Origin of the sequence: Methanobrevibacter olleyae, from assembly GCF_900114585.1 — an archaeon.
In the GTDB taxonomy this organism is placed as follows: domain Archaea; phylum Methanobacteriota; class Methanobacteria; order Methanobacteriales; family Methanobacteriaceae; genus Methanobrevibacter; species Methanobrevibacter olleyae.
Genome location: NZ_FOTL01000012.1, coordinates 1 through 48,685 on the forward strand (window position 1 = coordinate 1; position 48,685 = coordinate 48,685).

37 protein-coding genes and 3 pseudogenes are annotated in these 48,685 nt (G+C 25.7%); 6 read left to right on the top strand and 34 right to left on the bottom strand.

What is annotated here, in order from left to right:
- A pseudogene (locus tag BM020_RS09820) lies at nucleotides 1–339 on the top strand (IS5/IS1182 family transposase); the annotation flags it as partial.
- A gap of 213 nt (nucleotides 340–552) precedes the next feature.
- Here BM020_RS09820 and guaB read toward each other — a convergent pair.
- From guaB to BM020_RS04710, 25 genes and pseudogenes are all read right to left on the bottom strand, one after another.
- Complete coding sequence (guaB, locus tag BM020_RS04585) at nucleotides 553–2,046, bottom strand: IMP dehydrogenase (RefSeq protein ID WP_067146203.1); 1,494 nt, start codon at nucleotides 2,044–2,046, stop codon at nucleotides 553–555.
- Between the two features lie 184 nt (nucleotides 2,047–2,230).
- The gene (locus BM020_RS04590) at nucleotides 2,231–2,950 is read right to left on the bottom strand and encodes a (5-formylfuran-3-yl)methyl phosphate synthase (protein ID WP_067146201.1); all 720 of its coding nucleotides are present in this window, start codon (nucleotides 2,948–2,950) and stop codon (nucleotides 2,231–2,233) included.
- Between the two features lie 540 nt (nucleotides 2,951–3,490).
- Nucleotides 3,491–4,717 carry an LUD domain-containing protein gene (locus BM020_RS04595; RefSeq protein WP_067146199.1) on the bottom strand — a complete coding sequence of 409 codons (1,227 nt, stop codon included), beginning with the start codon at nucleotides 4,715–4,717 and terminating at the stop codon, nucleotides 3,491–3,493.
- Entirely contained in the window at nucleotides 4,714–5,460 is a 747-nt protein-coding gene (locus BM020_RS04600) for a (Fe-S)-binding protein (RefSeq protein ID WP_082762104.1), read from the bottom strand. The genes BM020_RS04595 and BM020_RS04600 overlap by 4 nt, the downstream gene beginning before the upstream one ends.
- Nucleotides 5,461–5,767: 307 nt before the next feature.
- Entirely contained in the window at nucleotides 5,768–6,151 is a 384-nt protein-coding gene (locus tag BM020_RS04605) for a DUF2304 domain-containing protein (RefSeq protein ID WP_327037150.1), read from the bottom strand.
- Nucleotides 6,152–6,244: 93 nt separating this feature from the next.
- Nucleotides 6,245–6,952 carry a glycosyltransferase family 2 protein gene (locus BM020_RS04610; RefSeq protein WP_074798397.1) on the bottom strand — a complete coding sequence of 236 codons (708 nt, stop codon included), beginning with the start codon at nucleotides 6,950–6,952 and terminating at the stop codon, nucleotides 6,245–6,247.
- A gap of 94 nt (nucleotides 6,953–7,046) precedes the next feature.
- A complete protein-coding gene (ribC, locus tag BM020_RS04615; protein ID WP_067146193.1) occupies nucleotides 7,047–7,505 on the bottom strand; it encodes a riboflavin synthase in 459 nt (152 codons plus the stop codon).
- Between the two features lie 282 nt (nucleotides 7,506–7,787).
- The gene (locus tag BM020_RS04620) at nucleotides 7,788–8,426 is read right to left on the bottom strand and encodes a hypothetical protein (protein ID WP_067146192.1); all 639 of its coding nucleotides are present in this window, start codon (nucleotides 8,424–8,426) and stop codon (nucleotides 7,788–7,790) included.
- 44 nt (nucleotides 8,427–8,470) lie between these two features.
- On the bottom strand, nucleotides 8,471–9,001 hold the full coding sequence (locus BM020_RS04625) for a hypothetical protein (RefSeq protein ID WP_067146190.1): 531 nt from the start codon (nucleotides 8,999–9,001) through the stop codon (nucleotides 8,471–8,473).
- A 20-nt stretch (nucleotides 9,002–9,021) separates the two neighbouring features.
- A complete protein-coding gene (locus tag BM020_RS04630; RefSeq protein ID WP_067146188.1) occupies nucleotides 9,022–9,309 on the bottom strand; it encodes a hypothetical protein in 288 nt (95 codons plus the stop codon).
- A 456-nt stretch (nucleotides 9,310–9,765) separates the two neighbouring features.
- On the bottom strand, nucleotides 9,766–10,959 hold the full coding sequence (locus tag BM020_RS04635) for a tetratricopeptide repeat protein (protein WP_067146186.1): 1,194 nt from the start codon (nucleotides 10,957–10,959) through the stop codon (nucleotides 9,766–9,768).
- Between the two features lie 580 nt (nucleotides 10,960–11,539).
- Complete coding sequence (locus tag BM020_RS04640) at nucleotides 11,540–12,376, bottom strand: ATP-binding cassette domain-containing protein (protein WP_200781247.1); 837 nt, start codon at nucleotides 12,374–12,376, stop codon at nucleotides 11,540–11,542.
- 245 nt (nucleotides 12,377–12,621) lie between these two features.
- Nucleotides 12,622–13,716 (bottom strand): hypothetical protein, encoded by a 1,095-nt coding sequence (locus tag BM020_RS04645; protein ID WP_067146184.1) that lies wholly within the window; start codon nucleotides 13,714–13,716, stop codon nucleotides 12,622–12,624.
- A 267-nt stretch (nucleotides 13,717–13,983) separates the two neighbouring features.
- A complete protein-coding gene (locus tag BM020_RS04650; RefSeq protein WP_067146182.1) occupies nucleotides 13,984–15,144 on the bottom strand; it encodes an adenosylcobinamide amidohydrolase in 1,161 nt (386 codons plus the stop codon).
- A 477-nt stretch (nucleotides 15,145–15,621) separates the two neighbouring features.
- Nucleotides 15,622–15,927 (bottom strand): nucleotidyltransferase domain-containing protein, encoded by a 306-nt coding sequence (locus BM020_RS04655; RefSeq protein WP_067146180.1) that lies wholly within the window; start codon nucleotides 15,925–15,927, stop codon nucleotides 15,622–15,624.
- 442 nt (nucleotides 15,928–16,369) lie between these two features.
- Entirely contained in the window at nucleotides 16,370–17,074 is a 705-nt protein-coding gene (locus BM020_RS04660; protein ID WP_067146178.1) for an ECF transporter S component, read from the bottom strand.
- Nucleotides 17,075–17,147: 73 nt separating this feature from the next.
- Nucleotides 17,148–19,019 (bottom strand): ABC transporter ATP-binding protein, encoded by a 1,872-nt coding sequence (locus BM020_RS04665; RefSeq protein ID WP_067146176.1) that lies wholly within the window; start codon nucleotides 19,017–19,019, stop codon nucleotides 17,148–17,150.
- 52 nt (nucleotides 19,020–19,071) lie between these two features.
- Complete coding sequence (locus BM020_RS04670; protein WP_234970518.1) at nucleotides 19,072–20,085, bottom strand: energy-coupling factor transporter transmembrane component T; 1,014 nt, start codon at nucleotides 20,083–20,085, stop codon at nucleotides 19,072–19,074.
- Between the two features lie 608 nt (nucleotides 20,086–20,693).
- Nucleotides 20,694–24,596 carry a right-handed parallel beta-helix repeat-containing protein gene (locus tag BM020_RS04675; RefSeq protein WP_074798399.1) on the bottom strand — a complete coding sequence of 1,301 codons (3,903 nt, stop codon included), beginning with the start codon at nucleotides 24,594–24,596 and terminating at the stop codon, nucleotides 20,694–20,696.
- 184 nt (nucleotides 24,597–24,780) lie between these two features.
- Nucleotides 24,781–25,158, bottom strand: a pseudogene (locus BM020_RS04680) (MotA/TolQ/ExbB proton channel family protein); the annotation flags it as partial.
- Between the two features lie 539 nt (nucleotides 25,159–25,697).
- Nucleotides 25,698–29,072 carry an Ig-like domain-containing protein gene (locus BM020_RS04690; protein ID WP_067146170.1) on the bottom strand — a complete coding sequence of 1,125 codons (3,375 nt, stop codon included), beginning with the start codon at nucleotides 29,070–29,072 and terminating at the stop codon, nucleotides 25,698–25,700.
- Nucleotides 29,073–29,717: 645 nt separating this feature from the next.
- Nucleotides 29,718–30,359 carry a MotA/TolQ/ExbB proton channel family protein gene (locus BM020_RS04695; protein ID WP_082762228.1) on the bottom strand — a complete coding sequence of 214 codons (642 nt, stop codon included), beginning with the start codon at nucleotides 30,357–30,359 and terminating at the stop codon, nucleotides 29,718–29,720.
- A 118-nt stretch (nucleotides 30,360–30,477) separates the two neighbouring features.
- Entirely contained in the window at nucleotides 30,478–31,209 is a 732-nt protein-coding gene (locus BM020_RS04700; RefSeq protein WP_067146166.1) for a DUF2162 family putative transporter, read from the bottom strand.
- A gap of 78 nt (nucleotides 31,210–31,287) precedes the next feature.
- On the bottom strand, nucleotides 31,288–31,620 hold the full coding sequence (locus tag BM020_RS04705) for a DUF2149 domain-containing protein (RefSeq protein ID WP_067146164.1): 333 nt from the start codon (nucleotides 31,618–31,620) through the stop codon (nucleotides 31,288–31,290).
- A gap of 191 nt (nucleotides 31,621–31,811) precedes the next feature.
- Nucleotides 31,812–32,942: a CDP-glycerol glycerophosphotransferase family protein gene (locus BM020_RS04710; RefSeq protein ID WP_067146162.1), complete on the bottom strand. Its 1,131-nt coding sequence runs from the start codon at nucleotides 32,940–32,942 to the stop codon at nucleotides 31,812–31,814.
- A gap of 293 nt (nucleotides 32,943–33,235) precedes the next feature.
- On the opposite strand from BM020_RS04710, the gene pyrF reads away from it, so the two are divergent.
- Both pyrF and BM020_RS04720 read left to right on the top strand, forming a co-directional pair.
- The gene (pyrF, locus tag BM020_RS04715) at nucleotides 33,236–33,883 is read left to right on the top strand and encodes an orotidine-5'-phosphate decarboxylase (RefSeq protein WP_074798401.1); all 648 of its coding nucleotides are present in this window, start codon (nucleotides 33,236–33,238) and stop codon (nucleotides 33,881–33,883) included.
- Between the two features lie 104 nt (nucleotides 33,884–33,987).
- A complete protein-coding gene (locus BM020_RS04720; protein WP_082762103.1) occupies nucleotides 33,988–34,527 on the top strand; it encodes a hypothetical protein in 540 nt (179 codons plus the stop codon).
- Between the two features lie 69 nt (nucleotides 34,528–34,596).
- Here BM020_RS04720 and BM020_RS04725 read toward each other — a convergent pair whose 3' ends face one another.
- From BM020_RS04725 to BM020_RS04745, 5 genes are all read right to left on the bottom strand, one after another.
- Entirely contained in the window at nucleotides 34,597–35,535 is a 939-nt protein-coding gene (locus BM020_RS04725; protein WP_067146158.1) for a deoxyhypusine synthase, read from the bottom strand.
- 258 nt (nucleotides 35,536–35,793) lie between these two features.
- On the bottom strand, nucleotides 35,794–36,717 hold the full coding sequence (locus BM020_RS04730; protein ID WP_067146156.1) for a CBS domain-containing protein: 924 nt from the start codon (nucleotides 36,715–36,717) through the stop codon (nucleotides 35,794–35,796).
- Nucleotides 36,718–37,248: 531 nt separating this feature from the next.
- Entirely contained in the window at nucleotides 37,249–38,235 is a 987-nt protein-coding gene (gene hisG / locus BM020_RS04735) for an ATP phosphoribosyltransferase (RefSeq protein ID WP_067146154.1), read from the bottom strand.
- A 181-nt stretch (nucleotides 38,236–38,416) separates the two neighbouring features.
- Entirely contained in the window at nucleotides 38,417–38,872 is a 456-nt protein-coding gene (locus tag BM020_RS04740) for a dCTP deaminase (protein ID WP_074798403.1), read from the bottom strand.
- A 44-nt stretch (nucleotides 38,873–38,916) separates the two neighbouring features.
- Nucleotides 38,917–40,014 (bottom strand): CapA family protein, encoded by a 1,098-nt coding sequence (locus BM020_RS04745; protein ID WP_074798405.1) that lies wholly within the window; start codon nucleotides 40,012–40,014, stop codon nucleotides 38,917–38,919.
- A 391-nt stretch (nucleotides 40,015–40,405) separates the two neighbouring features.
- On the opposite strand from BM020_RS04745, the gene BM020_RS04750 reads away from it, so the two are divergent.
- From BM020_RS04750 to dmpI, 3 genes are all read left to right on the top strand, one after another.
- Entirely contained in the window at nucleotides 40,406–42,583 is a 2,178-nt protein-coding gene (locus BM020_RS04750) for a hypothetical protein (RefSeq protein ID WP_074798407.1), read from the top strand.
- An 81-nt stretch (nucleotides 42,584–42,664) separates the two neighbouring features.
- Nucleotides 42,665–42,814 (top strand): hypothetical protein, encoded by a 150-nt coding sequence (locus tag BM020_RS09580; protein ID WP_158499586.1) that lies wholly within the window; start codon nucleotides 42,665–42,667, stop codon nucleotides 42,812–42,814.
- A gap of 64 nt (nucleotides 42,815–42,878) precedes the next feature.
- On the top strand, nucleotides 42,879–43,067 hold the full coding sequence (gene dmpI, locus BM020_RS04755; protein ID WP_067146145.1) for a 4-oxalocrotonate tautomerase DmpI: 189 nt from the start codon (nucleotides 42,879–42,881) through the stop codon (nucleotides 43,065–43,067).
- Between the two features lie 534 nt (nucleotides 43,068–43,601).
- Here the strand turns inward: dmpI and BM020_RS04765 are convergent.
- From BM020_RS04765 to BM020_RS04780, 4 genes and pseudogenes are all read right to left on the bottom strand, one after another.
- On the bottom strand, nucleotides 43,602–45,371 hold the full coding sequence (locus tag BM020_RS04765) for a hypothetical protein (RefSeq protein ID WP_074798412.1): 1,770 nt from the start codon (nucleotides 45,369–45,371) through the stop codon (nucleotides 43,602–43,604).
- 92 nt (nucleotides 45,372–45,463) lie between these two features.
- The gene (locus BM020_RS04770) at nucleotides 45,464–47,077 is read right to left on the bottom strand and encodes a pseudomurein biosynthesis peptide ligase pMurE (RefSeq protein WP_082762102.1); all 1,614 of its coding nucleotides are present in this window, start codon (nucleotides 47,075–47,077) and stop codon (nucleotides 45,464–45,466) included.
- Nucleotides 47,078–47,167: 90 nt separating this feature from the next.
- Nucleotides 47,168–48,241, bottom strand: coding sequence for a pseudomurein biosynthesis MraY family phospho-N-acetylmuramoyl-pentapeptide-transferase (locus BM020_RS04775; RefSeq protein ID WP_067146141.1), 1,074 nt, complete (start codon nucleotides 48,239–48,241; stop codon nucleotides 47,168–47,170).
- Between the two features lie 156 nt (nucleotides 48,242–48,397).
- Nucleotides 48,398–48,685 (bottom strand): annotated as a pseudogene (locus BM020_RS04780) (DDE-type integrase/transposase/recombinase); the annotation flags it as partial.

Consider the following 48,685-nt stretch of genomic DNA (forward strand, 5'->3'; position numbering starts at 1 on the left):
AAAGAAAATATGAAAATGAAAAAATTAAATCAAATATTCAACTACAAATTAGAGATATTTAACCCAAAAAAGAACACAGAAAAGATTAAAAAACTATTAAAAAGACTAAAAAACGAATTTTTAGAAAAAATAAACAATTGGGAAAAATATAAACCAATAAGGGGTAAAATAGAAGACTTCTTCAAATTATGCAAAGATGGACTCAACATGAGAGACATACACAAATATACACATGATTCAGTAAAAAGAACCGTATATTTAAATGTATTTTTAGCAGGGCTCATCACATTACAAGGCTACACTACAAAAACAGCCCTACAAAAGCTTGCAGAAATGTAAAAAATCTAGGACCCTAAATATTTTATAAAACCTGTTAAAAATAGAAAAATAAATGTTATATAGAAATATTATATATAATATTTAAAGACTTTAAAAAGTAATTCTAATTAGAATTGTAAAAAAAGATAAAAATTATACTTCTAAATAAGAAGAAATAAAATAAATTAGCTTAAAAACAAAATTAATAAATGAAATAGACTAATTAATAAATAATTAGTCTAAAGTTGGATAATTTGGACTTTCATTAGTAATTAAAAAGTCATGTGGGTGAGATTCTTTAATACCGCTTGCAGTAATTCTAACGAAATTTGCAACTTCTTTCATTGTTTGAATATTTTTAGCACCACAGTAACCCATAGAAGATTTTAATCCACCAACTAATTGGAAAATAACCTCATTTACAGTTCCTTTATATGGAACTACACCTTCTACACCTTCAGGTACCAATTTTGAATGTTTCATTTGAGAACCTTTTTCTAACTCTTGGAAGTATCTGTCAGCTCCACCACCAGATCCACCAGTCATAGCTCCCATAGAACCCATTCCACGGTATTGTTTGAATTTTCTACCATTCATAGTTACTACATCACCAGGAGCTTCTAAAGTTCCTGCAAGCAAATTACCAAGCATCACTACATCTGCACCAGCACCAATAGCTTTTGCAATATCTCCAGAGTATCTTAAACCACCATCAGCAATAACCGGAATACCTGCTTCACTTGCAACATCAGCAACATCAGCAATAGCAGTTAATTGTGGAACACCAATACCTGCAACAATACGGGTAGTACAAATAGAACCGGGACCGATACCTACTTTAAGTCCATCTGCCCCATGAGAAATTAAATCTTCTGCAGCTTCATATGTAGCAATGTTACCCATACATAAATCTGCATCAATGTTATCTTTAATAGTTTCTGCAAATCTAACTACATTCATATTGTGAGCATGAGCACAGTCAATAGAAATAATATCAGCACCTGCTTGGTCTAAAGCCATAGCTCTATCAAGGTCAAAAGGGCCACATGCAGCAGCTACTAAATATTTGCCATTTTTATCAAGTGCAGCATTAGGGTGTTGATCTTGGTTTAAAATATCTTTAATAGTAAGAATACCTACTAAAGAACCATCTTCACTAATAACAGGTAATCTTTCCACCTTATTTTCATAAGCAATATCTAAAGCTTCTTCTGAGCTAATGTTCTCTTTAATAGTAACAACTTCAGAAGTCATTATTTCTTTAACTAATCTTTTAGACTCAGATTTTAAAAATGGCCTTACATCCCTTTTAGAAATAATTCCTACAATTTTATCATTTTCCATTACAGGAAGACCGCTAACAGATTCGTTCTCCATAATGTCTTGAACAGTTTCAATAGAAGATTCCGGACTAATGGTTACTACATCACGAACAGTGATATCCTCTGCACTTTTAACTTTTTTAACTTCTTTAACTTGAGATTCTTGATTAATATTACGATGAATTACACCGATACCTCCCTCTTGAGCAAGTGCAATAGCTAAATCTGCCTCAGTTACAGTGTCCATTGCAGCACTCATAATAGGAATATTTAATTTAATATCTTTAGTTAAACTAACCTTAGTATCTACATCTTTTGCTTCAATCCAAGAAGCATTAGGAACTAATAAAAAATCATCATAAGTATAACCAGGTTTTGCATTATAAATTTTATCAGAAAATTGCAATATTTTTACCTCCTTAAAAATTGTAAAAAAATAAACAACAAATATAATTAAAAATATTTAAAAAAATCATATTAATTTAAATGAATTAGAATAATTTAATTAAATATTTAAAAAAATCATATTAATTTAAATGAATTAGAATAATTTAATTAAATAAAATGATTAAATCAAAGATCATATAAATTTAGTTTTCAAAAGATTGTACGAGCTCTTTTAATTCAGCTACAGCATTATGATCAATGTGACCAGTATTTCTGTCTCCACCTACACAAGCAGCTCCTCTAACACCTACAACATCACAGCCAATATCATATAATGGTTTTAATTGATCTTTTTTAACAGAGCCTGCCAAAGCTACTTTTAATCCATAACTGTGAGCTTCTTCAGTGAATTTTTTACAATCATCAATGCTTAAGTAATCAAATAAAGTGTGTCCATCCTTTACAGCAGTATCTAACATAGCAATATCTGCACCAGAGTCTTTTGCTACTTTTGGAATATCCCAAGGACTCACTGCTCCAACCCTATGAGCATCAGCATAACCAGAAGCAACAACAGTAGCATTAGGATTATTATCCTTTACAGTTTTCACTACATTTTTCATTACTTCTAATCCTTCTTCATAGTTACTAGGACCATATAATCCTACTTTAATATAGTCTGCACCAGAAACCAATGCACCAATAGCAGCTAAAGAAACAGTTCCTGGTTTGTATGGAACATCTCCTAAAGTTGCACTTACAAGCATATCATCAGGAGTAATTTCCCTAATATCTTTAATTACCCAAGGGAAATTAGCTCCAAGGGAACCTTCTTTAGGATTTTTAACATCTACTATGTCTGCTCCACCTTCAATAGATTCTAAAGCTTCATCATGATTTATAGGACTAATTAATAAAAGCAAATATATTCCTCCAAAAACTATATCATTATTTATTTTTTCTAACTTAATAATTTTATAAATTTAATTATGATTTTAATATTTTTAATAATAATTCTAAAGAATAATTCTAAAATTTAATAAATTAATTTAAATTAAAATTTATTAAAATTTGGCTTAAATCTTGAAATTTTATTAAAAAATTTAATAAATTATAATTTAAAATTTTTATAAAATATTTTTCATTAATAAACTTTCAGATACAAAAAATATTATAAATATTATAAAAGATAATATTCTATAAAACATTTTAAATTATTTATAATTATATAAATAATATTATAAAAAGCTTTACATTTTTATTATAAGTTCTATGATTTCTTAAGAAAATATAGAGTAATAATAACTAATAAATAAAAAAATAAAAAATAAAAATAAGTAAAAAAGCTAAAAAAATTAAATAAACAAAGTAAAAACAAAATAGAAATGAATTTTATAGAAATTAAAATAAAAAGGAAATAAATAAAAGAAAAAGTCAAATAATTAAAAAAATGAAACTAAAAACTAATAAGGAGACCCTTTATCTTTAATATTGTCTCTTATTTTCTTATGTGGCTCTCTTGAAAGGCCCTCTTTTTGAGCTGTATTTCTTAAGCTTTCTATAATTTCATAGGTAGGAGTAAGAACTGGACAATTTTCAGTACACATTCCACATAAAGTACACATATATAAACCTGAACCGACACTGACTTTATTATCCTTAAGGTATTTGCTCATAGCAACACCACGACCACCTAAATAGCTAGAGTAACCAAATTCATTACCTACAATATTATAAACAGGACAACTTACAATACAATTACCACAGCCAATACACCAAAGACATTCATCAATAGCTTCTTTTCTGCCGTTATCTAGTAAAATAACTGCTACTTTTTCTGCTCCATACATATTTTTAAGAAGTTTTTTCTCAATATCAGCAGTTTTAGAAGGACCTGCTACAATATTCATATAAGAAGTTAAAGGTTTTCCAGTTGCATAAGCAGTTTCTAATTTAGCAATAGAAACAGAATCCTCTAAAGATGGTACTAGTTTATCAAGTCCTGCAACAATGATATGGAGTTTTTTATTTTGAACTATACTAATATTTCCTTCATTATGGAGCATTAAAATTGCACCATCTTCAGCAGCTATTGAATTGGAACCACTGATACCTATATAAGACTTTTCAAGAAGTTTTAAAACATCCTCTCTAACGGCTTCCATGATTTCTCTTGGAACTGAATTTAAATCTAAATCCATAGACTCATTGACAATATTTGCAATATCTTGAAGAGTTAAATGAGAAGCCGGCCCTGTTGGATGAACTGGATTGTTATCTTCTTTTTTTAATTGTAAAATACGGTCCCCTAAATCTGTTTCTACAATATTCATACCATGTTTTTCTAAAAACTCTGATACATTTATCTCACGTAATGTATTAGATTTAGATTTAGCAATGAAAACCTCGTTTTTATCAATATTGCTTGATTCAATTTCTTCATTAATCAAATCTAATAATATCTCTCTTGCTTCCATTTCATCATTTGCATAAAAACAATCAATGCCATTATCTTTAAAGCTTTCTTTTGCAATAGCAATTAATTCATTATTATTTTCTATTGCATCTTTTCTAATATCTATCACTCTTTTTTGAAGAGCCTGTATTTTAGGAGACTCAGAAAGAGGTTCAATCTTTTTCTTTAGATTATTGAATACTTTTCTCATTGATTCAATTTCTTCTTCTTTCATTGTCTTTCATCTCCATTATCAGCATCTTTTTCTAAATCAATATCTCTAGAATCATCATTTAAATTGATATGTTCTAGGGCAAATTCTGATAAATCTAAAACTTCTAAATTATCTGAATTCTGACTTAAATTCAATTTACAAAAAGGACATGCACTAATCAATAAGCTTGCACCAGTCTCCTCTGCCTCTTTAATTCTTAATTTAGCTATTGAATTAGATAAATCCCCATAAGCAGATTTTACACCACCACCAGAGCCACAACATCTAGATTTTTCCCTTATATTTTCCATTTCAACCAGATTAGAAATAGATTTAATAACCTTGCGCGGAGCTTCATATTCTCCTGCATGTCTAGCTAAATGACATGGGTCATGATAACTAACCTTTAAATCATTATTAAATTGAAGCTTGATTTTATTTTCTTTTATTAATTCTTTTAATAATTGAGAAATATGAATGACATCTAAATCAGCATCTAAATATTTCTTATAATCTTCTTTTAATGTTTTATAACATCCAGCACAAGAAGTAAGAATAGTTTTTCCTTTAAAGCCAGTTAAATTCTTATTCATTTGCTGAGTCGCATCTTCTAAAAAACCAGTTCTAAGTAGTACAGACCCGCAGCACTTTTCATCATCTAAAGTTTCATAATCTATATTTGCTAGTTTTAATAATTTTTCAGTAGCATCACTAATTGAATTTAATTTTTCACGTGCTGTACAACCTTTAAAATATAATAACATAATTTTACCTTATTTAATAATTAAAAATTCCTCTATTTTTAAGTAATTAAACTTATATATAAATAATATTTTTTACATTTAAAGATAGTAGCTGAAATAAGATTAAATCTAAAAAATATTAGTTAATCTAAATAAATTAAAATACTAAAAATTAATTAAATTGAATAAAATAGAATAAAATAATAAGATAATGAATAAAATAAAAAAATTCATTTAAATAGTATAGCTATTCATTTTTTTAGCTAAAAATTCATTTAAATAATATAATTATTCATTCTTTAACTAAAAATTCATTTAAATAGTATAGCTATTCCTTTTTTTCTTTTAATTCAGATTCAATATCTTCTAATTTAATTTCATCATGAATAGCTAAAGCTCTAACCAAGTCAGTCATATTCTGATTTATCTCATCAATTTTTACATATAATCTAAACAGAACATAAACAGTAAATGCAAATCCAACAACAAGCAATAAATCTAACCCTCTACCAAAACCAAAGAATCCCGCAAGGGGATCACTAAGTTTAGGAGCAAAAGCAAAGAAATTTATTATTAAGCAAATAACAACCCATAATCCAAATGTAGCAGGAGTGATTTTCTTAACACGCAACCTATTATACATAAAGATTATAGCTATTATAGTTATAATAATTAATAAAATTTGATATATACGAAATGGACCTATAATAATAACACTTCCATTTTAATCATAATTTAAATAAATCAATCACAAAAAACAATACCACTAAATCCTAAATAAATCAATCACAAAAAAGCAATACCACTAAATCCTAAATAAATCAATCACCATTTTAACTAAAATTTTTAAACCAACAATAGCATCCGTACCTTTATTTTGAGTTTCTGGAGTATAAATTGTAGTAATAGTTACTTCAGCTAATCTAAGATTTTTATCACTAATTTCTTTAATGAATTCAGATGAAACACCATATCCTCTTGAGACAATATTTATTAAATCTGTAGCATTAGCAGTGAAAGCTCTCAATCCAGATTGGGAATCTTTGACTTTCCTACCATAAAATATCAATGTTAAAGCATTCATAATAATATTAGCAAAGCTTTTACTAATTGGCATATCCTCAAAAGGTCTTGCACCAATTACAACATCAGCCTTTCCCTCTTTTAAAGGTTTACAAACTTTTGGAATATCTTCAATTCCATGTTGTCCATCAGCATCAAATGTTACAATGTATTTAGCACCCTTATTAAGTGCAACAACCATTCCTGTTTTTAATGCAGCTCCTAAACCTCTATTAATTACATGAGAAACTACAAATATATTACTAGGATATTTCTTTTTTGATTCTATAGCTAAATTAAGAGTATTGTCTTTAGAGCCATCATTTACAAGAATCACTTTATATCCCTTTTGAGCAATTCCCTCTATAATTTGAGATACAGTTTTCTCTTCATTAAAAGCTGGAACAACTAAATAAACATCTTTTGTGATTTTAGAATCTAAGTTCTGCATAGTATCGTTAAATTTAAAGAATTTAATTTATTCTATATTTTCAATTATAAAGAACCTTGTCTTCAAAATAATTTAATTTATTCTATATTTTCAATTATAAAGGACCTGCGTCTTCTTTACCTTCTCTCATTCCTTTTCCTGCTTCTTTTCTCATAAGCTTAGGATGGAACATCATTTTTATAAGGTTTCGAGCATGTTCACGAGCTCTATTTTCTGCTAATTTTTTAAGCTCTTTTGGGTCCTCCTCTTCATCTTCATGAACAAATACTTCTAAGATATGAGTATTAGTCATTAATTGTGCACGAATTAAGCCAGTAGATGCTTCATGAGCACACATCTTATCTTTTTCCATAGGTCCAGGCATTCCTAAAGCCATAACGATTTCACAATCTTCCTCTTCAATTAATTTTTTACTTGCTACTGGAAGATCTTTTACACCTGGAACAGTAGTGCGAATAATCTTAAGGTCTGAAGCATTATTCTTTAGTTCATCAATAGCTGCAGCACCCATATCAAAACGAGCAAATGTAGTATCTGCAATCCCTATTCTCATTTTACTCACCAATTAAATAATAATTATCTTAATAACAATTAATTCCAATAAAAATAATTAATAATAATTTCTTTTTATATTTTAATACAATATAAAATATGTTTTTAATTATATATAAACTTCAAAGATAATCATTACTTTTTTTGATTATTATTCATAAAAATAATCATATTATATATTTAAACCATGCATTATTAAAATTTATCATAAAAAGTAAAAAAATCAGTGCACCTACGAACAAAAATGGATAAAAGTGATACAAAAAATAGAAAGAAGTAATAATTAAAAAGTAAAATCCCATATAAATTTTACATCATGAAAAGAAAAATCAGCAAGCTTTGCACCATCATAACAATTTTTATCAAAAGTAATAAAATCCAAGTCATAAGAAGTTTTTAAATTATGATCATGAGCATCTAAAACTATTTCGTTATCTGGAGGATGAACACCATTCCTCCTTAACTTATTATTTAAGTTAAAATATTTATTAGTCCTTTTCTCAGTTAATTGGGAATAATTTTCCCAATCAGTTTTTCTTTTATAAGATACAATTCTTAAATCTCTCAAACAAAGGTTAATGGCTATTTCTAATGAGTCTAATGAAGGAAAACTTTCATCAACATATCTGTCCCAAAATGAAGACAAAGAACTTTTAATTTGTTTATAATCTTTTTTAATAGAAGTTCCTTGTTTAATATATTTATTTAAATCATTAAATCTTAAATTTAGAACTTTTTCCTGCTTTAAATCTTTCAATAATTTCTTATAAAATCGGACTAAGACTTCTTTTTTTGAAATAAAAACTTTATCAAATTCTTCTTTAACAAGATTTGACCAAAAAATAGCACTATACTTTCTAAATGCATTAATAGAATTATTGTTAAAGGGATCTATAAGAAAAGTATATGCTATGGAAAACATTAGTATCAACAAAAGAATTCATCCAAACCATCCTTTCATTATTTTTATAAATCTAATAAAGAATTAGTTATTTCACCTAATGTTCTTTCATCATAATACTCACTAGGTTTAGATATTTCAGTATAAAACTTTTGTTCATATTTAGATAAAAATAAACTGAATTCCTCTTGTTTTTCAACATAGTCTCTAGAATTACTTTTTTTAATTTGAATGATATCAATGAAATTAGTAATTAAATCAAGTATCATTTCTAAATGAGCATATAATGATTTATCATCTAAAATATAAAATGACATATCTTTAATAGAAGAAAAAGTAAAATATTCATCTTCATAAAGTGGAGATTTAGCTAAAATATCTTCAATTGATTCAAAAGATTCTTTAATATCTAATACTAACTGTGTGGAACTTTTTTCCTCATTATGAACAATTTTTTCAACTTTAGAAGAAATGATTTCCTTTAATTCTTTTAAAGCATTGACAAAAGAATCATAAAATTTAGCCCCTTGAGAAATATAATCTGATTGTATAATAATAGACTTTCCAGGCATTATATTATTTGTCACATGTTCCATTATAAAGCACCTCACATTATTTATTCATCAAGTACTTTTTTTATTTTTTCATAATTTTCAATTGAATTAACATCTACAATAGTATTATTAAGTAAAGTATCTTCAATAGTGTTATTAGATAATGAAATCACATCTAAATTTACATCATCAGAAGGCTCTTCTAATTTATCTCTTATAGCTATTTGTATAGTAACTATATCAATATCTCTATTATCAAATTCATCATTTAACTTTTTTAAGAATTCTTCTTTTATTAAGTCATTAAGATTTAATCCATGAACCTTAGATTGAAGTGTTTTCCATTCCATATCTATAACCTCCACTTCGAATATTAAAAAAAGAAAAAATTTTATAAAAATCTGTGTATTCAAACACGTTAATAATATATAGTAGTATATATTATTATGATTTGAGTATATATAAAATTAATTATTTTTAATTCTGGCTATGAATTAAATAAAACTAATTTAAAATAAATAAACAAATAATCAGAAATCGAAAAAAATTTAAAGAATTATTCACTAATAACTGTAATAGAATCTTCATTTTTAAATTGTTTCTCAAAAGTCAATTAATAAGCAATATTATCTTTAACCATTGTAGTAACTATACTAGAACCTGTAAAACTTAATTTCTACCATGTTTTTTAAAAATATCCATTCCTTCATCATTAGAATTAAGAATTTCATTTTCATTAATAATTTTAAAATTATCAATTGAAATATAATAGAACTCTTGACTAATCTCTAGATTTTTACTTTTAATTAGATCTTATTCTGAATAGAATTAATTTTACCTAAAACTAAATTGTCTTTGGTTAGATCATATAAAATCCTATAAAAATATAGAGCTCCGCTATAATACTTTCTACTTTCTAAATCAAAAGCAATAATTTTTAAGGTATCTAGAATAAATGGATTTACACCTAATTGAATATTTTTAGATTCAATAATTTTCTCTGCTTCTTTTTCATCTATTTTAGTATTAATACCACGAGATTTTAAATATTCCAATTCTCTAAATGCTTGTTTATTAAAATCAAAGTTTAAACTATAGTCATAGAAAACAGCAGCAATATCTAATTGGCCTTCTTCAACATAAAAGAAGCCAAAATTTCTATAAGCTCTTGCTATATCTTCATTTTTATATGCAAACTTTAAAGCATCTACATTATATAAGAAAAATCTATTATAAGTACGTGTTTTAGATTTATAAATATCTACTAGGGATAAAATAGTTTTTGATGATACTGGATTAATTCTTAAAGCTTTCAGTAAATATTCTTCAGCTTTTGTAAAATTATCATTTTCTAAAAGTAAACTACCATAAAGATAATACAAATCAAAAAGTGGTTCATTAAGAGGTATATAAGCTAATTCCTTTTCTAGGCCAATGTATTGATAAAATAAAATCTCTTCTAAAGGATTTAAGAAACTGTGAAACTCTTTTTCAACAATATGTTTTTCATTATCCTTATTTAATTTGTTAATTTTTACTTCTTTACGCCAATTAACTTTTTTATCCTTGATAGAAGATGTTCTATAAGATTTTGGGCTTCTAGAGAGTTTATTTTCCTCGTATCTCATATATTGAATTTCAGTAATAGGTCTATTTGATTTAAAATCACTTTCTTTATGGTTTTCTTTATTTTCATATTCATCCTTGAAATTTTCCATAAACTTATCTAACTTATTTAATGCAGTTTTTTTATCACGGTTTTCAATATATGGAATAAGTTCATCAAGAACTCTGGATATATTAGTTTTTTTAGAGTGAATATTCATTTCATCATGATCGAAGTCTAAAGATTGCCAAATTAATTTTGAAATCTCCTTAATTATCTTATAGGAAGATTCATGATTTTTATAGTGCTCTAGTTGAGATACTAAATAATCCCTATCTAAATCAGGATTTCCACTTAAATTTCTCTTGATTTGGCTTATTATCTCATCTGTCATTTAAATCATCAAATAGTTAATAAATTAGTCAATTAAAAAGATTAAAAAATGATTAACCTAGATTTAACTAATAATTTTTATATCTTTATTTTTCTTATAATTCTCTATAAAAAGTCACTACTGCATCTAAATAGAATAACTTTGCTACTTCCATAATATCATCAGACATATATCACATTTTTTTTATTTTAGAGGAATAGAACTTTGATTATTTTTATAAATTTTAGTATCAGCAAAAATCATAATACCAACTAAAATTAATTCAACTATTAAATATTATATTGATAGTCATATTAAAAAATAACTATTAATTAAATTCAAAATATAAAATTGAGAAAAATATTATAAAAATAATTTTTAATAGAGGATAATTATTTTAGAAAATAATATTTTTTTAATCATATAAATAGTTTATCTTAAATTTAAAAGCAATCAAATAAGAATAACAGAATACTAGAATGATATAATAAAAAATAAATAGAATAATAAAATTAAAAATAAATAGAATAATAAAATTAAAAATAAATAGAATAATAAAATTAAAACTAAAAAAAGAATTTTATATTAAAAATAAATCCAATTAGTCTTTATTAACCAAATCAAGAATCTTTGCCCGTGCCTCACCAATTGTTAAAGGATAATAGTCACCGAAATCTAATCCATCTTTTTTATTTAAAATCTCTGCAAGGTGAGCTATTCTAGGTAGGCGTAAATCAGCAGATCTAATAAGTTCTACATCGGAAAAGACCTCATTAGGTAATCCATTAGCAATAATCTCACCATCACTAATTAAAAAAATTTTATTTGAATAAACAGGAACTAAATCTACATCATGAGTTGAAATAACAATAGTCATTCCTTCTTTATTTAAATCATGCAATAATTTAAGTATATGAGAAGCACCCTTAGGATCAAGGCCAGATGTAGGTTCATCTAGAATCATAAGCTCTGGTTTCATAGCTAAAATACCTGCAATAGCTACTCTTTTCTTTTGTCCACCACTTAAATGGTGAGGGGATTTCTTTTCAAAGCCAAACATCCCTACTTTTTCAAGAGAATCTTTTACCCTTTGTTCTACTTCCCTTATTGGTAGGCCTAAATTCATTGGGCCAAAAGCCACATCTTCCTCTACAGTTGGGGCAAATAATTGATTATCTGGGTTTTGAAATACAATTCCTATTTTTTGGCGAGCTTTTAGAAGACTTTTTTTATCATATTCTAACTTTTCCCCATCAATAAAAATCTCACCAGACTTCGCTTGATGAATACCATTAAAATGTAAAAATAGTGTTGATTTTCCTGCACCATTTCTTCCTAAAAGAGCAACCATCTCCCCTTTTTCTACTTTAAAATTAATATTATTTAGTGCTCTTGTTCCATCTGGATATTCATAAACTATATTTATTGCCTTTAAAATAGTAATTCCTCCAACTAAATAATAATTATTATATCTATGAAAGTATATAAATTTTAAAAAAAGTAATAAAAAACCATTTAAAAACTTAAAAAAAGTAATACTTTTAAAATAAAAAAAGTTAAAATTTATAATCAATTCTAAATAAAAAAAAAAAAGAAAAACAATCAATAATAATTTAGAATAATTTAAAAAAAAATAATAAAATAATTTATGTATTTCACATAAACTATTATTTTAAAAATAAGCTATTTTTTAGTTCTAAATTGAACAAATACTAATAATATTAAGCTAATAATTAAAATTAACAATGGATTTCCAGCTACAACACCAGAAATTCCTTTTTGGTTATTATTTTTTATAGAGGAATTTTTATTATTAAAATCATATTCTGTATTAGTATCTTCATTTAAATAATCATCTTCATCATCATCCTCTAAAGAATCAACTGAATCATCATCTAAAGAATCAGTTGAATTATACTCTAAATTAGTACTATCCTCAGTTTTGTCTTCTAAATTAGTATCAGTAGAATTATTTGAAGTATCATTCGAAGTATCATTAGTAGAATTATTCAAAGTATCATTCGAAGTACCATTAGTAGAATTATTCAAAGTATCATTTGAAGTACCATTAGTAGAATTTTCTATTTCTTTAATACTTACTTTATATCCAAAATAATTTTGAATTAAATCAGATGAAGAAATTAAAGTTTCAAAATCAAAGACCATTTCATGAGTATCATTTATCTTTTTAATAGTTCCATGATCTGAAACTCTTAAACCTCCATTATAGTCATTTATTACATTTTTAACCAATTCATCACTACTATTTTTATAATACCTATCAGTAAATGTCCAAACAGCTTCGCTAGCTATTTCTTTGTCAATGCTTACTGCATCATAATAATTATAAAATAATATTTTTAAATATTCTCCAACTGAAGAATTATCTAAATGATTCCTAATTACAGAGGTATCCTTAACTGAAAAAGATTCTCCAGCTTCAGCACCATGTAATGTCATATCAATACAATATCCATTATATCCATCAGAGAAACTAATATTACGTATTCCGCCATTATCAGTAGTAACTGTGCTAGAATTTTCATTTAATGAATTATCCTGATCTTTATTATCACTAAGTATATTAGATTTAAAATTATTTTTAGCTTCTAAAGAATTCATATTAACTGAATCTGCACTAACTTCCCCAATATTCTCATTATAAATATCTACAGTATCTAAATTAAAGTTATCATCATTAATATCACTAGCAGAAACTGCAACAGTAAAAGTTAAACATATAATTAATAATATAAAAGTTGTATATTTTAAATTCATAATAAACCTCTCTAACCATTTAATTTATAAAAAAATATACATTAGGTAAACGTATATTTTATGTAAATATATATTTTATATAAATATATATTTTATGCAAATATATATTTTATATAAATATATGTTATTATATAAATATATATCTTATTAAATTGTAAATTTAGTTTTTAAATAAGTTAATAAAGTAAGTAAAATAATAATTAATTAAAAAAATAAAAATACAGGAATAATATGTTTTAAAAATTAGAAAATAAAATGATAAAAGATTTACTCTTTTAATTGAGTCTTAATCACATACTTTAAAAGTAATTTCATAGAATACCAGTCTTTTCTATTAAATTGATTATTTAATATAGACTTAGAAACTCTATAAACTGTTTTTTTACTTAATAAACCAACTCTATATTGATCTAAAAGATGGATAATTAAAGAAACATTTGCTACAAGTTCTGGATTTTTAGAAACTTTTACTAAAGATAAAATAAATTCTTTTTTCTCTTCTTCATTATCAATTCTTATATAATCTGTTAAATAATTGTTATAAAAATCATCTAATTGTAATTTAAATCTATCTAATCTAACTAGAGCATTTAATTGATAAGATGGAGTTAACCATTGTACTTTTGCTAAAGATTCTTTTATAGATTCAATAACAACTTTGGCAATAAGTTCACCTATTTTAGCATGCTTACTAACATTTTCAATTGTATTTTCACTGTCTAAATTAGAAAATATAGCAATTCCATCAGTTCCTGTACCGGTAGCCACTTCTAGAGAATAATTACTTGAAGCCATCAAATCCCTAAGTGCAACTGTTTTAGCTTCTATTGCAATCATTTCAGCTAAAAGTAGTGAACTTTCATCTAATTTAGAATTAATTAAAACAATAATATTTATAGTTCCAAGTTTAATAGGGTTTTTATCCTCTAAATCATCTTTCTTATCATCATAATTATTTTCAGAACTAAGTTCACCAATATCCAAATCATATTGTCCATTTATTTCATAATAAGAAGCTAAATCACCTGCAGAAACTGCATTTACTCTAACACCAGCAGTTGTAATAGCCACAACTTCAATATCCCGATACCTTTGGCAAGCTATTGCAAAATTTTCAATTTTTGCAGAGGTAATAAGCCCGCTTAACTTATTAGTTCGTAAATCAAGATTTTTATAAAAATCACAAGACAAATCTTTTAAGAAGTCTAAAATGCCACTATCTTCATATTTATCAATATTCTCTTGAGATAATTGATGATTAAACACAGCAGCTAAATCTTCATTGTATCCTCCATTTAACCAAGAACTTACTATACCATTCTTTTTTGAAGCAAATTTAACAAGTAGGGTGTTAGAATTCTTTAATACTTCATCACCATCACTTGTTTTTTGTAATAATTTAAAATCTTTGTTTTGATTAAATGTCATATAAGTTCCTCAAAATAGAATAAAATAAAATTTTTAATTTAATTTCTTTCTAATAATACTTTATAAAAAATAAAAAATTTAATTTCTTTCTAATAATATTTTATAAAAAATAAAAAATAATAATTTAACATCTATAATTATTTATTTTAAATCTTTAAAAAATAAAAAAATAAGTAAATTTATAAAAGTCTTTCAGTCTCTTTTATAAACTTTTCAGCTTGAATAATCCTTTCATGAGCAATTTCTTTAGAAATCGTATCAATAGCATCATAATCAGCATTCTTTACATATTCCCTACCAAAAATACTAATTAAAGACTTATGAGAACTTATATCATAGCCATCTTTAACTAATAATGCTAGCTGATAAGAACATTACATAATAAGACCTACCTAATGAATCACCATATTGACCAATTTCATACAATACCTTATGGAAACTAATTTACTTTTTGCTTTATTAATAAATGCTTTACTTTCATCCAATTACTACACCATCCTCTAAAACATTAGTTAAGAAATTAAAGTCCTTTGTTTCATTAAACTGTTTTTCAGATAAAACATATGGGGAAATAAGCTCTTGTTTATCTAAAACAACTTTAAAAACCTCATCAGTAATTAGAGAATCAATTTGTTCCCACTCATTAGAAATAATCAAAATATCAATATCAGACTCTTCACTATCTTCCCCACGAGCTACAGAACCAAATAATATAATCTTTATAATTTTATCTGATTTAATAGCCTCTGCAAACTCACGAGCAATTTCAACACGATTATTCATTATATAACCACCAAAAGATTATTTCATATAATAGATAATATAAATTTTATAAATTATAAATATTATCATATTGTAACTCTGAAAAAACACAAATATGATTTAAAGTAAAGAAAAAAATAATTTGATAAAAAATAAAAAACTTAATTAATCCTTTTTAAATCTAATTAACTTTAAAAAAGAAAACTTAATTAATCCTTTTTAAATCTAATTAACTTTAAAAAAGAAAACTTAATTAATCCTTTTTAAATCAAATTAACTTTAAAAAAGAAAACTTAATTAATCCTTTTTAAATAGAATTAACTTTAAAAAAGAATAATGATTAAAAATCAGTTAATTTTCAATCATTATCAGTTTATTCCATTTAAAGGTCTTTATAAACCTTAGCTAATCCCCATCCTTCACCAGAAGAAGTACTAAGATCATGTGTTATTAAGAAAGAACCTTAGTCAGAAAGGCTAATACTTTCACTTTCAGATGAATTACCAGATAAATATTTTACCTTTGCCCTAGTAAACATCTTTTTAAACCAGTCATACAATACTACTAAAAGTACTGCATTTGTTACACCATGAGTTAAATCATAGCTAAAACCATTGATATATAATGCAATTATTGGACTTATTTCTAAAGCTGTTCCAGAATAGAAGATTGCAGAAACATCTGTAATCCATCCATATAATAATCCCCATAGCAATCCAAATACAATCCTGAAAGCTACATTATCAAATTTAGAAGCAAATAAACCTGCAGTTGCCCCCATAAGTCCCCATGCAAGCATCTGGAAGAGGACCCAATATCCCATTCCCATAAATAAACCTGATACTAATGCAGTTAAAGCACCTACTAAAAAGCCTTCTTCCTTAGAAAAAACAGCACCAACCATTATTATAATAAATGATGCCATATTTACAGCAGGAATTGACATAAGAATAAGACGCCCTACAACAGCAACAGCTGTTAAAACAGCGATCAATACAATTGATTCAACTGTTGGCTTTTTTTGCTCATACATTTTAAATACTGCATAAATAAGTCCAGCAAGTAATAATATTAAGAAAATAACCATTGTAATTGTAAATATGGGGCCATTTACAAGTTCACTAGTACTTGCTGAGGCATTTGTTAACATTTCATCCATTGCACTCATTATCACACACTCTAAATAAATAACATCTACAAAATATAATCTTTCTTATAAACATTTATAATCTTAAAAATATCTATTTTAAATCCCATTTGGATTTTACATCATTAAAAGTAACTATTTCAGGAATATATTCCTTAACCATCCTATTTGTAAAGGTAGTATAGAAGTTATTCTCTGCAAATATGACCTTAGGATCATCATCTATTTGAATATCCCTATCAAATAACATCAAACAACGTTTACAATTATTAGCAACAAAATCTAAATCATGACTTGACATCAATATAGTTAATCCATTATCCCTTAAAGAATTTAAAATATCTGCAAGAGCCTTACTAGAGATTGGATCTAGACCTTTTGTAGGTTCATCTAATATTAGAACATCTGCATTTTGAAGTATTGCCTTAACGATCACTATCTTTTCTTGTTCTCCACCACTACAATCATAGGGATGCTTATTAATTAAATCAGAAATATCAAAGAATTCTATTAAATCTTTAAATTTAAACTTAGTATTATCAAATTCTAAACTATTTAAAATATCCGATTCAATAAATTCTTCATTAGAGAGTTTTAATAGTTTTTCATATTCCTCTTTATTAAAATTAATATTATTATTCCTATTATCATTGCCTTTTTTATCATTTAATTTATTAAATAAATTAGATTCTATAATAGATTCTAGAAACTCCTCTTTTACATTATCTTTAGAAAAGTGAATCATAGGATTTTGATGAACATAAGCTAGTTTAATGCCTTTTTTGTACTTTAGCTTACCTTTAATTGGTTTTAACATCCCTACTAACAATTGTAAAAAGGTTGATTTACCTACCCCATTTCCACCAATTAAACTTACAAATTCACCTTTATTTAAATCAAAGTCTAGATTTTTTAATATAAGGTGGTCTCTTTCATAAGCAAAGTATATTCCTTTCATTTTTACTAATACATCTTTATTCCTATTTAATGAAAGTTTATCTATAATAGCTATTTTTTCTTGAGAATGATATCTTTTACTGGATTGAGCTATATGATTAGAAACTAAATTATTAGAATAATCATCATCACCACTTATTTTAATTAAATCATCATGAATTGTATTAAGGCATCCCCTACCTTCACGAATACTTAAAGGAGTATTCAATTTAGATAAACTTGGATACTTTACTGATAATGAGTTATAAATTTTAGTAACAGTAGGAAGATAATTTTCAAATATATCATCATCAACTACATCATCACAAATATCATGTGAATTACCATTAAATTCTATTCTGCCATTTTTTAAAAAAACTGCTTTATCTATGAATGGGAAGATACTGTCTGCTTTATGTTCACTCATAATAACAGTTATAGAAAATTCTTCATTTAACCTTCTAACTATTGATAAAAATTCATAAGAGGCAATCGGATCAAGTTGTGACATTGGCTCATCAAGTAGAAGAACTTTAGGCCTTAAAACTAAAAGAGAACAAAGATTTACCAATTGTTTTTGTCCACCAGATAATTCATTTACATTTTTATGTAAAATTCCATTAATACCAAAGAAAGCTACTATTTCACTAATTCTATTTCTTATCTCTTCTGTTGGAAGAGCAATATTTTCTAATGGAAAAGCAATCTCCTGAATTACAGTATCTGTTACTATTTGACTATCTGGGTTTTGAAATAGATATCCAATATCACATCCAGAGGAGATATCATCTAAATCTTGTATTTTAACTCCATTAAACTTAATTTCACCAGTTCTTACACCAGCAGGCATCAATTCTTTCTTAAGATTAGTTAGTAAAGTTGTTTTTCCACAAGCTGATGGCCCACATAATAAAACAAAATCTCCATAGTTAATTTCAAGATTGATATTGTTTAAAGCTTTTGTTTGTGATTCAGACCCATCAGAATTAAGATATGAAAAGCTAAAATTATTAAATTCAATTAATGCCATGAGCTCTCTCCCATTAAATGATAATTTTTAAATGAAATTAATTTGATTGATATTAGAAATTAATGCCATATAAGATACGTTCCTTAATTTCTAGATAAATTAAAGGTAATAAAAATACTACAAATGATAAATAATAAATATTGAATGGTAAATTACTAAATGAAAAGTCAATAGATGGATAAATATTAATCATTCCCACTCCTTGAATTAATCCAACTATTATAATTGATACAGTAACTATAATTATTAATAAAAATAGATAATCTGCATTTGAAAACCTATATGATAAATAGCTAGTTCTTTCAGTTACATTATAAGCTCTTGCTTTCATAGATTTAGCTGTAAACATAGATTCTTCTAAAGACCATGAAACAGTTATTCCCATTATCCTACCAAGTGTTTTTGCTTCTTTAATAATGGATGAAATTCTTTTATTTGATTTAAGTTTATTAATTAATTTAGAATTATAGTTAGTATTAAAATTAGAGTTAAATTTATCTAAATCTATTTTTTCTAAATCATTGCCTTTTTCATCATTTTCACCTAATTCATAATCATCACCATCAAATTCAATTCCATTATTTTTTAAACTATTTAACTTTTGAACTTCAATAGCTCTTGAATTGATTAATGGAATAAATCTTAAAGCCATAAGAATTATCATAGAAATAATTGGTAACTTTTTAGAAAAGATATAAAGCATTTCTTGGTAAGAAACTGATCTATTGTAAGATGCAAAGACTAAAATAACAATAAATAATGCTAAAGACATTAAAATACCATAAGCAATAGCTTCATAAGTTAGAAAAAAATTAGACCCTAAATATATTTTATGAAATCCTGTTCTATTCAGTAAAGGATTCAATATTATTATTAAAATACTTAGGGGAATAAAAAATTTCATCATATTTTTTAACTCAGAACTTATTCCTTGAAGACTAATTAAAATAATCATTAAAACTAAAAAAGTCAATACAAAGTAAGGGTCACTGAAAATAAACGCAAAGAGAACCATAATAAAATAATAAATCAAATAAACTCCTGGATGAATAGATGTAAGTTCCATAAATAGTTCCCCTAATTTCAATGCTAAGCCATTTAAGTGATATCTAATTTCAGTCTGAATTAATTATAATTTCAAAACTTTATTAATCTAACAGTTTCTTTAAAATTAAATATTTTTTAAATAAATTCATTTAATAAACAATTTAATATTTAATTTGTAATCTATATAAAGCTTTCTTTAAAAAAAATAAAATAAATTTGATTCATAGAAAAAATCAGCAATAAAACTAAAAAATAACTATAAAAATAGAGAAAAAATCAATAAAAACACTATGCTTTAGGATTAAATTAAAAGAAAATATCAATCATCCCATAATCTAGCAAAATCGAATAAAAAAAACATTACCTTTAAATAGATCTTTATCCTAAAACATAGTCTTCAACACAATTTATAAACCTATAAAATATATTTTATAAAATATAAATTATAATTGATACTAATATTTTCTTAAAACTTAATTATAAAATTTAGCATAACAAAGAAAATAAAAAAGATAACCAGTTTAAAAAAGTAAAAAATAAAAAAGATAACCAGTTTAAAAAAGTAAAAAATAAAAAAAGAAAAAAATTTTGGTCCAGGTTTTTGAGCCGAAGGCTCAAAAAGCTGGGTTATAAATCCCTTTTAGAACGTTTAACAAGTTCTGAAGCACAAGCAAATATAAGCAATAATATTATAATAAGTACAGGAGCATTCATTCCACCTAAAGATAATGAACGAACTGCAGCTGCTGGGTTTTCATCTAGATTTAGATTATAAGCAGTAGCTGATTCAGTTACTGGAGCAGATGATGAGGTACCTACAGTGTTTCCATCTAAAATAGTGGAATTAGAATAAACACTATTAGCCTTTAAATCAGAATGTTGACCAGAGCCATTATCCTTAGTAGCATTCCCATTTGTATTAGCTGAAGATGAAGGATCAGCTGATGGAAAACCATCAGAATGAGATCCACTTCCAGAGCTTGAGCCTCCAGAATCAGTTCCAGTTCCTCTACTAGATTCACCATTACTTGGATCTCTCACATCATTTTTATAAAATATGTTATCTTTACCACCAATATCATCATATAATTGATTATTTGGAGTGATAACATCTGGATGACTTGTAGGTTCATAGTCAAGTAAATCTAATAAATTATAAACAGTACCATTTTTCCTAACTATCATAGGAGAATTTGGACTATCATACATTATATCTTTTTCAGTAAATACTATTTTAGAATTTGGATGTTTTAATTTCCATATTCTATTTATCTCTTTTATAATAGGAGAAATTAAAGGTTTTAAAGAAGGAAGGCTATTATTTATAACTTTATTACCTTTAGAATTATACAATGCTATGCCTCTAACAACTAATGATTTATCACCATAATCAAAATAATTATCATAAATCTCACAATTATCAGAATCATAAGCTTCTAATAAATAATTAACTCTTGCATTGCAAAATATATTATTTTTATAAAACTTAGTATAATCAGCACCTTCTAAAATACCACCATAGGATACATTTCTAGCTATACACTTAATGTTATTTCTTGCTATTGTTGTATTAATAGAGTTATAACCTGCTATAATACCTGCAGAATAATAAGTTCCATTTACAACTATATTATTATCAGTGAAACTATTATTAGCAGATATCTGATCTCTTTTACCAGTTTCAGCACCTAAAACTCCTAAACCATAAAGGTAAGGGTCTTTAGCTCTAATATTAACATTATTATGATGAACTTTATTATTGTTACTTCCATAATACAAATCGATACCAACAATAGAATTTGTAGATTCTTTAGAAGAATAATTATTAACACCAGAAGTGGCATTTATATTATTATACCCAATATCGTTAGAAGATGAATAGAATAAAATAATACCATAAGTTTTATAGACTTCTGGAATAACTATACCTTCTGCATAGTTATCATCAACACTGATAGAGCTATCTACCTTAATAGTTGAATCATAAAGATGAGCCTTTTTAGTACCATTAACAAAAACATTATTGTTTTTTAATGTATTTTTATTAGAATCATAAAGTATGATTCCAAAAGTTAATGTATTAGCTTTAACTTTAATTGTGTTATTTAAAATATTACAGTTAGAAGATTCGGATATATAGATTCCATATCCATTATCAAAACTATTTAATTGAATTTTATTATTTATAATACTTACATATTTTACATTATCCAATAAAATAGCAAACCTATGGTTATCATCTGCATTATTAGGATTTGAATTAGTTATAGTAAATCCATCTACATAAACATTATCAGATTCAATTTTAATAACAGAATCTAATAACTTTGCAGAATCAGACTTTAAATAAACTGGATGATTTAAAATAATTCTTTTATTGTTAAAATTACCTCTAAACACTAACTCATAGTCACTATAATCTGATTTTAGATAGGAATTTTCATCAAAGCAGGTATAGAAATTTCCCTCTGTAACAATGAATCGATTTCTTATAATATTGATTTTAGATGAAATTTCACAGGGATTATAATTATCATTTCCTGCAAAACCTATATTCATTTCATAATTGCCGATATTTAGATTTAATCGTAATCTTGCCCTACCTTCTGAATCAGTAGTACTTATGTAATCTTTATTCAATATATTAAAAATTACCCTTTCACCACCAATTGGATTTCCAATCCTATCTTTTAAGTAAACAAGAAAATCATTACCCTTAATAACATAACTACTTACAATGCTAATTCTTGTATTGATTTTATCATCACTATATGTACCACTACCATTAGTTTCACTACCATTAGTACTTGTACCATTAGTAGTATTAGTAGTACCGTTAGTATCATTAGTTGTATCGTTTCTTTCTATCTCTGAAGGATCTGTCATATTTACAATTAGACCATTAATGGTATTGTTATAAATAGCATTATGAGATGGCATAATTGGATTTCTATTAGTATATTTTAATAGTGCAATAGCATCAGAGCCTCCAGATATATTAATTATATTATCACAAACTAATGAATAACTAACATTACCTCTTAGTACAATAGCACTTTTATCAGTAGATATGTAGTTATTCTTAATAGTTATGTTTTCTGCAAGACGAGAGGTGAAAATCATTACTCCAGATGAATTTAATCCAATTAAAGTGTTATTTTCAATAATAACATTAGATTTTGTAGTGTTAATACAGTTTGCAGATTCACTATAAATTGTATTATCTATTATTTCTAAATTTACACCAGTGTTTAAAATTGAATCAGAACCAATGGATTTTAATGTATTGTTAACTATTGAATTATTTTTACCAGTATTTTTAATAGCTACAACATTTCCATCATCATTCCAAGTATGAACATCTGTATATTCAGTAGAGATATTATTATTTGAAATTCTAATATTTTCTCCGCTAGTGAAAATAGCTGCAGGTCCACCAATGTTTGATATTGTATTATTGTATATCAAAGTATTTGAAGCATCAACAATTATTGCATAAAATGCATTTTCTATTGTATTATTTGCTATAACTCCACCAGGCCCACTTGCAGATTGCATTAAATAAATTGCATAGCAATAAGAATTATAAGTACCATTTCTACTTTTAAGGTAATTATTTGCTATAATGTTTCCACTACAAACTTCATCATCTATTGTCATGAAATCTCCATTACCATATGCAGATTGATAAATCATATTTGCCATTTCAGACTCAATGTAATTATCTCTTATTTCATTATATGATGAAGCTGTCATTGGAATAGTTGAGCTTTTGCCAGATAATATTCTGTTGTTGATAATTTTATTATAGCTTGCATTTGACATCATAACAGCAAAACATTTATAAAGACTGACATTAATGAGAGAGTTTGTAATTATGTTATTTGATGAGTTTATAATGCTTATACCAGATAAATAATATTTTGAACCAGTTACCTTTTCTTTTGTATTAATAATACGAAGATTATTTAATACAGAACCAGAGCTTCCATCTATAAGACGTATTAAACAATTAGATAACATATCCTCATTATCAGATACTATATTTAATCGTTTATTAATAGTAAAAACCTTATCAGAAATACTTTTGATTTTTATGGTATCCCCATCTTTAAGAGTACCTGATCTTATTAATCCATCCTTTGATGAATCAAAGTAAGCTGAATAGCTTGAACTGTCAATTATGATTGGTTCTGAAGAGGAAACTATATTCTCTTCTAAGTTGGAAACTAATGAACCTCTAAGTTTATTAGAATCCTTAGTCTTTGAATCACTAATTTCATCATCTGGATTATTTGAATAAGTGTTACCGTTTTCAAAATCATTTAAATTGTTTAAATCATCTGAATCACTAATCTCATCACTACAGTCATCATTACTGTTTAAATTATCAGAATCTGATATGCTAATTGAATTATCAAATACACCATCTGATGAGTTAGTAAAGCCATCAATATTATCACTTGCACTAACTACACTTAAAGATAAAAATAATATCAATGCTAAAGCAATAAAGGAAGGCAATTTCATTTTATCCGTAATTTCACCTCCATTTAAATTTCTATAATTTAATCTTTATTGAATATATTATATATAATTATCCAAATAAATTGAAAAAATATAAAATAGAATTAAATTCTAATTGATAAAAATATAAAATAAGATTTAAAAAAAATAGAAAAAAATAAAAAATAAAGAAAAAAGAAAAAAATAGTTAATATTTAGACATAAAATCTAAAACTGCATCAGATAATACGTCTAAATTAGATAAATACTCTTCATACCATCTATTTCTAAGTTTAGAAACAATATAAGCTACTGCACCAGATCCAATACCTACAACAGTTGTATCAAATGCAACTATCAAAGATTGGGATAATGTATTTACATCCCCTGAACCAAGTGCTGCAAGACCAGTACCTAATGAAATTAAAGTACCCATCAAACCAAGAGTTGGTCCAATACGAGTGATGATATCAGTAATTTCAAGAGATTTATCTGTTAAATTTTCCTCATTTTCAATTAATTTACAGGCAAAAGCTTCTCTTGAGTTAAGAGATAAATTCTCAGTACTTGCTATTTTAACCAAAAGATTTAATTAAAATATATTAAAAATTAAATTAAGATACTCACCTAAATAAATTATAAATAGGCCAATAATTGCTTTAGCCAGATTCTTTAAATTGCTGGGTTTATTGAATTTATAATATAAGTAAATTGTTAGAACAATTAAACATATGCTTAATAATATAGTAATTTGAAGCATATGAATAGGAATACCCATTTGAAAATATATAATTAAAGGAGGTATTAAAAAAACCATTAAAGCTAAAGTAGATAAAATGTTTTCAATATTAGATACATTCATAAAATCACACATTCATATTTATATTAAAATATTAGAATTCTAATCCAAAAAGGCATTATAGATTTTTTAATCAATGCAAAAATAAATTAAAAAATCCAGTTTAGTTTTTATAATATTGTAATTAATTTTTAAAAATATTCACATTAAAATTAAATATAAATTTTTTCTTAAAATTTAAAAATTATTATAATCATAAAATAATATTAAATATGTCAATTCCACTTTAAATACACATATCTTACTAGAATCTTAAGTATCCAAGACTAAAAATAATTATAAGTTTCTTCAACAGTCATGTTTCTCTTACCTTTTTCACCATCAATATAAATAGCAGAAGACCTATCAAGTTCAGTAGTTCCTTGTTTATATTTTACTTCAATATAATCATAATGAGTAGGTGACTTAGGAATAACAATCACTCTACCCTCCCAAAATGCAACATCATGTAATCCAATATAATTCCACTTATCATCAGATAAAAATTTATTTCTAAAACATATAATCATCTTACCCTCAGAGGTTAAAATAGTCCCTATAGAAATAAGAATACCACCTCCAAGAGTAGCAGGAATACTTGAAAAACCTATGGCTAAACTTCCTAAAGATAGTCCTATTTCAGTTATCCCTGGCGAATGATAACAAGTAAAATTCCATAAATCAGATAAAATTGTTTTAATAGTACCAAAATGTATGGATTTAGAACATAATTCAGACCCAAGAATACTTTGAAGTTTATAAATCAAATTATTTGTTAAATTATCATGAAAACAAAAAGTATCATCATTAGAAAGAACACCTTTATATTCAAAATCATTTTCAATAATATATTCACGAACAATTCCACTATCTGAATCAAAAGATAAAGAAATATTTTCTAATTCTGGAACAGTTATAACAACATGGTTATTTTTTTGATCAAAAACAAAACCATAACCATCCAAAATAGCATCAATAACATTTGCACCAGATTTGTTTATAGATGCTCCAGATAATCTTAAAGACATAGTTTCCAATTCAGATAAATAACTTGAACAATAAAAATTAAAAAATTTTATATTGTCCTCTTTTCCAATAACATCCATACCCATACTTGCATCTGGACAATGAATAAAAACTCTGCCTATCTGAGATATTCCTGAAAATAAAGTTAAAAAAGTACTACGATTCCAAGTAACATTAAATAATTCACTTCCCTCATTAGCTAGAGAGTCACTAAACCAAATAGTAGACAGAGCAGATAAAAAAGTACCATAAGCTGCTTTATTACCTCCAACTGTAAAAGAACTATTTTTAGATAACCAATAATCAATATCACCATAATCAATAGGTTTATTTACTATAGCAAAACTATGAATTAAATCAAACCCACTATCAGACTCAAAACCATAATTTAGTTCTTCATTCTTTTTAATTGTACTATTATTACATGAGAATACTGTTCTAATAATTTCATTACTCCATGAACTAGAAATGAAATCCCCTGAAAAAATTATACTCATAGTTTCAATACCATTTAATAAAAAAGAAACTTTCTTATAAAAATATTCCCCTCCGTAGTTATAAACAACACTAAACTGATTAACATTTAAATCAGCATTATCATAGTAAGTAAAATGAATATAATCCTCAGAATCAACATATAAAAGAATACCTGAACAATTAGGATTAAAATTATAAATATCTCCATAATTGCCATTAAATCGAGTTTCTGATTGATAACCTAAATATCCTAATGGAATAAAGAAATAAGATCCATAATGACAGAATTCTTGTGGCGTTTCAGCTCCAGATTCATAAAAATAACTACTATTTAGTGTATTAATCATAATTTGTCTATAAAAAGGCCACGAATTACTTAAACTAAATTCATAATAAAAATTAGGTTTTAAAGACTTTACAACAAAATTACTACAATGTAGTGAACTATTGAAATTATTTAAAGAAGAGTAATATAAAATACTCCAATTACCTTCAGTTAAATTAATATTAACAGAAGATATACCATTATACCAAATTGATCCATTATCAAAACTATAATAAATTATAGCATTATTTGAACTAGTTGATAAATTAATTAATAAATTTTCACAATGATAAATCCCATCATTTCTATTAGAAAATACATTAGGAGAATTTACAATAATATTAACAGTTGTATTAAATCCATTATAAAAATCATCCCCTTTAAAATCAATTGTTGTAGAATAAAAACCTGGAGAACAATTAATTGGTAAAAACACATTTCCAAAATTATCAGTAGTGGCACTATAAGAATTATTACCAATGAAAAAAGTAATACTTCTATTAACCAAACTCTTATGTTTGATATCTTCCAAGCGAGCATATAACAAATTATTATCACCATAATTCTTTACTAAATTATTAGCAATAATATTAGTATCAACTTTGCTTATCTTAATCTGAGTCCTTTCAGTAGAATTTAAATAAATATTATCCCCTAAAAACTTTACAGAACAATAATAATCACCAGGTTTTAATATAGGTAATGAAAAAGTAGCAATTCCCTCATAATTAGTTGTTAAATTATAATTAACATTATTAATTTCTAAAATTACAACTTTATCACTAATACTATCCCCATATCTGTCCTTTAATAAAACAACCAATTTATTATCATAATCTATCACAGAATCTAATACAACAAGATTAGTATCCAGTTTATTAACAGTAACAGTTACTGTTTTACTTGAAGAAGTATTTATCCTATCACCAGCAAACTTAACTAGACAAGAATAAGAGCCTGGATTTAACTTAGGCAAAGATAAACTAGCCTTACCACTCGAATCAGTAGTACGAGAATAAGTAACCCCATTTATTAGAAAACTAATTGATTTTCCCTTAATAGATTTACTACTACTATTTTGCAAAGTAGCAACTAAGTTAACGGAATCATTATAATAACAAACTAAATTATTTGCAAGTAATTTAGTATTCCACTTTTTAACAGTGATAGTTACTGTTTTACTTGATGCTGCATAAGTAGAAGTTCCTGCAAACTTAACAAGACAAGAATAAGTGCCAGGATACAAAGTAATACCCTTAGTAACACCCAAAACTACTTTTCCATTAGAATCAGAAGTACGATTATAAATTTTACCATTAACTTTAAAAGTAATTTTCAATCCTTTTATAGGCTTATTAGAGCTAGTTTTTATATAAGCAACTAACTTGCTGCCATCATAATAATTCATATTCAAATTAGAAGCAACAACCTTTGTTTTAGTCTTAGTAGATTTAGTAGTAACAGAACTTCTATCATTAACAAGAGAAGGACTATTCACAAACTGAGTATCAATACCAAAACTATTAACAGAACTATTTGAATCAACATTAGAAATTAAACATTCCCCATCATTGAGATTGTTATTTGCCTCAACCTTATTTTTTGAATAAAATTTTTCATTAGACTCTTGATTAACAAGCCTAATATTTTCATTGTTATCAATTTCTAAAGAATTAGAACTTCCAGTAGATGGCAAATTAGAATTTAAATATCCACTAATATGCTTATTTTCAGCACCATCAATCGCAAAAACAGAATTTAAACAACATAAACATAAAAACAAAACTAAAACTAAAACTAAAATTTTATTTATAAAATTATTACTAATCTTCATATAAACCACAAAAAGAAACTAATATAATTTTAGTATGGAAAACATATTAAATTAAAAGACAATCTTAAAACCATTATTTAGAATATGATAAAATTTTAATAAATTTTCAAAAGACTAAAATTTTTGATGAATAAAATATTAACATAACATATATAGAATTCTCTATAATTAATATTATAAAAACATTACTATTGAACAAAAAAATATTATTATCATTAAAATTAATTAAAAAATGAACTATTTTTATTTATTTTACTATTTTCTAAAAAATATTTTTTTTAAAAAAAATATATAAAAATATTTTAATAATTCTTAAACAATATTTAATATTTTCCTATTTTTTTAATAAATTAAAATACAATTTTATTAAATAACTTTTAAAAAAAATAGTATACCATAAAAACACATATTTAATTTAAATAAATTATAATATATTAAGTTATAATTTAAAAGAAGAATGATTAATTCAAAAATAAAAATAAACCAATTAGACAAATTTAAAAAAAAGGACTGTAAAATTTTTATAGGCTTAAATTTATTTTTAATTATTTTATTTATAAATAAATGAGTAAATTTTTATTTTTAAGCCTAAACCTTTTTACAAGCTCAAAAAAAATAAAAAATAAAGAAAAAAGAAAAAAATAGTTAATATTTAGACATAAAATCTAAAACAGCATCAGATAATACGTCTAAATTAGATAAATACTCTTCATACCATCTATTTCTAAGTTTAGAAACAATATAAGCCACTGCACCAGATCCAATACCTACAACAGTTGTATCAAATGCAACAATCAAAGATTGGGATAATGTATTTACATCCCCTGAACCAAGTGCTGCAAGACCAGTACCTAATGGAATTAAAGTACCCATCAAGCCCAGAGTTGGTCCAATACGAGTGATGATATCAGTAATTTCAAGAGATTTATCTGTTAAATTTTCCTCATTTTCAATTAATTTACGGGCAAAAGCTTCTCTTGAATTAAGAGATAAATTCTCAGTACTTGCTATTTTAACCAAAAGAGTCCTTTGAGTTTGTGGAAGTGGGGAGTTATTAATTTTAGATTTTAAGGAATCAAGAGAGTCTGAATTATTAATATCTAAAATTAAATTAGAAACATCAGCAACAGAAACCTTTGCTCTTGAGGTATATTCATAAATAAGCCCTCCTAATGAGACCACCACAACAACTACAAAAATTAATAATATAATAACTACTGGTATTAAAAGACTTTGTGAAATTAAATTAAGTCCAGTGGTTAAAAAATCACCACCAGGAATTGTCATTACCATCATAATCACCTATAAACATAAAATATAACCAAATAATAAATAATATTTAATTTTAATTTTAATTTTAAAGAGTTAAAATCAAAACTTAAATTTCTAAATAAAATGAAATAAACTATTCAAGCCTATTATTTCTTTTTTTAAATAATACTCCAATACCAAGGAAAATAACTAGTAAAACTAAAAAAGCTATCCCTGAGCTAATTGGCATTAAACTTAATTCTGTAGATGGATTTTTAACTACCTCAGAAATTGTTGGAATTAAAAATCCAAATACAATAAATAAAAATCCAAAGATTAGCATCATACTTCCATAAATAATTGGATAGTGAGCTATACGATAATCTTCAATGAAATCTGAGAATGTATAAGTTACAATACTTATAAATATTAATAATACTGCTATAACAATAGCTAAATGAATTGTTGTGATAGTTAAGCTTAAATTAGCTGAATCAAATATAAAACTTGGAGCTAAAGCTGCAGAAGATAATATAAATAACCCATAAGATACTGGTATAAAATCTAAATATAATAATCCCTTTAAGATGCTATCATATTGTTTTTCTCTTTCCCAATGATAAATAGTAAATATTCCTAAAATTAATGAAATAAATGCCATCACCATATAGAAATAAAAATTGTTAACTGTTAAACTAATTAGAGCATTATAAAATGGACTTAAAACAATAATTATTAAAGCAATGATTAGAGAAAAAACAGCCGTTATTACAGCATGCTTCACTAAATCATATTTAAAAAATTTAGATAATAGTCCAGTTCCAATTCCAACTAGTAAAACTGCAGCTAGAATAATTATACCAAACAAACTAACTAATAAATTCATTATATCACAATATTTACAAAAGATTTATTTTAAAAAAAGAAATATTCGAAAAACTAATGAATAAAAAGATAAATAATATCATCCTTCTACCATAATCAGATTACCTGTTTTCGAATCTTTATAAACTTTTCCTTGTTCTACATAACCTTCTCCAGAGCTATTTGAAGTATCTGGAGTTTCATTTAATTGTTCACCCTGTGTAACATTAGTGATTTCACTAATAGACTCAATAGCTGCTTGCCTATCTTCAGGAGACATGTCACTAAAAATAACACTTTGTAAATTCCAGCCGATAACTGCAAAAATTAGAAATCCAAGAGCAAGAACTAACATAGCATCAACAAGATTTGTTGTTCCAGCCATAGGATCTTCTTCCTGACGTGAACGGCTTCTAGATTTCTTTCTAACCATATAAAACCTTCTTATAATAATTAAGAATAAATATAAAAAATTAATAATCGATAAATAAATTTCAAATAAATTTCTTATATTATATAATATTTACAAATAGATTAATAAATTTATCTAAACTAATTGAAAAAATATAAAGTGAGATTTATAAAATAATTCTAATAAAAATCTAAAAAATAGCTATAATAAGTTTATTTATCATCTAATATATAATCTAAAATAACTTTAGATGAATTTGGTTTAAAATCACCAAACTGTAATTTGAAAAAATCCTCTAATTTTTCTAAATTAAAATCTTCTTCTTTTATTATCTCAATTAATTCTTCAGTAGTAAAAACTATCTTACCTGGAACTTTTTCTTTGTAGTCAAAGTAAAAACCACGTTCTTTATTAAGATAATCATCTAAATCATAAGCAAACAGTACAATTGGTTTTTTTAAAATAGTATAATCAACCATAATAGAAGAATAATCTGTAATTAAAATATTAGACAATAATAAAAGTTTTTGTTCATCTTTAAACTCTGTAAAATTAATTATATCATATTTATTTGATAAATCATCTAAATCAATTCTATGTTCCTCATCACAATATTTTAGATAGTTAGGATGTAATCTTATAGCTAAAAGATATTCATCACCTAATTCATTAATGAATTTTTCTATATTAAAATAATCAAAAACAGCATTGTTTTTAGTATCTTCTCTAAAAGTAGGAGCATAAAGAACTAATTTTTTGCCCTTTAGTTGAGGATAGTCTTTTTCAAAGGATTCCCTTAATTCCTTTAAATAGTTACTGTCTAAATGTTGCTTAGTATAAAAATCATTACGAGGTATACCAAAAGGAAGAACTTTTGATTTATCTAGAAAAAAATTATGTGCATAAATATCAATTACATTTTCACTACTAACAGATACTAAATCTATTTTATTTGAAAACATTTCCATAACTTTCTTTTCTTCATGATTTAAAAGATCATAACCAAATTTCTTAAATATACCTGTACCATGCCATAATTGCACCCATTTCATCCCATCAACATCCATAAAAGCAAGTGGGAAGAAATTATCAACTAAAAAGACATACTTTGATGATGCAAAATCATAAATATTTTTTAAAGACAAAGAATCTTTTAAAATGAAATTATATTCATAATCTTTTCCATCCTTTGTTTTTCTAATATCTAATTCTCTTGCAATATATTCTAAATTACTTTCAAATGAGTGGTTTTTATTTGTTAAAAGACTTATTTTATTATTCTTTTGAGGAAATTTCCTAAATAAGTTAAAAATCATAGCATAAATCTTATGTTTAGTATACACTTTTAAAAGCTCCTTTGAAAATAATTAGTAATTTAATAAAAATAAAAATTTAAAATTTTATATAAATATTCTATTTAACTAATTTAATATACTTTTAGATAAAATCATAATTTTAGTTGGTAAAATAAATAGAATTGTAATAAATTAAATACAAATTAATTTAGCCAATAAGATAAATACAATTATAATAAATTAAATACAAATTAATTTAGCCAATAAGATAAATACAATTATAATAAATTAAATACAAATTAACAATAGAATAAAAAATTTGAAAATAATTAAGTGATAATATGAATGTAAAAAATAATATCATACTTGCAATGGATTTAATGGATTTAAAAGAAGCTGAAATAGTCTGTAAATCAATCAATGAATATATTGATACAATTAAAATAGGATATCCATTAACTCTTGCAGAAGGATTATCAACTATTGGTTTTTTTAAAGACAACTTTGATTATAAAGTTATTTGTGATTATAAAGTAGCAGATATTCCAGCAACTAATGAGAAAATAGCTAATCAAACCTTTGATGCTGGTGCAGATGCAATTATTTGTCATGGATTTGTAGGTCCAGATAGTGTAGATGCTTGTAAAATCTCTGCTGAAGAACACGATAAAGATGTATTTTTATTAACTGAAATGTCTCACCCTGGAGCAGTTAAATTCTTACAAAAAGATGCCGACGATATTGCAAAAATGGGTGTAGAAATGGGAATTACTAATTATGTAGCACCATCTACAAGATTAGATAGACTATCAGAAATTAGGGATATTGTTGGAAAAGAATCATTTATAATCTCTCCAGGAGTGGGAACTCAAGGAGGAGACCCTAAAGAAACTTTAAAATACTCTAATGCTTTAATAATAGGAAGATCTATCTACAATGCAGAAGACCCTAAAGGAGCAACTAAGGATATTATTGATTCAATTCAATAAAGATAATATATTTAAAATAAACATAAAATATAATATCTTAAAATATTAATAAACCATTAATTAAATCTTAAAACATTAATAAACCATTAGTTAAAGGTGTAAAATTGTTTAATATTAGTTTAGCTCTTTCTTATTTTTTATCTGGATTTTTTATGAAACTTTCAGATGATGAATATGATGAAAAATCAAATAAAATACTAGCTATAATTATTGGTATAGTCTGTGGATTATTTACAGCTTATGCATCTTCAGTTGATTTAGATGCTAGCTGCATATTTATAGCTATTTTAATTGCTAATATTTTAGCTTTAAAAGTAGATGGAATACATCACATTTCCACAATGGCTTCATTCCTAATCACATTCATATTACTTGGATTTCAATCTTTTACATTTTCATCAATTATTACAATAGTTATCTGTATGATTGGAGCTATAATCGATGAAATAGGAAATGATAATGATAAAATTTATAAAAAAAGTAAAGTCCTTGAGTATTTCTTTGATTATAGATTTGCATTAAAAGTGGTGATTTTATTACTTGTTTTTATTGGTTTATTAAATATCCTGAGCTTTGTTTATTTCTTATGTTTTGAAATAGCTTATGAAATAGCTAGAATCTTATTTGAAAAGTATATTCTATAAAAAAAAATTAACTAAAAAAAGATAATAAGCTAGGTAAAAATATAAAAAATAGATTAAATGATGTGAAGCTTAATCATCTATCCTATTAAGTGCATCTGCTAATATTAAAGGGAAAATAATAGTTACATCACCAATAACAGTTTCTAAGTTAGAGCCCTGTTTTGCCTTAGACCATGATTTTGCTTCTTGAAGTGGAGCTCCACTTAAACTACCAGTTTCAGGTCTGTCCATAGTTATTTGAATACCTGCATCTATTCCACCTTTTAAAAGATTAGAAGCAAGAGTATAATGCTTAGGAAGACCTCCACCTAACATGATAGCCCCTATCTTTTCAGACTCAAAAACAAGATCTGATAAGTAATGCATATCTCCAACTGCATCTACTATAAGCTTATTGTCTTGTGTAAACATCCATAATTGAAGGCCAAACATGCTATCAATTAAACCAGGAGCAAATATAAAAACATCATTTTCTGCCGCAAGTTTTAAAATAGAGTTTTCATCATCGATTAAAAGCCCTACTTCTTTTAAAAGCCTCTGAATAGAAATAATTCCATTATCCCCATTATTATCTAACTTATTACTGATTGTCTTAAATATCTTAATTATTTCACTTTCAAATACTTCAAAATCATCAGATCTGGTATAAACATCAGCTATTCTCCCAATACCTGCATCATTAAGTTCTTCATCATTATCTCCAAGGTCACGATAATGTTTGCCACCAAAAGCCTCTAATAAATCATGTGTAATATTAGCTCCACTAGTAATTAAAACTTTAATTCTCTTTTCTCTTATTAAACCTGCTACAATATTACGAAGACCACCTGGAACCATAGGACCAGCTAAACTCATAAATATATCCATATCTTCGTCATTAATCATATTAACCAGTAAATTAGAAGCCCTTGCAACTCTTCCAGCACCTAATACACCTGAATTATCAAACTGTTCTATTAATTCACTAACAGACATATCTTTTTTTATATTCAATTGATTTACTTTCATACAATCCAAACTCAAAAAATAGTTCTTAAATAAAATAATATTAAATAAAATTTAATTTTTTAATAGAATATAATACTTTAAAATAAATAAAGTTTAATAAAAAATAAATTTTTAAAAAAAATAAAAAAATAGAAGAAATAAAAAAATAAAATCTAAATTCAATATTCCAAATAATTAAACAGAAAAATCTAAATTCAATATTCCAAATAATTAAATAGAAAATCTAAATTCAATATTCCAAATAATTAAACAGAAAAATTAAATTCCCTCTTCTAACTCATTATCATTTAATAATGGGAAATTCTTTAAATTAGTAATTGTTTCAATTAAATCCGTACGAGTAACTACACCAATTGGAGTATAATCATCATCTACCACAATTAATCTACTTATACCAAACTTATACATCTTATAAACAGCAGTAGCTATCTTTGTATCTTTATCAATGAAGAATAACCGTTTAGACATTATATCTCTAACATCTTCATTTTCTTTGCCTTCAGCTAATGCTTTTACAATATCAATTAATGAAACCATCCCAATGGCTACATCTTCAGTAATAACAGGAGCTCCATCAATACTATTTTTTGAAAGTAAACAAGCAGCATCTTTAATAGAATCGCCAGGCTTTAAATAAATTAAATCCAAAGTAGCTATATCATAAACAGAATTTTTAGGAATACTTCTAATTGTACTAATATCTAAAAGCAAGATATTATCCATATCATCTCTACCTACAATCTCACCAATAATCCCAAGATTATTAACTGGAGTAGGACCTACACGAATAATATCTCCTAAGTGTAAATCTTTAATACTTCCTAAAACTTTTATTACTGCTTCACATTCACCAGGGTGTGGCACACTTGTAAATTCAATCTTAGCTACTGAAACATCCTCTATTTTCCGATTATCTTTATAAACAGGAACTTTAGCGTCACTATCTGTAAATGATATATTTAAAGTGTGGTATGCTTCAATAGTGGGTTTATAACCTCCACGAGGTCCTGGCACTCCTTTTACTAAACTTAAGCTCCTAAGAGATTGCATCTGATTTCTGATAGTACCTGGATTCCTATTCATCACCTCAGCGATGTCTTCTCCTTTAATAGATTTACCATCCGAATTTTGATACAAGTTAATTAAGGTCTGTAAAATTTCCTTTTGAACAGAAGTTAACATTTAAGACACCAAAAAAATAAAAATTCAAGTATTTTATTAATAAAATGCTTAACCTAATCAATTTATTAACTCAATCAATTTATCAGTCAGTTTTATAAAATATCACTATAAATTAATCAAAATTAAAAAATATCATTACAAATTAATCAAAATTAAAAAAATATCGTTATAAATTAAAATAAATTATAAGGATTTATCATAAAATTTATATTATTACTACTTCTTTTATAGATTATAATATAAAAAGATATTGATTTAAGTACAAAAAAGTACAAAATATAATAAAAAAATTATCATGAAATTGATTATCCATTATTTTTAAAAATTAATTAAAAATTATCATGAAATTGATTATCCATTATTTTTAAAAATTAATTATTTATTATTTTTAAATTTTTCAAAATGAACTAAAAAAAGATAAAATAAACTAAACAAGTAAAAAAATTAGCTAAAAAAAGATAAAATAAACTAAACAAGTAAAAAAATTATCTAAAAAAAGATAAAATAAAAAAATAAAAGGAAAATATGAAATTAAATCACATATTGTTTTACATCACTTCTAATAATGGAAGATGCACCTAATTCTTTAATTCCATCTAACATTTCAGGGAAATGATTCTTATGAATTAAAACATTTATCTGTGAAAAGCTTGAACCTTGATTTACAGTAGGTTCTGCACTGCAAAACTTATTTTCAACTAAATATTTTGAAACCTCATCAACATATTCATTTGCAATATTAAATTTAACATCAAAGTATTTCCTTGCAGTTACAGCACCTAATAACTGTTCATAAATCATTCTTGCTTTTTCCATCTTTTCTCCAGTGCAAGAAACACCAGCATATAAACCTGCTGATGAATGTAAAATAGTTTCAAGCTCTTTAAGTCCTGCTTTTCTTAGGCTACTGCCAGTTTGAGTATTATCTACAATTAAATCTGCACCTTTTGCAATATAAACTTCAGTAGCTCCGTCAGAATTAATTACTTGAACTTTTTCATTATCTCCATCTCTTAATCCTCTCACTTGTACAAATGGAACTGCATCTCCATAAATTTCTTGATATGCATCATTTTCCATAATATGTTTTCTAGTTAAGTTTGGATACTCTGTAAAACATAAAATTGGAGTTTTTCTATCTTTATTTGCTCTAAAAAAATCAGATAAATTGTCATATGGAGATTCTTTAGGAACAGCAACGATTAAACGAGTTTCACCATAATTTAAATCTCCAATTTTTACTATATCATTATCACTTAAAACAGATTCTTCTTTAACCCAATCTTCTCCAACAATGGAAATATCTACCATACCCCTATTTAATTCTACAGGAGTACTTTGAGGACGAGTTAGGTAAGCTTTTATCTCATCATCATTAAGAATATTAATTTCATATGATTCATTTCCAGGTTCATATCCCCTAACTTCATAACCTGCATCAACAAATAGTTGATAAGTATTTCCCCTATTTACATTATTTAAACTTCCCTTAGGTAAGCCAATTGTTATTTCTACCATAATATCTACCAAAATAATCAAAAAATGTTAAAAATTTAAGTTAAATAAATTTTCTAATATATTTAAATTAAATGAATTTTCTAATATATTTAAATTAAATGAATTTTCTAATATAATATTTAAAAATTAAATATATAAAACTATTCTTTATACATTAAAATATCTACAAATGCTAAGCTATTTATTCTTCTTCTTGATAGCTACCATTATACTCTCCAGAACCTTCTACTGGAAATACAACTGCTTGAGCTATCCTATCACCAGACTTAATCTTATAATCAAATTCACCATGATTATAAATCATAAACATTAAAGTTCCATAAAAACCAGGATCACCAACTGCTGTTTGAACAGAAATAAATGATCTAAGTAAAGTAGAACGTGGCAAATACAGCATCATATAACCTTTAGGAATTTTCACTTTTCGTTTTATAGAAGCTAAATAAGCAGTATGAGGCTTTAAAGTATAAATAGGGCCTTCTAAAGCTTCAATTTCTGGAAGATTTTTATCATTATCAATTAAAGAACCTTCTGATTTTTGTATAAACACTTCATCAAGTTCTAAATCAATACCAGAAGGTTGTACTAAATCTTCAAAGTCTGAAAAAAGTTTTTTAAGTTCAATTTCACCAAGCATAATATCACAAAATTGTTTTTAAATAAATTTTTTAACTATTATTACTAACTAGTTTCATTAGTTACATTGCCTAAACTAAATGTTAAAACGCCCTGTCCTTTTTCATTAACTGTTAATTCATCACATTGTGGGTTTAATTCATTTATTAAAGCTTTACCAGATCGAGCATCCATAAAGTGAGGTAAATAATTAGATATATAAGTAGGATATAAAGTTACAGTACAATTATCTTCAACTAGATCCAAATTCAAGAAATAAGACCTATGAGTAGCCGGATTTGATTGATCAAATATAAAATTACCTAAATTATAGAAAATAGGTTTTCCATTATAGATCTCTACTCCCTGAGTTACATGAGTATGGGAACCAATTACAATATCTGCACCATCATCGATTAATTCATGAGATATTTTTATTTGATTTTCATTTGGACTTCTGCTATACTCATTACCATAATGCAAGTAGGCAATTACAATACTTGAACCATTATCACGAGCTTCTTGAACTTGCTTTTGTGCAAGTTCATAATTGTATGCAGAGTATCCTGATGAATTAGTTCCTGCTGGATCCATTACTCCCTTATATTCTCTAAAGTTATCTGCATCCATATAATTTAATATAGTAACCCTTCTATCTCCAGATTCTATAGTTACTGGTTTTGTTGCCTTTGAAACATTATTTCCTGCTCCAATTACATAGATATCTGCATCTTTTAAGTTTTTAATACTTTCATTTAAACCTATCTGGCCATAATCTAAAGCATGATTATTAGCTTGGGATGCTACAACGATACTATTTGCATTAGCTAATAAATAGGTGTATTTAGGATTTGCTTTTAAAGGTACATCTCCTTTTACTGCATAAGAAGATGTAGTTACAGGGTTTTCAAAGTTTACAAGTAAAATATCTGCAGTTTTAGTTACATTTTCAACATATCTAAATGGACTTTTACCAGAATCTAAAACAGCAGGCATTTTACGGCCAAACATAATATCTCCAGTTACAGCAATAGAAACATTATCATGCCCTAAATCATAATCTGAGCTATCATCTAAACTCACAAGAATTGTTCCATAAATTGAAATAGCTAAAAGAATAAGTGTAATTCCAATTAAAATTTGAAAAAACCTTTTTTTCCTCATCATATCACTAAGAAAATAATGTTTATAATTAGTTTTTAATATGTAATTTTTATTAAATAAAGATTTTTATATATTTTTAACAAACTTTCTTAGACTTTGTTGAAATCCTTTATCACTTGAAATTATAATAGTTTCAAAAAATTTTAAATCTTTAATAAATTATTAAAAAAGAGTTTTTTATAAATGATAATTATAAATTTTTATTAATCTAACGATATTCATAATTATTATAATAAATATGTAATCATGATTAATATAGATATATTTTTTTATTCTGTATCGTTAATTATTTATAGGTGATTGTATAGACTTATTATTAATTACCTATACATATTTATCTTTTTAATTTCATTTAATTAAATAAATCAGTAAAAAATGGAGGATATTAAAAATGATTAACAATTTAAATAAAGTTGTAATAGTATTTTTACTTTTAATATTTTTATCTATTTCGGTTGTATCAGCACAAGAGAATACAAGCTCTGAAATAGGTTTAAATGAAAATGCTACAATTTTAGAAGTTGAAGAAAAAAATGATAATGCCAAAGTTGAAATAAATGATGATAGTGCAATAGCTTCAGAATCTGAAGAAGAGGAAATCAATGCTGTAATGAATGAGGATAACTTAAAAGGTTCAGGATCAACATTCACAGATTTACAAAAATTAATCAAAAAGACAGATGTTAATGGTACATTAATTCTAGATAAAGATTATACTTATTCCGATGGTGATTCAGAGATAGTTATCGATAAATCTATAACTATTGATGGTAAAAACCATGTAATTGATGGAAAATTAGCAACAAGAATACTCAATATAACTGGTGATTATGTCACATTAAAAAATATGAAATTCATAAACGCCAATAACACTCAGGATAATTATGGTGGTGCTATATATTGGAATGGGGACTATGGTAACATAATCAGTTGTTCTTTCGTTAATAACCATGCAAGGCACTATGGCGGTGCTGTTTCTTGGAGTGGTACTAATGGTTTTTTAAGTAGATGTTCTTTTGTTAATAACCATGCTTATGATGGTGGTGCTGTTTCTTGGAGTGGTACTAATGGCCATTTAAGTGCTTGTTCTTTTGTCAATAACCATGCAACATCTGGTGGCGCTGTTTATTGGAACTGTAAAAATGCTTATTTAAGTGCTTCTTCTTTTGTCAATAACCATGCAACATCTGGTGGCGCTGTTTATTGGAACTGTAATAATAATGGCGTTTTAAGTGCTTGTTCTTTTGTTAATAACCATGCAAGGCACTATGGCGGTGCTGTTTCTTGGAATGGTGCTAATAATATTTTAAGTGGTTCTTCTTTTGTTAATAATACAGCTAATCAATTTGGTGGTGCTGTTTATTGGAATGGTAATAATAGTTTTTTAACTTATTGTTCTTTTCTTAATAACCATGCTAATGAGGATGGTGGTGCTATTATATGTTGGTGGTATTCTAGTGGTTATTTAAGTACTTGTTCTTTTATTAATAACACTGCTAAGTATCGAGCTAATGCTATCTATTTGTGTGAAAACAATACTAATATATCTGAATGTTCTTTTAGTATTTATCGCCCTAAAAATACAGCAGTTGTCAAAGCTAATAATCTAATTTACTACAATAATAATAGTTATCAGGTTGATTACTATGATGAAAATGGTAATAAAATTCAAAGTGGTTGGATAAACAATAATATTACTTTTTCTAATCTAGACAACGGAAAACACAATATTAAAATGATTTATAATAAAGATGGTAGCAATTTTATTAACTATTTGATTATAAATGGTGATTCTTACCTAAGTGCCAGTAATGTTTCTATGTTTTATAATGATGGTACTAAATACACTATAAAACTAGCAGACTACAACAGAAACCCTTTAGCAAACCAAAATATCCAAATAACTATTGGAAGTGCAAAATACACTATAAAAACAGATAGCAGAGGATATGCAACATTAACTCTCAAACAGAAAGCTGGAAAATATACTATTATTGCTAGTTTTAATGGTAATGATGATTATGGTCCAGATAATATTGTAAGTACTTTAAGAATTTTAGATTCTCCTATAACAAAGAATAAAAACCTTAAAATGTACTTTAGGGGTGGAACATTTAAAGTGCAAATAATAAATGCCAATGGTAAGCATGTTGGTGCTGGAAAGCTAGTTAAATTTACAATAGATGGAAAAACATACACCCGAAAAACAAACAAGAATGGTTATGCAAGCTTAAAAATAACACTAAAGCCAAAAACTTACACAATAACTATACAATATGGTAATTTTATAAAAACAAATAAAATAACAGTTAAACCTGTATTAACTGCTAAGAATATTGTAAAGAAGAAAGGAAAAACAATAAAATTCTATGCGAAGCTAGTAAACACTAAAGGAAAACCACTATCTAAAAAGAGAATAATATTCAAATTAAAAGGAAAAACCTACAAAATCAAAACCAATAAAAAAGGAATAGCAACACTAAAAATCAAAAACCTAAAGAAAGGTAAATACATGATTTACACACAATACAGTAAATCAAAAATAAAAAACACAATAAAAATTAAATAAAATTAAATAAAAAAAAGATAAGGCGATAAAAGCATTATCTTTTTTCCTTATTTTTTTAAGTAAAATTTTTATACAAAAAATATGAATATTGTTACTTTTAGAATGATTTCTAGATTTACTAGTAATTATGCAGATAAATATTATGGAGTTATTCGCAAAAAAGAGAAAAACTTAGAGAAAATAAAATATTTAATCGAAGTTGACATTTACAAACCAATATCAATTAATTAGAAAATAAGATTTCAAAAAAGCTTAAAAAAGATAAATTGAAAAATATAATTAAGGAGTGATTAGAATGCCTGTTGTAACAATTCTTGGAAACCCAAATATAAGTGTAGAGGATAAAAGAGAAATGGTAAAAAAAGTTAGTGAAACTGTAGCACATGCTTACAATTTACCTATTGAAACAATAACTGTTTTAGTAGATGCTCTTCCAGCAGATAGTATTGGAGTTGGTGGAGAATTATTAATTGATAGAAAATAATTAAAATATTCTATCATTTCATTTTCTTTTTTTAAAAAATAGTTTAATATAAAAAAGTAATTTAGAAGAGAAATAATTAGATTAAATCAAATTTTCCAAAAACTTATTTTCCAAACTTAAACATTCATTTAATAAATTTAAAAATTTCTTATTTTCCAAACTTAAACATTCATTTAATAAATTTAAAAATTTCTTATTTTCCAAACTTAAACATTCATTTAATAAATTTAAATATAATCAAGATACTATTTGAATTGCTTGTATATACATACACTTATACTAAAACCAATAATTTCATGATACTTTTCATTAAATTGATTTTCCAATTCATTATTTGAATACTTAGCAATAGAATAATCAATTTTATCATGAATTATTTTAATAATATCATTTGATTCTAGAAACCCTTCTGAAGAGACTTTTTTAACCAATAAAAATTCAAACTACAATTTTTAAAAATTGACTATCACCATCTCTTTGAGTTCTAGAAATTGGAGAATATTTAAGATTAGACATCCTATTCAGGCTAAATTACTAAAATCTATTTTTAATATATTCTTCCCTTTTTTCATGAGCCTCTTTTTCAGAGGAAAATAGACCTAAATGTTTACCATCTACTTCAGCACTCCACATAAATAAACCTTCTTCATATAAAACTCCTTCATATTTAGAAGATTTTTTCTTATTTATTGTAGTTTCATCCCTTTTAGACTTTTTAGAATTAGTTTTAGAAACCCTATTTCCTCCACTGACTTTAACTTTCTTATTATTCTTAGAAGAAGAAAGCTTATTTCCATCCTGAACACTAATTTTATTTTTATTTTCATTTTTAAATTCATTTCCATAATTTAATTTATTATTTTTAGAAATAGAATCATTTGATGGATTTAATTTATTATTTTTAGAAATAGAATCATTTGAGGGATTTAATTTATTGTTTTTAGAAATAAAATCATTTGATGGATTTAGTTTAATACTATTCTTTTTAGATTTTTTATAAATTTCATCTTTAATACTAGATTTTGAATTAATAGATTTAACCTGTTTAGATTTATTTTCTTTTGCTTTAGCTCTTAATTTATCCAGTTCATCAAGAGTTATTGTTTTAAAGCCACCATTTACTTTAACATCAACTAATCCATTAGCTTTTAAATAGTCTTTTCTTGCTTTAATAGCTTCATTTTCACTTCCATGAAAGGAAATTATTTGACCTTTAACATTCATAGACCATAATTTTTGTATTTTACTAAAGGAAATGCCTCTTGCTTTAGAATAAACACCATTAACCTTTTTAGGCATAGGAACAGAGTTAATATAAACTTCTCTTGCTTCATAAGCCTCCTTAGATGATTGGTAATAACCTAATTCTTTCCCACCATGTTCTGCTTTCCACATAAAAAGATTATCATCATAAGAAATACCTAAACATTTTGAATAAGGAACTCCGGGGTTTCTAATTTTAATTTCCTGATTATTGATTCTGTAAACTGAATCATCATCCCTTTCTTTCACCACTTCAGGAATATATAATTCATTTAGAATCTGAATGATTTCATTGTTAGGGCTGGATTGCCTTAATCTTTTAAAGTCATCCCCATCATTAATAGCTGATTTAAGCCTAATTAAAAAGTCTGCATCCTGAGTTCTTCTACTGAGTTTATATTTAGGCCTTATAAAGTCTTTATCACCTGAATAGTTTATATAAAACCATACGCAAATATTAAAAATTAGTCTATGAGCTTCACTTGCTGCTTGTATCTCTCCACTAATATCATTAGAATTATCTTTAGAAAGTAAGGGATTTGATTTATTTTCTTTATTTTCACTTTTGGAATCATCATTTAAATTAATTAAATCATTTGAACTAGAATTGTCATAACCATTAGATGAACTATAACCTTTTATTTCATTAAATCCAGTTTTATAATCCCTCAAACCAAGATTTTGCATATATTGTCTATTTGGCTGGGAATTAATTCTTTTAATTCCTCCAGCACCATCACTGTTTAAAGTATTGTGATAAACATCATTTCTTAATCTGCGCAGTTTAGAGAAATCATTTTTTATATTATTCGGTAAAATATTTGCATTATTTAGCTTTTCAATTCTTTTAAATTGATTGTTTTCATCATCCTTGATTCCTTCAAAAGTAAATATTGATTTAGTAATCTTTTCAGCTATTCTACCTGCAATAAGAATAGCTTCCACTCCATCTCCTTCAATGAGATTTTTATCCATCCTTGCACAGTCAAGATAAATATCTCTAAATCGATTTTCCAAGAAACTAAAGCAAAATTCACCCATATAACCAACTCTTTAAAAAAAGATATGGAAAATATTAATTTATAATATTTTTTATCTTTAAATAATTCTTATCTTAAATATCCCTTTAATGATTAATATCCTAAAATGTCTTTTAGCACATCTGAAGCTGGATCCATACCTTGTGCCCCAATTAATAATACCAAATCATCTTTATCTACTTTTTCCATAATAAACCCTAATGCATCATATAATTTTTCAAAGTGTATATATTTTATATTTTCATTATCTAAATTAGATAAAAATATTTCTTTTTCAAAGTCTTCAACAAAATTTAAATGATCTACTAAATCTACACTTGAAGATAATATTAAATTAATTTTTCTATCATTTTCATTATTTAATTCATTTATAACCTCAGTTAAAGCCTTAGAATTAAAACCATTTAATGTTTCACCACGAGAGCCTCTGATTGCACAAGCAACATAAAGTTCTTTTTTATTTAATTCATTTGCAAGTTTAGATGCAGCTTTAACTGTTGCTTTAATGCCATCAGGATTATGTGCAAAATCATCGATTACAATAGGTTCCTCATAAAGACATGTAAATCTCCTTTTTAAAGGCATATAAGATTTAACACCTTTAACAATATCTTCTATTGGAATATCTAAAGATATACACGCTGAAATAGCTGATAAGATATTACGAATAAAATGATTTCCAGTAAATGGAAGCTCTTCATATTTTAAAATAGTCTTTCCACCATAGATAATGGCCTTTTCTTCACTATCAAAATAAATCTTCTTATCATTTTTAACTTCAAAGCCTTCAATAGCTACTTTATCCATTGAAGTAAAGTAAGTATCAACACCAGGATTAGCAAAATCTTTCATAGCAAAAACATTTTCATCATCAAAATTAAGAACCACTCCTCCCTTATTTGTGGCTTTAACAACCCCGGATATTTCTTCAAAAACTTCTTCAATTGAGTTTACAAGTCCAATATGATCCATTGCAACATTTGTAACAACTCCAATATCCGGATTAATTGCAGAAGACATGATTAAAGCATGATTTTTCATTAAGTCAGTTCCCCAACCTTGTACTTCAGAAACTTCAATAACTAAATAATCAAATATTTTTTTATTTGGAATATCACAAATAAAGTTAAATAATCTTGGATTTACTCCTTGATTTTCTAAAACTTCCTCAGAAATTAATTTAGCAACCATTGGATCAATTAGAGTATTAAATTCAGATTTTGCATCTGTATTTGTAAACACATTATATCCGGCATTTGATAAAATATGATAAATTAAATGAGAGCTTGTTGATTTGCCATTTGTTCCACTAATAACAACTCTTTTAGAATCTGGAACTAAATTATCAATCGTCCATCTTAGGGCAAATGCATTAGCAAATTCAATCCTTTCTACAACAATAACTGGAAAATGAAGTTTTTCTGCCATTTCTAATGCATCTTCTTTAGGATTTAAAGTGATTAAACAAGCTACATTTTTATCATTTGCTATTTCAACACCTTTTCCATTAATCCAATGTCTTATTACAATATCCCCTTCTTGAGCTTCATTTAAAGTTTCAAATATTCCTGTAAACCCAGTAGAAGGTTTATAATCATTAGATCCATAGATTACCCCTCCAATTGAATCTGCAAGTTGATTAATAGAAAAGGTATTTAAAGAAGATACAGAATCTGCTAATTCATTTAAAAAATATGGTTTTGACATTTTTATCCCCTAATCTCATTAATTAAAAAATTAATTTAAGAATAAAATAAATTGTATAAAGTTAAATAAAAATAATTTTTGCTAATTAAATTAAGCAAATATAAAGTATTTAGTAGCTAAACCAATTAGACATACAACTACAGTTAACAACCAATAGCTTAAAACAATTTTAACTTCAGATATTCCTTTATAATTTAAGGTATGATGTAAAGGTTCTACAGCTAAAGTAATTATATGAACCCTGTGCATTAAACTTATAATAGTTGATACAATTGGTACAGCTAAAGCAAGTACAGCAAAGTAAGGCATATCAGTTAAGAATGCCGCTGCTGCATAACCTGTTCCTAAAACAAATGAACCAGTATCCCCCATAAATATTGAAGCAGGATATCTATTAAACACTAAAAACCCAAGACAAATTGCGGTTAAAAGTCCGAAGGGATAAAGTGCTGTAGGATTTCCAAATATATAGCCATAAATACAACAAGCAAATGATGCAATAGCTATTATACCTGCAGCTAAACCATCCATACCGTCAATAAGGTTTACTGCATTAATTGCACCTAAAACACCAATGATTATAACAGGATATGCTAAAAGACCTAAAGTAAATCCTCCACAACTAGCTACAACACCTGTTAAAGCTAAGAATAAGCCCGGCAATAATTGTACAATGATTTTTACTCCTTCACCAGGTTCATATTTAATTGGAATTTCAGCAACAATTTCTAATTTGGCCTCTTCCACTAAGCTAGTTAGTTCTTGTTTAGCTTTATCAGTAGTTATTCTTGCTTCTTCACCAACTCCCAAATTCAGCAAACCTATAGGAACAGCAGAATCACTAATATTTTTAACTACTTTTTGATATTCTTTTACTCTAAGACCTAGTAAATCATCAAGTAATCCCATTACTCCACCAGTAAGCATGATAAATGAAATGATTAAAATATCTGTGTTTTTATAATATAATGAAAGAATAAGTAAAATAGTAAATAAGAAAGCTATACCTCCCATTGTAGGAGTACCTGCTTTATGTCTATGTTCACTTACAATAGGATTATCAGATAAATCTGCATCCTTTAAAGCTTTCCTTACAAACCAAGTAAATATAACAGTTCCAAAGAAAGTTATAAAAAACATTATTATAATATTCGTTAAATCCATATTCATCACACTTAATTCTTAAAAAAATCTTTTAATTATACAAAATAGGTAAACAATAAAAAAATTAAATAATCTACCAAATTGTATTATAATATAATATAATATTTTATAGTTATCCTTATATTTAAATTTTTATTTATATATAAAAGGGCTCTTTCAAAAACTTTGTTGATGAACTTGATTAAGTTTTCGATTTTCATTCCAAATCAAATCTCTGCGATAAATTCTCTTTAAAACACCACGAATAGTCTTAAAAGTTCTTTTTCTTGATTTAGGCATAGTTTTTTGAAAAGCATTTTCAAGCTTATTAGTTGTTCTCTCAATTTTCTTATCTTTTAAATGATAAATAAAGCTTTTATACCTAGAAACAATAAATTTTCTTATAATTTCATAAATAACATTATGAAATTCATTTTTACGATAAATTAAACCTTGTAATTCTTT

Coding starts and splice junctions, on each gene's coding strand:
- BM020_RS04750 (WP_074798407.1), top strand. CDS start 40,406: ATGATTAACAATTTAAATAAAGTTGTAATAGTATTTTTACTTTTAATA.
- BM020_RS04595 (WP_067146199.1), bottom strand. CDS start 4,717: ATGAAAGAAGAAGAAATTGAATCAATGAGAAAAGTATTCAATAATCTA.
- BM020_RS04645 (WP_067146184.1), bottom strand. CDS start 13,716: ATGAATTTAAAATATACAACTTTTATATTATTAATTATATGTTTAACT.
- BM020_RS09580 (WP_158499586.1), top strand. CDS start 42,665: ATGAATATTGTTACTTTTAGAATGATTTCTAGATTTACTAGTAATTAT.
- BM020_RS04635 (WP_067146186.1), bottom strand. CDS start 10,959: ATGACAGATGAGATAATAAGCCAAATCAAGAGAAATTTAAGTGGAAAT.
- BM020_RS04660 (WP_067146178.1), bottom strand. CDS start 17,074: ATGAGTGCAATGGATGAAATGTTAACAAATGCCTCAGCAAGTACTAGT.
- BM020_RS04700 (WP_067146166.1), bottom strand. CDS start 31,209: ATGAATTTATTAGTTAGTTTGTTTGGTATAATTATTCTAGCTGCAGTT.
- BM020_RS04675 (WP_074798399.1), bottom strand. CDS start 24,596: ATGAAATTGCCTTCCTTTATTGCTTTAGCATTGATATTATTTTTATCT.
- BM020_RS04730 (WP_067146156.1), bottom strand. CDS start 36,717: ATGTTAACTTCTGTTCAAAAGGAAATTTTACAGACCTTAATTAACTTG.
- BM020_RS04665 (WP_067146176.1), bottom strand. CDS start 19,019: ATGGCATTAATTGAATTTAATAATTTTAGCTTTTCATATCTTAATTCT.
- BM020_RS04725 (WP_067146158.1), bottom strand. CDS start 35,535: ATGAAAGTAAATCAATTGAATATAAAAAAAGATATGTCTGTTAGTGAA.
- pyrF (WP_074798401.1), top strand. CDS start 33,236: ATGAATGTAAAAAATAATATCATACTTGCAATGGATTTAATGGATTTA.
- BM020_RS04600 (WP_082762104.1), bottom strand. CDS start 5,460: ATGTTATTATATTTTAAAGGTTGTACAGCACGTGAAAAATTAAATTCA.
- BM020_RS04745 (WP_074798405.1), bottom strand. CDS start 40,014: ATGAGGAAAAAAAGGTTTTTTCAAATTTTAATTGGAATTACACTTATT.
- hisG (WP_067146154.1), bottom strand. CDS start 38,235: ATGGTAGAAATAACAATTGGCTTACCTAAGGGAAGTTTAAATAATGTA.
- BM020_RS04690 (WP_067146170.1), bottom strand. CDS start 29,072: ATGAAGATTAGTAATAATTTTATAAATAAAATTTTAGTTTTAGTTTTA.
- BM020_RS04650 (WP_067146182.1), bottom strand. CDS start 15,144: ATGACATTTAATCAAAACAAAGATTTTAAATTATTACAAAAAACAAGT.
- BM020_RS04705 (WP_067146164.1), bottom strand. CDS start 31,620: ATGGTTAGAAAGAAATCTAGAAGCCGTTCACGTCAGGAAGAAGATCCT.
- ribC (WP_067146193.1), bottom strand. CDS start 7,505: ATGAGAATAGGGATTGCAGATACTACATTTGCTCGTTTTGATATGGGT.
- BM020_RS04670 (WP_234970518.1), bottom strand. CDS start 20,085: ATGGAACTTACATCTATTCATCCAGGAGTTTATTTGATTTATTATTTT.
- dmpI (WP_067146145.1), top strand. CDS start 42,879: ATGCCTGTTGTAACAATTCTTGGAAACCCAAATATAAGTGTAGAGGAT.
- BM020_RS04620 (WP_067146192.1), bottom strand. CDS start 8,426: ATGTTTTCCATAGCATATACTTTTCTTATAGATCCCTTTAACAATAAT.
- BM020_RS04625 (WP_067146190.1), bottom strand. CDS start 9,001: ATGGAACATGTGACAAATAATATAATGCCTGGAAAGTCTATTATTATA.
- BM020_RS04630 (WP_067146188.1), bottom strand. CDS start 9,309: ATGGAATGGAAAACACTTCAATCTAAGGTTCATGGATTAAATCTTAAT.
- BM020_RS04740 (WP_074798403.1), bottom strand. CDS start 38,872: ATGCTTGGTGAAATTGAACTTAAAAAACTTTTTTCAGACTTTGAAGAT.
- BM020_RS04775 (WP_067146141.1), bottom strand. CDS start 48,241: ATGGATTTAACGAATATTATAATAATGTTTTTTATAACTTTCTTTGGA.
- BM020_RS04770 (WP_082762102.1), bottom strand. CDS start 47,077: ATGTCAAAACCATATTTTTTAAATGAATTAGCAGATTCTGTATCTTCT.
- BM020_RS04695 (WP_082762228.1), bottom strand. CDS start 30,359: ATGACAATTCCTGGTGGTGATTTTTTAACCACTGGACTTAATTTAATT.
- BM020_RS04655 (WP_067146180.1), bottom strand. CDS start 15,927: ATGAATAATCGTGTTGAAATTGCTCGTGAGTTTGCAGAGGCTATTAAA.
- BM020_RS04765 (WP_074798412.1), bottom strand. CDS start 45,371: ATGGGTGAATTTTGCTTTAGTTTCTTGGAAAATCGATTTAGAGATATT.
- BM020_RS04610 (WP_074798397.1), bottom strand. CDS start 6,952: ATGCAGAACTTAGATTCTAAAATCACAAAAGATGTTTATTTAGTTGTT.